Raw genomic sequence first — 57,671 nt, 5'->3', positions numbered from 1 at the left:
GACCATCCTAGCGTGCTGAGCTACCTGGAGGTGCTGCGCGACAAAAAACCAGTCGGCAAGCGGGTAGCCATTATCGGCGCAGGCGGTATCGGTTTTGATACCGCGCATTATCTTCTTCACAACAACGATCTTCTTAATGACAACCATCGCCGTAATCCCCAGTCTTCTCAGGCTGGGCATGGCGACTTTTATACAGAATGGGGGATCGATAAACAATTACGGTACCGGGGGGGTCTGCTGCCTCATCAGCCGGACGGACTTCCCCACCAGCGGGACATTGCGTTATTACAGCGGAAGACCGGCAAGCCCGGTGAAAATTTAGGGAAAACGACAGGTTGGATACACCGCACCACGCTGCTGCGCCACGGCGTAACGCTGCTGGGCGGCGTCGAATATCACCATATTGATGATGAAGGGCTGCACATTATCCACGACCAGCAAATACGCTGTCTGCCAGTGGATAACATCATTATTTGCGCCGGTCAGGAACCCAACCGCAAGCTGTATGACCCTTTACTGGCTGCTGGATGTCATGTTCATCTGATTGGCGGAGCCGATGTGGCGCAGGAATTGGACGCTCGCCGGGCGATCGATCAGGCTACCCGGCTGGCGTTAACGCTATAATCTTGGCGTTAACGCCATAGTTTCGACAAGGTGGGGTTAGCGGGACGACCCCGTTTTCACCGCTCGCAGTATGACGAACTTCGTGTTACTGGCTACGGTTTCACAGTTGCCGAACAGACGCTTCAGCTTGTGGAAATAATCCAGATGGCGATTCCCCACAATGCGCAGTTCTCCGCCAACCTGAAGACAGCGACGGGCATCCATAAACATCTGCCAGGCAATTTCATCCGTCACCGCATGTTGCTGATGGAATGGCGGGTTGCACAACACCGCCTGTAACGTATCGCGCTTAACGCGTGCCAATCCGTTATTCACTACAAAGCTACAGCGCTCGACATCCTGCGGGCAGTTGACCTCAACGTTCATTTGGCTCGATGCCACCGCCATGTAGGACTCATCGAAGAAACCCACAGTGGCGTCCGGGTTAGCTTTCAGCGCTGCCAGCCCAATCACGCCGTTACCACAGCCAAGATCGACGATCTTACCGTCGAGTTGTTCCGGCAAATGCTGCATAAAGAAACGCGCGCCGATATCCAACCCATTACGTGAATACACGTTAGCATGGTTTTGAATGCGATAGCCGTAACCATCTAGCTCCCATTCAGTGGTGAGTGACTGCTCACTGACTTTCAACTCCGCCCACTCACAGTGAACCAGACGCGCCTTTTTCCAGGCCAGCGAGGTTTTCGTCGGCCCCATCACACGTTCAAACAGTTGCAGCGTAGAGGTATGAATATCCTTCGCTTTCGCACCGGCGATGATGCGTGTTTGCGGCGTGACGACCTTACGCAACATTCTCAATTGCTGTTCCAACAGCGCGATCGTTTTAGGAATTTTAATCACCACCAGCGCGGGTGCAGCGGGCAGCTCCGCCATGCTATCCAACAGTGTTACCGTATCGGCATCGTAACCGTTCAGTTCCAGATTGTGCCGCGTTGCCAGTTGGCTGAGGTAAGAGTCACTGATACTAACGGGAGACTGCGCCTGCAAACCACAGGCCAACGCGCCAAACGTATCGTTGAAAATCAGGCGCGGCCCCGGCGCGATTTCCATCATGGCCAGCTCACGCAGCAGGTATTCATCTGCGGCATCCCACGCCTGTAGCGCCGAGTTTTCAGCGACCTGAGGGTAACGCACCAACGTCAGGTTGCACGTTTCCAATTCGAGTTGGCTCATTGGCCTCTCCTGCTTCATAAAATTTGCGCTGTTTATCCCTTAAAATAGCCCGTCAGTAAATGCTTTTCTCTGCCAGAACGGGAAATGATTGACGTTGCCTTGTCATTTCACCGTGATAATCTCCCTAGTCATCACCTATGCCTTCAGGATACCAAACGCTTATGATTCGCTTCGCTATTGTAGGAACCAGTTGGATCACTCGCCAGTTTGTTGATGCCGCCCACGAAACCGGCAAGCTGAAGCTCACCGCCATCTATTCACGCACGGCAGAAAAAGCGCAGCCGTTTCAGGCTGACTACATGGTGGACATGCGCTTTGATTCACTGGAAGCCATGGCGAAATCCGACCTTATCGACGCCGTGTATCTGGCCAGCCCTAACTCACTGCATTGCGAACAGGCACTGCTCTTCCTGAGCCACGGCAAGCACGTCATCTGTGAAAAACCACTGGCTTCCAATCGCTATGAAGTCGAACAGATGATCGCCTGCGCCAGAGAAAATCAGGTCGTGCTGTTTGAAGCGTTCAAAACCGCCAGCCTGCCCAATTTTAGCGTGATACAGCAGGCGCTGCCGAAAGTTGGCAGATTGCGTAAAGTGGTGCTGAATTACTGCCAGTATTCTTCACGCTACCCGCGCTATCTGGCAGGCGAGAATCCCAATACGTTCAACCCGGCGTTTTCCAACGGTTCCATCATGGATATCGGCTACTATTGTCTGGCCTTCGCTGTGGCGCTGTGGGGCGAACCGTGCACCACGCAGGCCAGCGCGACGCTATTGGAAAGCGGTGTCGACGCACATGGCAGCGTCATCCTGAACTACGGCGATTTCGATGTCACCCTCATCCATTCCAAAGTCAGCCACTCCGCGATACCCAGTGAAATTCAGGGGGAAGACGGTTCGCTGGTGATTGAAAAAGTCTCCGAATGCCATAACGTGAAATTCATTCCGCGTGAAGGCAAACAGTTGGATCTCAGCCAACCGCAGCATATCAACAGCATGCTGTACGAAGCCGAAGTCTTTGCCACACTGGTAACCGATAACGACATCAACCATGCGGAACTGGCACGCTCACGCACCGTCGCCGGACTGCTAACGGAAATTCGCCGCCAAACCGGCATCGTATTCCCTGCCGATGCCGCCACACCGGGAAATGCAGAGTGAATAACGCGATAATTATTTGACCAGGATCATCTTTTCACCTATCTTCTGTCAGGCAAAGGGGAGTAACTTTTCCGCCAGCTAATCGTCATTACGATGCGTTCCGCATCCGGTTACTGGGCAACTTTGATGAAAAGCTCGATTCTTGATGAGACAGCTTCATTAATGTTGTAAGTGAGACCTTGCCGGAAGGCGAGGTGCATTTGCAGCTTTAATAACAAGCGGCCAGCGTCCTTCCGATGTTGGCCGTTTTTGTTTCTATTTAAGGATCTTGCTATGCACACCATCGGTACGCCATGGTTATGGGGCAGCTTCGCTGCCATTGTTATAGTGATGCTGGCCATCGACCTGCTCTATCAAGGGCGCAAAGGGTCGACAGTAATGACGTTCAAGCAGGCTGCCGTCTGGTCTATCATCTGGGTCACGCTTTCTCTGTTGTTTAACGCCGGTTTCTGGTGGTATCTGGACGGCACGATGGGTCGTGAAGTTGCCAACGCCCAGTCGCTGGCCTTCCTGACTGGCTATTTGATCGAGAAAGCCCTCGCCGTCGACAACGTCTTCGTCTGGCTGATGCTCTTCGGTTACTTCGCCGTTCCCCCGCAATACCAACGTCGCGTGCTGATTTACGGCGTGTTAGGCGCCATCGTTCTCAGAACGCTGATGGTGTTTGGCGGCAGTTGGCTGGTCACACAGTTCCAGTGGCTACTCTACGTGTTCGGTGCGTTCCTGCTGTTCACCGGCCTTAAAATGGCGCTGGCGAAAGAAGATGATGGGGCGATCGGCGACAAGCCGCTGGTACGTTGGCTGCGTAGCCGTTTGCGTATGACGGATAGCATCGAGAACGAAAAGTTCTTCGTCCGCCGTAACGGCATCCTGTATGCCACGCCGCTGTTTCTGGTGCTGATCATGGTTGAAATCAGCGACGTGATTTTCGCCGTCGACAGTATTCCGGCTATTTTTGCCGTCACAACCGATCCCTTTATTGTGCTGACGTCGAACCTGTTCGCCATTCTGGGACTGCGTGCGATGTACTTCCTGCTGGCTGGTGTGGCTGAACGCTTCTCACTGTTGAAATATGGCCTGGCCGTCATCCTGATCTTCATTGGCACCAAGATGATGCTCATCGACATTTTCCATATTCCGGTGGCGATTTCTCTGGGCGTCGTTGCCAGCATTCTTATCATCACCATGCTGATCAACGTTTGGGTGAACAAACGCGCCGAGCGTTAATCCTTTCTCCCCTCTTCTCCGCACGGTTCCCACCGTGCGGAGACCCTTTCCTCATTTCATCGCAGGGTGACGGACAAGGATGTCCGTCATAAAAAAACGTCGGGAGCGTTTTTCAACGTTGCGCAGCAACGGCCCGTAGGGTGACGGACAAGGATGTCCGTCATAAAAAACCACATCATTCGCTTTTCTCAAAAATAAATTTTCATATACTGACACGTGCAAACACACTTAGTTACGGAAAGAAAAATCACCCGACACATGTCAGAGGTGCCAAATCCGTACAGACAACCACTTAGCGGAACGGTTATCCCGTCAAAATTATGAACACTCAACAGTCTCGTTTTTTGCAGTACATTACTCGCGGCAGCCTGGTTAAACAGATTCTTCTGGGGCTTGCGGCTGGTATTATTCTGGCCTCGCTGTCTACACAGGCCGCACTAGCCGTCGGGTTATTAGGTACCCTGTTCGTCGGCGCACTGAAAGCGGTCGCGCCCGTGCTGGTACTCATGCTGGTGATGGCCTCAATTACTAATCACCAACAGGGTCAGAAAACCAATATCCGCCCGATCCTGTTCCTTTATCTGATTGGTACCTTCTCTGCCGCTTTTGTTGCCGTGATATTAAGTGTTAGCTTTCCCTCTACGCTGGCACTGAGTTCACAAGCCACTGATATTACGCCCCCTTCAGGTATTATTGAGGTGTTAAAAGGCTTGTTAATGAGCGTGGTCGCTAACCCGATTCATGCGCTGTTGAATGCGAACTACATTGGTATTCTGGTCTGGGCGGTTGGATTAGGTCTCGCTTTCCGCCATGGTTCGGCCTCCACAAAAAGCCTGATCAGCGATGCATCTCATGCCGTCACGGCGATCGTGCGTGTCGTGATCCGCTTCGCACCGTTGGGGATTTTCGGTCTGGTCGCGTCAACGCTGGCAGAAACCGGCTTCGGCGCACTCTGGGGCTATGCGCATCTGCTGATGGTGCTGATTGGCGGTATGCTACTGGTCGCGCTGGTGATCAACCCTCTGATCGTTTACTGGAAGATTCGTAGTAATCCTTATCCGCTAGTATTTCGCTGCCTGCGCGAAAGTGGCGTAACGGCGTTCTTCACCCGCAGTTCTGCCGCTAACATTCCGGTGAATATGGAATTGTGCCGCAAACTGAACCTGAATGAAGATAGTTATTCAGTGGCTATCCCGTTAGGTGCCACTATCAATATGGCGGGCGCAGCCATTACGGTAACGGTTCTGACGTTAGCCGCCGTTCATACGCTAGGGATTCAAGTTGATATCGCTACCGCATTATTACTGAGCGTGGTGGCATCCATTTGCGCCTGTGGCGCATCGGGTGTGGCGGGCGGATCGCTGCTACTGATTCCGCTAGCGTGTAGCATGTTCGGTATCTCCAACGATATCGCCATGCAGGTGGTTGCCGTTGGCTTCATCATCGGCGTCTTGCAGGACTCGGCAGAAACCGCGCTCAACTCCTCAACCGACGTGATTTTTACCGCAGCAGTCTGTCAGGCGGAAGATGCCAAACTGGCGGAAAAAGAGCGTTTGAATCTGCTGTAAGCGATTGAGGGGTTAATGCTCCCTCTTCCTCTAACGCCGTTCGCTTTAAAACGAGCGGCGTTAACGTGATGAGAAACCTTCGAAATTACGCGTTCTTCTCTACGCTAAAAGGATCGATGCCGCGCTGCTGCATGCGCCAGAAGCGGATGATGTTAAAGCCGTTCATCAGCAGGAAACTCCCTTCGATCAGCGATCCACCAATCGATCCCAACCAGATATTGTGTACCACCCAGCAAGCGGTTGAGCACCACATCACGCAGCGCGTCATTAGCCCAGAGGTGCGGAACAGCGCCCAGGTACTGGCAACCGTGCCCGCTATCGGCAACAGTTCCATAGGATGGTGCATGCCCGATAACCCAAAAAGCAGCGTCAGTGAGATAAAGACAAACATCACGAGGATGTTGTGTGTTTTCAGTGAGATTAGCGTACGTGCTGAGTTCAACAATGCGCTGGCACCTGCCGCATTTGCCCCCATCAGGAAGAAATGCAGGCCAATAACGGCGCTGTATGCCGAGAGCTGTATTTTGAATTTTTGATCGTTACGGTTGAAAAACATGGTGATACCGACCAGAAACGCCAGTACACCAACAGACTGGGCAATCCAATATTGTGTCATGATCCCTGCCTCTAAAAGTTGCTGCGAAAAAAAACGGCGTCATTATAAAAATGAAACGCCGTTTTATTTTAATTGGAATGGATAGAATTTACAACGTTACACCGCTCTTAAATATGGCTAATTCGCGGAAGTCGTTCACTTCATTCTTCGTACGCTTGCCATCAGCAATCTCGACAATCAGCTCCACAAACTGGTTCAGCAGTTCATCCATCGGCATGTCATGGATCAGACGTCCCGCATCAAAATCAATCCAGTGCGGTTTCTTCTTCGCCAGTTCACTGTTGGTTGCCAGTTTTACGGTAGGCACGAAGCCGCCGTAAGGCGTGCCGCGTCCGGTACTGAACAGCACCATATGGCAACCGGCTCCCGCCAGCGCGCTGGTTGCGACAGCATCATTCCCCGGCGCACTGAGCAGGTTGAGCCCCGGAGTATGTAAGCGCTCACCATATTTCAGTACGTCCACCACTTTGCTCTGTCCGGCTTTTTGCGTACAGCCCAGTGATTTCTCTTCCAGCGTAGTGATCCCACCCGCCTTGTTACCCGGCGATGGGTTCTCGTAAATCGGCTGGTCGTGCGCGATGAAGTACTGTTTGAAATCGTTCACCATGTGGACGGTTTTCTCAAACGTGGCTTCGTCACGGCAGCGGCTCATCAGAATACGTTCCGCACCGAACATTTCCGGTACTTCGGTCAGCACGGTGGTGCCGCCGTTGGCGATCAGATAGTCGGAGAAACGGCCTAACAGCGGGTTGGCCGTAATACCGGATAGCCCATCAGAGCCACCGCATTCCAGGCCAAACTTCAGCTCGCTCAACTTGCCCGGCTCGCGTTTGTCATGGCGCATCGCCTCATACAGCGTATGCAGACGTTCCAGACCGGCTTCGACTTCATCGTCCTGCTGCTGGCACACCATGAACGTTACGCGATCGGAATCAAAATCGCCCAGCGTCGTGCGGAATGCATCAACCTGATTGTTCTCACACCCCAGACCGATCACCAGCACCGCCCCCGCATTCGGGTGACGCACCATGTTTTGCAGCATCGTACGGGTGTTTTCGTGATCCTGACCGAGCTGTGAACAGCCGAAGGTATGACTAAACAGATAAACGCCGTCGATACCTTCCGCGTCATTGGTTTCTTTCAGGAAACGCTGCTGGATCTGACGTGCGATCCCGTTCACGCAACCGACGGTTGGCAGGATCCACAGCTCATTGCGGATACCGACATCGCCATTTTTGCGACGATAGAGCTGCACGTCCCGATCGCCCATTTGCGGCGGCAGGTCGATAAACTCAGGCTGGTACTGATATTCATCCAGATCGCTCAGGTTGGTTTTCGCGTTCTGGGAGTGAATATGTTCTCCGGGAGCAATAGACACCAGCGCATGGCCGATCGGCAGGCCATACTTGGTAATCATTTCTCCCGGTGCGATGGTTTCCAGCGCGAACTTATGTCCGCGCACGACAGGTTGCTGAAGTGTCACCGTATGGCTATCCACCGACACCGTTTCGCCTTGCTCAACATCACGCAGGGCGACAGCCACATTGTCCAGAGAATGAATTTTTATAATACTTTGCATGGATAACCCTTCTTGCTGATTAGCAATAACCTTCCACGGCTGCGCGCATGCCGCGCTCAACGATGGTTTGCAACTGTTCAGTCACCTGCGCAGCCAGGCCAGGAACCTGTGTTAAATCCTGTTCCCAGTGATCGGCATCGCGCAGCACGACATTCACCAGCTCAGCCAGGCTGACGGTGTTCTCTTTTACGCCCGCCCACAGCGTGGAATAACGCTCCAGCCAATGTGCATCATCCTGCAACGGGTAGGTTTGTAACGCATCGCCTTCACCGCTGCGTTCGCCGCGATAGAATGCAATCAGAGCCGCCAGCGCAAACGTCAAGCGTGCAGGCAGTTCACCGTGGCGCTCACGGTAAGTCAGCAGTTGTGGTAGGATGCGGGTACGGAATTTGGTCATACCATTCAGAGAGATAGATAACAGTTGATGCTGAATGAAAGGGTTACGGAAGCGGCTTAACACGGCCTGAGCAAACGAGGTCAGTTCGTCATGAGGCAAATCCAATACTGGCACAATCTCTTCGGCAATGGTCTTCTCCACGAATGTGCCAATCAGGGCATCATCCATCGACTCGCCAACGGTGTCCAGGCCCGCCAGGAATGCCACCGGCACCAGCGCAGTGTGGGCACCGTTGAGAATCGCCACTTTACGTTCTTTATAGGGCTTGATGTCATCAACGATACGAACGTTCAGATCCAGCTTGTTCAGACGTAATTCTTCCGCCAACCACTGTGGCCCCTGAATCACGAACAGGTAGAAGTGTTCCGCCGTATCCCAGAAAGTATCCTTGTAGCCCATTTCCTGCTCTAGCGCTTCAACTTCGGCACGCGGGTAACCCGTCACAATGCGGTCCACCAGCGTCGAGCAGAAGGTGTTGTGATCGTTCAGCCAAGCGGTAAACGTTGGCGTCAGTTCCCACTGTGCGGCATAGCGCAACACCAGCTCTTTCAGCGCTACACCGTTGTAATCAATCAGCTCGCACGGTAACAGCACCCAGCCTTTATCCGCTGCGCCGTCAAAATGGCAGAAGCGCTCATACAGCAGACGGGTTAATTTCGCCGGGAAGCTGACAGGCGGCGCATCGTTCAGGCGGTCGTCTGCGTGATAGCTGATACCTGCTTCGGTGGTATTGGAGAAAACAAAACGAATATTTGGATCGTGCGCCAGCGCCAGATACTCATCAAACTGACGGTACACGTTGATTTCACGGTTTACCGAGCGGATCAGACGCGGTTCACGCACGGCTTCACCCTGCTCGTTCAGACCGCGGATGATGGTGGTGTACAACCCATCCTGAGTGTCCAGCGCGGGCGGGAAATCGGAATCGATCGGACGAACAACGACAATGCCCGCATCCAGATCGGTATGTTCATTCAGCAAATCCAGTTGCCAGTCGACGAAGGCGCGCAGGAAGTTACCTTCACCAAACTGGATAACACGATCCGGGTGTTGACGACCGGGAAAGTTACGACGATTTAACGTTTGCATTAACAGGCTACCTCAGGACGAATCTCACATTCAGGGCACGGCCGATCATTGTCATCCTTGCCCTATATTCATATTCACCCGCACCGAATCACCACCAGTGCCGATGACAAAAGATCGAGACACCGAGAGCCGCGGCGTAAGCCCCTGTGGGAACCTTACTGCCGCGTCTCTCGCGCAATTCACACCTTACGACGCGGTGAAATTACAGCTCGATGGCAAAATAGTTTTTAGCGTTATCGAAACTGATGTTTTTCACCATTTCGCCCAGCAACGTCAGATCGGCTGGCGCTTCACCATCTTCCACCCAGCGGCCAATCATCTGGCACAGAATGCGGCGGAAATATTCATGGCGGGTGTAAGACAGGAAGCTACGGCTATCCGTCAGCATACCGACGAAACGGCTTAGCAAACCAAGCTGCGCAAGCTGGGTCATCTGGCGTTGCATACCGTCTTTCTGATCGTTGAACCACCAGCCGGAACCGAACTGCATCTTGCCCGGCATCCCTTCACCCTGGAAGTTACCGATCATGGTGCCAAGCACTTCGTTATCGCGTGGGTTCAGGCAGTAAAGGATAGTTTTCGGCAGCAGGTTTTCTTCATTCTGCTTACTGAGCAGGCGAGACAGTTCCTGAGCCAGCGGACGGTCGTTGATGGAGTCGAAGCCCACGTCCGGCCCCAGTAGCTTGAACTGACGCAGGTTGTTGTTACGCAGTGCGCCAATGTGATACTGCTGAACCCAGCCGCGACGCGCATATTCCGCCCCCAGCCAGACCAGAACGCCAGTCTTGAACTGTGCCACTTCATGTTCGCTCAGTGTTTCGCCAGAAAGACGACGCGCCAGAATGCTGTCCAGCGTCGCGTCATCGGCTTCAGCAAACATCACGACATCCAGCGCGTGGTCAGACACTTTACAACCGTGCGCCGCGAAGTGATCCAGACGCCTGGTCAGTGCGGTTTGCAGATCGCTGAAACGACGAATGTCGGTATCGGATACTTCACCCAATTTCGTCATATAGTCGTTAAAGGTTGCCAGTTCAATGTTGAACGCTTTGTCCGGACGCCAACTTGGCAACACTTTGATAGAGAAGCTTGAATCCTGAGCAACGGATTTATGGTGGCGCAGATCGTCAATCGGATCATCCGTCGTACCGACCATTTTCACATTCATCTGCTGCATGATGCCGCGCGCGGTAAAGTCATCGCGCTCCAGCATGGCATTACAGCGATCCCAAATGTCTTTTGCCGTGCTTGGTGACAGCAGCGTGCCGGTTACGCCAAATGGACGGCGCAGTTCCAGGTGTGTCCAGTGATAAAGCGGGTTGCCGATGGTGTGCGGCACGGTAGCTGCCCAGGCTTCAAATTTTTCCCAGTCGCTGGCATCGCCCGTACACAAACGTTCAGGCACGCCGTTGGTACGCATCGCACGCCACTTGTAGTGATCGCCTTTCAACCAGATGTCATACAAATTTTTGAAACGATAGTTTTCCGCGATCTGTTCAGGCGGCAGATGGCAGTGGTAGTCAAATATCGGCTGGTCGACGGCATACTCATGATAAAGACGACGGGCAAACTCACTGTCTAACAGAAAATCTTCACTCAGAAACTGGGGCATGTTTTCTTCCTTACCGTGCTTCTTGTGCACCAAATTAGTTGACCGTTAAAAGATATCACACCAATTATGCGCGATATCTCACAGTATTTGTGAGGTCATGATCGCAAAAATGTAACAAGCAGTACAATAACTCAGCATTTATCGCTTTAAACCGCTTGTCTCTCTCGATTTCAGCGAGCAATTCGTTATTCCGCATAAAAATAATGGTTTTGTGATATCACTCAACTTTTAAAGTTGTATGACAAATTATTGTAGCGCTGCCTTAAGCAGGGATTCAATCGCTATCTCACAAAGAGAAGGGTTTTCCTGTTCAGCACAACAACAAAACGTGTCGTACCACATTGCAAGACACCTCACACCGTGACGCTACTCAAGAGCCACCACTGTGTTTTTTATTGACTCGGAGAGAAAGTTAAATGCGTAAAATCAAAGGATTACGCTGGTATATGATCGGCCTGGTGACCATTGGTACCGTGCTGGGATACCTGACGCGTAATGCAATTTCTGTCGCCGCACCGACGCTACAGGATCAATTGCATATCACCACGCAGCAATATTCTTATATCGTTGCTGCCTACTCAGCCTGTTATACCATTATGCAACCCATCGCCGGTTATGTGCTGGATCTACTGGGCACCAAAATCGGCTATGCCATGTTTGCCATTCTGTGGGCCATTTTCTGTATGGGAACCGCGCTGGCGAACAGTTGGGGGGGGTTAGCGATCGCCCGTGGCGCGGTCGGTATGGCGGAAGCCGCGATGATTCCAGCAGGCCTGAAAGCCAGCAGCGAATGGTTCCCGGCAAAAGAGCGCTCTGTTGCGGTAGGTTATTTCAACGTGGGGTCATCCATCGGTGCGATGATTGCACCGCCGCTGGTGGTGTGGGCGATTGTGGCGCACAGCTGGGAAATGGCCTTTATCATTACCGGTGCGCTGAGCCTGGTCTGGGCCATCTGCTGGCTCGTTTTTTATAAACACCCTAAAGATCAGAAAAAGCTCAGCGACGAAGAGCGCGACTATATTCTTAGCGGACAGGAAGCACAGCACCAAACCAATAACGCGAAGAAAATGTCTGCCTGGCAAATCCTGCGTAACCGTCAATTCTGGGGTATCGCGCTGCCGCGCTTTCTGGCTGAACCCGCCTGGGGAACGTTCAACGCGTGGATCCCGCTATTCATGTTTAAAGCTTACGGCTTTAACCTGAAAGAAATTGCCATGTTCGCCTGGATGCCGATGCTGTTCGCCGATATCGGCTGCATTCTGGGTGGCTACCTGCCGATGCTGTTCCAGAAATATTTCAAAGTGAACCTGATCGTTTCCCGCAAACTGGTGGTGACCATGGGGGCGATACTGATGATTGCACCGGGAATGATCGGGCTGTTCTCTAGCCCTTACGTCGCCATCGCGCTGCTGTGCGTCGGCGGTTTCGCGCACCAGTCACTGTCCGGCGCGCTGATTACCCTGTCATCTGACGTATTTGGCCGTAATGAAGTCGCCACGGCAAACGGTTTAACCGGTATGGCGGCCTGGATGGCAAGCACCATGTTCGCACTGGTTGTGGGCGCACTGGCCGATACGCTGGGCTTCAGCCCGCTGTTTGCTGCACTGGCGGTCTTCGACTTGTTAGGCGCCGTCGTCATCTGGACCGTGTTGAAAAATCAACCTGCGTCAGAAGTCGCTGCCGCGGCTGAAACCTTGAAAGAGGCCAACCAGCACTGATAACCCCTGCATTATCCTGACTCATCCGGTATGATCGGATACCGGGTGAGTCACCTCCCCCGCAAGAACACACTACGATAACTGTGACCGCAACATTGGTTGCTGCTATGATTAAGTGGTATAACAAATCATCCCTCAAAGATTAACGAGATAGACACTCAGGCCCTGACGTGGCACACGGACCGTCATCTATCGAGAGTAGACATCACATGGCACTCACTGAACCCCGACGGCTATACCAGCAGTTAGCCGCAGAATTAAAACAGCGCATCGAAAGCGGTATGTACCAGGTCGGCGAAAAATTACCGGCGGAACGCTATATTTCTGAAGAAATGAATGTCAGCCGCACCGTGGTGCGTGAAGCGATTATTATGCTGGAAGTCGAAGGGTACGTTGAAGTACGCAAGGGTTCAGGCATTCACGTTATTTCCAATCAGCAGAAGAACCCGTTCATTAATAGCGGCGATATTGAATTCGTCGCGGCTGGCCCGTTTGAACTGCTGCAGGCACGCCAACTCATTGAAAGCAACATTGCTGAATTTGCCGCCACGCAGGTAACCCGTCAGGACATCATCCAACTGATGGAGATTCAAGAATATGCGCGTCAGGAAGATCGCTTCCGCGATTCTCAGTGGGATCTCAAATTCCACGTTCAGGTCGCGCTGGCAACACAGAACTCAGCAATGGCGACTATCGTCGAGAAAATGTGGAGCCAACGGATCCACAATCCCTACTGGCGCAAACTGCATGAGCACATTGACGACAAGTCGATTGAAAGCTGGTGCGAAGAGCACGATCGCATCCTTAAAGCACTGATTCGCAAAGATCCTTACGCGGCTAAACTGGCGATGTGGCAGCATCTGGAAAATACCAAACAGATGCTGTTTCGCGCCACAACAGATGATTTCGAATTTAACGTCGACCGCTATATGTTCGCTGAAAATCCGGTCGTTCACCTCGACCAGATACACGCCAGTAAGTCTTAACGCGATTTTGCCCCTTGCTTTGAGCGAGGGGTAACCGTTTTTAGACGACGAACAACCGTTTGAACAAGTGCGAAAAAGTCAGAAAACGTTGATTTCTGTCAGCGAGTGTAAAATATGGCAGAAATCCCCATTCTTCCTCGAAAAATCCCCCTAAACTGCCTCAGTTGTCGTAATATTTTCCTGTCTCAGCAACACCTATTTTGTTACAGTTAACGCGTCTTTCTTACGCTTAATCCGCCGCTTTGGATGTAAAGTCAGCCAAGACCAAACAATCCCTACCCGCCTGTTTATCGGGTTCGCAGCGAAAGCGAGCATCAAGTCAGACACCTGCGTCACTATTGGGCGGAACAAAACAGAGATCATAAAAAAATCATAATCCTGCGCCCTGATAACACTGTATTCGCTCTTATCATGTCCAGAAGCGTGATTGTCGCCAAGGCTAAAATGCAACAGCAGTATTAGGAATACCGGATGGAATTAATCAAAGAACTGTTAAACGCACTCTGGCATCAGGATTTCGATATTTTAGCCGACCCGAAGCTAGTATGGACTATCTACATTTTGCTGTTTCTGATCATCTTTCTGGAAAATGGTCTGTTACCCGCCGCTTTCCTGCCCGGCGATAGCCTGCTCATTTTGGTCGGCGTCCTCGTCGCCAAAGGTACAATGAATTACCCGTTTACCCTATTTCTCCTGACGACAGCCGCCAGCCTCGGTTGCTGGGCCAGCTACATTCAGGGAAGATGGCTTGGCAATACGAGTGTCGTTCAGGGCTGGCTCTCGCATTTGCCCGCACACTATCACCAGCGCGCCCACCAGCTCTTCCACCGTCATGGTCTGTCCGCACTATTAGTTGGCCGCTTTCTGGCTTTTGTCAGAACGTTATTACCTACCATCGCAGGCTTGTCAGGCCTGAATAATGCGCGCTTTCAGTTCTTCAACTGGATGAGCGGGTTCTTGTGGGTGTTTATTCTGGTTACGCTGGGCTTCGCCTTAGGGAAAACAACGATCTTCCTGAAATATGAAGACGAGCTGATGTTATGCCTGATGCTGCTGCCGCTGGCGTTGCTGTTTATCGGACTGTTTGGATCACTCTTTGTCCTGTGGCGTAAAAAGCGTGATGCGAAAGCAGATAACGCAGAAAAAGGAAGCTAACCGTGTCAATCCGCTGGCTATTCCCTAAACTTACGCCCAGAAAAGTAGGCCGCATACTGATATTGCTTGCCCTACCGATTATCGCCTTGACGCAGTCCCAGTCACCGCGTCATTCCCAGGACGATGCGATGCTGCACATCAAGCCTGACGATGGCGCCGCGCTGCCAGATGGCTTTTACGTGTATCAGCGTCTTAATGAAAAAGGGATTGCGATCAAAAGTATTACACCAGAGCAAGATAGCCTTATCGTCCGTCTTGCCTCACCAGAACAGAGTATCGCGGCCAGAGATGTCCTGCGATTGTCTCTGCCTAAAGTCACTATTACCGCGCAGCAGGCGACAACCCCGACACCGTTCTGGCAGCAAAAACTGACGCAGAAACAATCCAAACTGGGGTGACGAAGATGAAACTATTTCCATCTATCATTGCATTATCTGTCCTGCTTTCCGGCCACGCGCTAGCGAATACCGCCAATCAGGTGGAAACCTGTCAGCAGAAAACGCAAGATATTCAGCGCCAAATCGATGAAGCACGTAAGCATGGCAATCAGAACCGCATCAATGGATTAGAGAAAGCGCTGGACGGCGTGAAAACCCACTGTACGGATGCCGGGCTGGCTGAGAAGCGTCAGGAAGCGATTGCGGAAAAACGCAAAGACGTCGCTGAACGCCAGCAGGAACTGAGCGAAAGCCAGCAGAAAGAAGATAACGCCGAGAAGATCCTCAAGCGCGAAAGAAAGCTGACTAAAGCCGAGCAGGAATTACGCGCAGCGGAACGTGCCGCATCGCAATGACCCCTCAATATATTGTCCCTATAAAACACACAGCAATTGTTCATTTTATATTCAAAAAACCAAATCACTAAAATTTACAGCGAGTTATCAGAATTGTCCGTACCCGTTTTGGGCGGCATAAATTTCAGCTTCAGCTATAGTTAACGTTCAGGTTTATAACACGAAGGGTTATTAATATGGCTAAAGATCAAAATTCTGAATACCTACGCGCCGAATTGAAATCACTGGCGGATACGCTGGAAGAAGTATTAAGCACCTCCAGCGATAAATCTAAAGCGGAACTCGACAAACTGCGAAATAAAGCAGAAAGCGCGCTGAAAGAAACCCGTAGCCGTCTGAGCGATACCGGTGAGCGCATCGCCTCCCACACCAAAGAAGCGGTTGAATCTGCGGACGACTATGTACGTCAGAACCCGTGGACCGGTGTCGGTATTGGTGCCGCTGTCGGCGTCGTGCTTGGCGTCCTGCTGTCTCGTCGCTAATTAGCGGATCGTTATGACGGATAAATCACAACAAGGCCCCGCAAGCGGGGTCATGGCTTCTGCTCAGCGCATCATCTCCATTATTGTCAGCATGGTGGAAAGCCGTGTTCGACTTGCCGTAATTGAATTAGAGGAAGAAAAAGCCAATCTGATTCAGTTGCTGATTATGGTCGGTCTGACGCTGCTTTTTGCCGCTTTTGGCATTATGAGCCTGATTGCGCTCATCATCTGGGGTATCGACCCGCAATATCGTCTCTTTGCGCTGGGGTGTATCACCGCCACATTGCTTGGGCTAGCGCTGATAGGCGGCGTCTGGACGCTGCTGAAGGTACGTCGTTCCACCCTGCTCAAAGCCACACGTAAGGAGCTAGCGACTGACAGATCGCTGCTGGAGGACGATCCCAAATGAGCCAGCGTCAGCAGCGAGAGAAGGAAAAAGCCCAGCTACTGCGCCAGATACAGCAGCAGCGGCTGGATTTATCGGCAGGTAAGAAACACTGGCTGGATACCACCGTTCGTTACGATCGCGGCTGGCAAAGTCTGATGCAGTGGCGTAAATACTGGATCGTGGGCTCCAGTCTCATCGCGCTCTATGGCGTGCGTCACCCCAGCCGTATGATTCGCTGGGGACGCCGTCTCGTCGGGCTGTGGGGGACATTCAGGCTTTTCCGCAAAACGTTTGACTCACGTCCGTAATCCTTCCTATCGCATCGGCGATCTGCCTTTCCTGTACGGCATTTTTCATCTCGCTTTTGCCCACGCGCTCACGTCATTGCGGCGCGTTCTTGTAACGTTAACCAAACATCAATTTTTCTGAAATAAAACAACAATTATACTCGCTGGCAGCGTAAATCATCTCTCTATACTATCTGCCCATAACCTGATGGCGGGCCACGTTTTCAGACCACACCTGCTACAACAAACACAACAGGGCGATATAGCCCACAACAAAATCAATTGGAGAGATGATGAAAAATTTAGAAAGCACTGCACTACTGGTTGCACGTATCTTAATGCCGATTCTGTTTATTGTGGCAGGTTACGGTAAGCTGGGTGATGCCTATGCGGGAACACAGCAATACATGCAGGCGATGGGCGTACCGACCTTCCTGCTGCCGCTGACCATTTTGCTGGAACTAGGTGGTGGTCTGGCGGTGCTGTTCGGCTTGCTGACACGTACTGTTGCACTGTTCACTGCGGGCTTTACGCTGCTGACCGCACTGATTTTCCACTCTAACTTTTCGGAAGGCATGAACCAATTGATGTTCATGAAAAACCTGACCATCGCTGGCGGCTACCTCCTGCTGGCGGTAACGGGCCCCGGCGCATTCAGCATCGACCGTCTGCTGGGCAAAAAGTGGTAAGACGGGTCTTTTCAAGCCTGTACTACACTTAATAGTCAAATCGCAAATTGGACGGCAAGCATACCAGGCTTGCCGTCGTCTTATCATCACTCACTAACGGGAGGATTTATGGGACAACTGGTTGACGGCGTATGGCACGATACCTGGTATGAAACCAAATCTACCGGCGGTCACTTTAAGCGTTCAGAATCCGCATTCCGCAACTGGGTCACGCCCGATGGCACACCTGGCCTCACCGGCAAAGGCGGCTTTCCTGCCCAGTCCGGTCGTTATCATCTCTATGTTTCGCTCGCCTGTCCGTGGGCACACCGCACGCTGCTCATGCGACAGTTGAAAGGGCTAGAAGATCACATCGCGGTGTCGGTAGTTCATCCGCTCATGCTCGATCACGGCTGGACGTTCGGGACTGATTTTGAGGGAGCAACGGGGGATTCACTTTATCAGCACGAATTCCTCTACCAACTCTACCTGCACGCCAAACCGGACTACAGCGGTCGGGTGACCGTGCCCGTCCTGTGGGACACCGAGCAACACACCATCGTCAGTAATGAATCCGCCGATATCATCCGTATGCTGAACAGCGCGTTTGACGGTGTGGGCGCAACGGCAGGAGATTACTATCCAGAAGCGCTACGCGCTCAGATTGATGAATTGAACGGCTGGATTTACGACAAGGTCAACAACGGCGTTTACAAAGCCGGTTTTGCGACGAGTCAGTCGGCCTATGATGAAGCGGCCACGACCGTTTTTGCCGCGCTATCCGATCTGGAAGCTATTTTGGCAAAACAGCGCTATCTGACTGGCGATCGGTTAACCGAAGCCGACCTGCGGCTGTGGACGACGCTGATCCGTTTCGATCCGGTCTATCACACGCATTTTAAATGCGATAAATATCGCCTGAGCGATTATCCCAATCTGTTCGGCTTTCTGCGGGATATTTATCAGATGCCTGGCATCGCCGATACCGTCGATATGGCGCATATTCGTCATCACTACTATCGTAGCCACGGCACGATTAATCCACATGGTGTGATTTCGCTGGGCCCAGAGCAAGACCTGAACCAGCCTCATCACCGAGATAAGACGTTTGTCAGTTTATACTAAGATGTTGTCGACTAGCGACGAAGTACGATTATTAATGAAGTACGATTCGTCAATGAAATACAAAGCAAGGTGTAGCCCACACCTTGCCATAATAAAGCGCGGAATTTAGGGCTGGTTCAGCAGCTTCGGAATTTCACGCAGGAACCAGGATTTCGCCTCGCCCATGCTGTCTCGCCGCCACGCCATAATGATCTGGCTTTCCATCTGATGCTCCGGCCCAATCACCAGTAAACGCCCTTCGGCAATATCTTGCGCGACCATCGGATAAGGCATGGTCGCGACACCTAATCCCGCCAGCAGCGCACGTCGCTTATCATCCAGCGAGCTCACCGTCAGACGCTGCTGTTTATCCAACAGTTGCACGGTCAGCACCGGGCGTTCGCGTGCGGTATCCGCCACCGCAATCCCGCGATATTTCACCCGAGTGGCATCCGACAACGGCTCAGGTTCTTGATGAATGGGGTGTTCAGGGCTGGCAACATACACGTTATTCATCGTGTACAGCTTGCGGGTATTCATTTCTGAAGACGCGCGAAAATGCATGTCCGGCGCAATCACGATGTCGGCACGCCCTTGCTCAAGACGTTCCCACGCCCCTGCCAGCACTTCTGTCAGAATCGATACTTGCGTATTTGCTTTAAGCGCCAGCTTATCGATTAATGGGAAAAGCCGCTGAGTCGGAATAAGCGCTTCCGTCACAATCGTCAGGTGCGTTTCCCAGCCGCGCGCCAGTGCTTCCGCATCCGTCGTGAGCTTATCCGCAGCTTCCAGCAGGATACGTCCGCGTTCCAGCAGCATGCGCCCGACATTCGTGAATTTAGTACGATGGCCAGAACGATCGAACAACACCACATCTAACTCTTCTTCCAGTTTCTGCATGGTATAGCTCAACGCCGAAGGCACCCTACCCAGTTCGTCTGCCGCAGCGGCAAAGCTGCCACGACGATCGATCGCATCCATCACCCTCAAGGCTTCCAGCGTCAATGCTCGTTCTTTCGCCATCTTGATACTCATTCAGGAATTTTGAATATACCCACCAGATTAACTAGCTAACAATCCAACGTCCACACAATTACTATCGGTTTAATAAATAATTATCTGGGGGATAAAAATTATGATCACACGAAGAGCAGCGGGGCAATGCGGCCAGGCCGACTATGGCTGGTTGCAGGCACGCTACACCTTCTCTTTTGGTCACTATTTTGATCCACAATTGCTGGGCTACGCTTCTCTGCGTGTGCTCAATCAGGAAGTATTAGCGCCGGGGGCATCATTCCAGCCACGAACCTACCCACGGGTTGATATTCTGAACATTATTCTTCAGGGCGAAGCTGAATACCGCGACAGCAATGGCCGCCACATTCAGGCCAAAGCTGGCGATGTTCTGTTGCTCGCGACTCAGCCGAACGTCAGCTATAGCGAACATAATACCAACGCCAGTAAGCCACTGACGCGTCTGCAATTGTGGCTTAACGCCTGCCAGACCCGAGAGAACAGTCCGTTACAGCGTATGGAATTAGATTCATCAAGCCATACTCTGCTTGCCTCGCCAGAAGGTGAACAGACCAGTCTGCAACTGCGCCAGCAGGTTTGGATCCATCATGTCGATCTCCAGCAGAATGAGCAAAGCACAATCGCGCTACAGGGCAATCAGGCATACCTCCAACTGATCCACGGTTCAATGGCGGTAAAAGGCAATCAGAACAGTGAAACACTACACTGCGGCGACGGCGCCTTTATTAAGGAAGAAACAGCGTTGACGCTACAAGCAGAAACACCGTTGCGGGCGTTGCTCATCGATCTGGTCGTGTAGTCCCCCTGTTCGTTGTTTTCGCAGAAAAACGCCGCCAGTTCGGCGTTTTTCTTCAGTCGTGGTAAGATATCCGTCTTGTTCCTCAATGCGTCAGGGTGATATGACAATGGATTCAACCAAACAGGACAAACTTCTTGCCCAGGCTGAACAGATTTGTCAGCAGCGCGCTGTGCGTCTCACGCCGCAGCGGTTAGAGGTTTTACGTCTAATGGCGCAGCAGTCCGGCGCTATCAGCGCTTATGACCTGCTGGATCTGCTGCGAGTGTCCGAACCTCAGGCCAAACCGCCGACCGTCTATCGCGCACTGGATTTTCTGCTGGAACAAGGCTTCATTCATCGAGTTGAGTCAAACAACAGCTACGTGCTGTGCCACCATATCGAAGACCACAGCCATACGTCAGCCCTGTTCATCTGCGATCGCTGCGGGCAGGTCACGGAACGTCAAACCGAAGGTGTGGAAGAAACACTACGTAGCCTGGCACAGCAGTCAGGATTTACGCTACGTCACAGCGTAGTGGAAGCTCACGGGCTGTGTGGCGGCTGTCAGGAAGTGGCATCGTGCAAGCAGCCGGATCATTGCGATCACGACCATACGGTTCCGATTAAAAAGCGTTAATGCTCATTGATGGAAGCTCCCGCATGACAGGGGTTTTCTCAGCACAAAAAAACGATAGCCCTGAGGGCCATCGTCCTTTTCTACGGAGAAGCATCACATTCACTACCAATGATATTTGTGGTGCGTTTCCCAGTGCTTCACTTCTTTCTCTGCCGCTTCTTTTGCGTACCCGTAACGCTCCTGAATTCTCCCTACCAGTTGGCCACGTTTACCTTCGATGACCGTCAGGTCGTCATCCGTTAATTTGCCCCATTGCTCTTTTGCTTTACCTTTAAACTGTTTCCAGTTACCGCTGGCTTGGTCTTTATTCATAAGAATCTCCGTACCTTAGGTGTATTGCGCATAAATAAATCATGACTACAGACGCAGGCGTCAGTGTCAGATAAATCGGTCTATGCAGTAAGCAGCGTCATCATGGTGTGAACCATCACAGCGTTCTTCGCCACTGTCTCCCTTGATTGCCGGGCTAACCTAAATGTGATGGCTGATGATCAATCACCAAACGACCAAAAAAAAGATTAAAATGCTTACCTTGATAAAAATTATAGCTGAATACTTCACTTAAAATTGGAAACAAGGAATCTGTAGCTGGATAAGGTGTTAAGAAAGAGAAAATCACCGCAAAAGCAGTGAAAAAACAGGTGGTAAGGGGAATCGCAAAAAACACACGCTAAATGTAACGAAATATATACACATAGCAGATTAACACGCGGGGCAACCCACACATAAAGTGACTAGCCCATGAAGCGATTAACACAAAGAGGGTGATGCACTGACTCAGATAGACGAGTAGTGCATCTCTGTGAACCGTTAGCTCCAGTCGCTGTTACGAATGACGCCAACCGCTAAGCCTTCTATCGAAAAACTTTGCTCACGCAGGTCGACCACAATAGGGGAAAACTCTTCGTTTTCCGCGAGAAGATACACCGTATTACCCTGCTTTTTCAGGCGCTTCACCGTCACTTCATCATCAATACGTGCGACGACAATCTGACCATTGCGGACATCTTCTGTTTTATGCACGGCCAGTAGATCACCATCCATAATACCGATATCTTTCATCGACATACCGCTCACCCGCAGCAAAAAATCAGCGCTGGGTTTGAACATCGCAGGGTCAACCTGATAGCGACATTCGATATGTTCCTGCGCCAGCAGCGGTTCACCTGCGGCCACACGACCAACCAGAGGAATACCTGTCTCTTCTTCCATCAGCAGACGAATACCACGAGACGCGCCCGATACAATTTCAATCACACCTTTACGGGCCAGCGCTTTCAGATGTTCTTCAGCTGCATTGGGAGAGCGAAACCCTAGTTGTTGAGCAATTTCCGCCCGCGTTGGCGGCATTCCGGTTTGCGCAATATGATCGCGGATCAGGTCATAAACCTGCTGCTGCCTTGCTGTTAATACTTTCATTCCGCCCCCTGGTTGTTTATACAGTCTTGCTGTGAGTATATACAGGTAAGCCACAATTGGGAATGGAGATATCGGCAAAGCCTCTGACTTTTATTCATTTATGCGTACCGTCAGGCAAAATGTTGCCAGAGGATGCTGCCCCACACGACAGCCGCTAACGCGATGGCAACAAAAACAGCCGCCGAGCCGATATCTTTTGCCCTTCCGGATAATTCGTGATGCTCAGGGCCAATACGATCGACAACCGCTTCAATCGCACTGTTAGCCAACTCAAAAAGCATAATCAATACGGCAGACCCGATCAGCAGCAGTTTTTCAACCAGCGTAACCGGCAGCAAACACGCGATAATCACGCCGACAATTGTCAGTATGGTTTCCTGACGAAACGCTGCCTCATGATGCCACGCCTGCTTTAGCCCCTTAAGGGAATAACCGGTCGCCTTAATAATCCGGGTCATCCCCGTTGCTTTATTCATTTATCCTCCATTCTTTACGTAAAATAGTTCGCATTTTAACGCGCTCATGTTGTCTCATCACCACAGATCTCCGGCGCAGTTTCTGGTATCCTTGCGGCGCATTGCTAACAAGAGGCTCCAAGTTGTTATGTCAGGTTGGCGTAAAATTTACTATAAATTATTGAATCTCCCACTGAAACTGCTGGTTAAAAGCAAAGTTATTCCCGCAGATCCCGTGGTCGAGCTGGGGTTAGATCCCTCACGTCCTATACTCTATGTTCTGCCTTATAACTCTCAGGCGGATCTCTTGACGCTACGTGCGAAATGCCTGGCATTGGGGCTACCCGATCCTTCGCTATCGTTCGAATTCAATGGCGTCGAACTTCCTAGCCACGTCTTTATTAATGACGGGCCGCGCGTCTTCCGCTATTACGTTCCCAAGCAGAAATCCGTCAAGCTGTTCCACGACTATCTGGACTTGCATCGTGCCAATCCAGATTTAGACGTACAGATGGTGCCGGTTTCCGTGATGTTTGGACGTTCTCCGGGTCGGGAAGGCCATTCTCAGGCCACACCGCACCTGCGGCTGCTCAACGGCATTGAGAAATTCTTCGCCGTCCTGTGGTTAGGACGAGACAGCTTTGTCCGTTTCTCTAGCCCGGTGTCGCTGCGCTATATGGCAACCGAGCATGGCACAGACAAAACCATAGCCCACAAACTGGCACGTGTCGCGCGTATGCACTTCTCCCGCCAGCGTTTGGCGGCAGTTGGCCCGCGTTTGCCGGTACGTCAGGAACTGTTTAATAAGCTGCTGGATTCCAAAGCGATCAAGAAAGCCGTGGACGATGAGGCGCGCAGTAAGAAGATTTCTACTGAGAAAGCGCAGCAGAACGCGATTGCGCTGATGGAAGAAATCGCCGCCGACTTCTCCTACGAAGCCGTGCGTCTGTCAGATCGCGTCTTAAGCTGGACGTGGAACCGCCTTTATCAAGGGATCAACGTCCATAACGCCGAACGCGTTCGCCAGTTGGCACAGGATGGTCACGGTATCGTCTATGTGCCCTGTCACCGCAGCCATATGGACTATCTGCTGCTGTCCTACGTTCTGTACCATCAGGGCTTAGTACCGCCGCACATCGCCGCGGGCATCAATCTGAATTTCTGGCCAGCGGGGCCGATCTTCCGCCGTCTTGGCGCTTTCTTCATTCGCCGTACCTTCAAGGGCAACAAGCTGTACTCCACGATTTTCCGTGAGTATCTGGGTGAACTGTTTGCCCGCGGCTATTCGGTGGAATACTTCATGGAAGGTGGACGTTCGCGCACCGGTCGTCTGTTGGAGCCCAAAACCGGTACGCTGGCTATGACCATTCAGGCCATGCTCAGAGGCGGTACGCGCCCTATCACGCTGGTGCCGATTTATGTCGGTTACGAGCATGTGATGGAAGTCGGCACCTATGCGAAAGAGCTGCGCGGCGCGGTGAAGGAAAAAGAAGGCTTTATGCAGATGGTGCGCGGTTTGCGCAAACTGCGTAATCTGGGTCAGGGTTATGTGAACTTCGGTGAACCGCTCCCGCTGACCACCTATCTGAACCAGCATGTTCCACAATGGCGTGATGCGATTGACCCTATCGAAGCACAGCGTCCAAGCTGGTTAACGCCGACGGTGCAGGATATCTCTATGGATATCATGGTACGCATCAATAACTCTGCGGCAGCAAACGCGATGAACCTGTGTTCTACGGCCTTATTGGCATCACGCCAACGTTCACTGACACGTGAACAAATGCAAGAACAATTGGATTGCTATCTGCAACTGCTGCGCCAGGTTCCTTACCACAAAGATATTACGGTTCCGAAAAAGACAGCGGATGAACTGTTGGAACATGCGTTGAGCATGAACAAGTTCGAAGTCGAGAAGGACAGCATTGGCGATATCATCATTCTGCCGCGCGAGCAGGCCGTTCTGATGACGTACTATCGCAATAACATCCAGCATCTGTTGGTCTTACCGTCGCTGATCGCCAGCATCGTCATCCATCATCGCCGGATTACGCTTGCCGAAGTCGTACGACAGATCGCGCTGATTTATCCGCTGCTGCAATCTGAACTGTTCCTGCATTATTCCAAAGAGCAGTTACCGGGCGTACTGGAAACGTTGGCTAACGAGCTGATTCAACAGCAATTACTATGCAGCCGCGACGGCGAACTGGCTATCAATCCGCCACGCATCCGTACGTTGCAATTGCTGTCAGCAGGCGTACGTGAAACGCTGCAACGCTATGCGATTACGCTGTCGTTGCTATGTGCAAATCCAGAAATCAACCGTGGAACGCTGGAGAAAGAGAGCCGGAATATGGCACAACGCCTGTCCGTCCTGCACGGTATCAACGCTCCAGAGTTCTTTGATAAAGCGGTGTTCTCAACGCTGGTCGCGACCTTACGAACAGAAGGGTATATCACCGACAGCGCGGAAGCGGCACAAGGCGATATCGTGGCGATCTACAACATTCTCGGCGATCTGATCACCCCGGAAGTGCGTTTGACCATTGAAAGCGCCAGCTCATCTACTGAAATGGAAGCCGATAGTCAGGCAGTAGAAGAGACAACGCAGGCGTAGTCAGGCTGGAAAATGGCGGACGATATGCCGCAATCAAACCGCAGATGTGTTTAGCATTACAAACACAGTAGATGTTCTGCCATAAAAAAGCAGCGAGAAATCGCTGCTTTTTTGTCTCTGATGTTCAGCTTACAGGCCAAACAGCACACCAATAAATATCGCCATTCCCACGTATTTATTATTGTGGAACGCCTTAAAACAAGCATCGCGCTCACGACCGGCTGTCAGGATTTGCTGGTAGACAAACATCCCACCCGCCACCAGCAGCGAAATGTAGTAAGGGGTTCCCAATCCGCTGATCTTTCCTAAAATCAGCAGCAGCACCAGCATGCTAAACTGCAATAATCCGATGATGAGATTGTCAAAGCGGCCAAATAAGATCGCGGTGGATTTCACCCCGATCTTCAGATCGTCATCGCGATCCACCATTGCATATTGGGTATCGTAGGCAACCGTCCAGCAAATATACGCCAGAAACATCATCCAACAGGTTGCAGGCAGGCTTTCACTCACCGCGGCATACGCCATCGGGATCGACCAGCCAAACGCGGCACCCAGCACAAACTGAGGAAGATGACTGACCCGTTTCATAAACGGATAAACCCATGCCAGTCCCAGCCCCGCAACGGACAGCCAGATCGTCATCTTATTCAGCGTCAGCACCAGACCAAACGCCAGCAAAACCAGCACGACAAACAGCATTTTGGCAGATCGCTCACTCACTTCACCGCTGGGCAAGGGACGAGAAGCGGTACGTTTTACATGGCCGTCAAAATGCCGATCGGCATAATCATTGATAACGCAGCCCGCCGCACGCATCAAGAAAACGCCAGCGACAAACACAAAGAGCGTCCACGGCGCAGGCACTCCCCCTCCCGCCAGCCACAGCGCCCATAGCGTTGGCCACAGCAGCAACAGAGAACCTATCGGTTTATCAATCCGCATCAAGCGACAATAAGCCAGCCATTTCCCTGCTGTAACACTTCTTTCCAAGGATTTATCTCCTCAAATTACCTGCCAACCTTCATCACCCGGTACGTAATAAACCGGTGATTCCGGTAAGAAAAGCTCAGTCAACAATAAAGGGTGACCCGAAAGGCACAAGCGGGAACGCCGCGCCCATAAACCTTCGCAGCATCCGGTATGAATGTAGTCACGCGTCAGCGATTTCTGCTCAAACAGATAACGACCTAACGGCTGGTTGCCTATTTTCGTCAGGGCTGAATCAGTGCCGTCGAGCGTCTGTTGCGGAACAAGGGTACGGCCGAACAGCCAGGGGCGATCGTCACCATACAGCACCACTTCACGCAGCCAGTAACGTTCACTATATGGTAACTGCTCGCACTCTTCACCCAGCGCTTGTGGCGTAATGAATCCCTCACGACAAAGTGTGACCCTGAGTTGAGCACAATATTTTTCAAGCCGCTGCGTCATGGAATGGGCTTCCATCAGCCAGTCACCAATATGCTCAGGTAATACCGAAGGAGGTTCAGCAAACCAGGAAATGGTGCGCAAAAGCGTAGACGCATCGTCAGACATTGTCCCTACTCCAAACAGGGTTACTTTGCCAAATAACAGCATTCGTAAATAAAGTAAGCGCCCCTATTGTAGCGCAGAATGCTTCCCCCGATAACACGCTATAAACCAATTCATCCCCGATGTGGCAACATTTCGGCAATGTCGCGGGATACGCGACAACCATCACGATGCGCCTTGACTCATTTATCAGGTAATCCGGCAGGAAATCGGCAAACGCAAAAGCGCTCACCTCAGTAATGCATTGAATTGATTAAACAGAAATGAGGAACATAAAAAAAGCACCACCCGGTATCGTGACCGGATAGTGCTCTTGGAAGGACAGAAAGACGCGCTTCTGTAACCTGACTCCCTGTCACCGGAAAATCGCTCCGGCGACAATGGCGTCACATTACATCATGCCGCCCATACCACCCATGCCGCCCATACCACCAGCAGCACCTAAGTCAGGCGCATCGCTTTTCGGCAGGTCGGTTACCATACATTCAGTGGTGATCATCAGACCCGCAACAGAAGCTGCGTATTGCAGCGCAGAACGGGTGACTTTGGTCGGATCCAGGATACCGAAGTCGATCATGTTGCCGTATTCTTCCGTTGCGGCGTTGTAACCGTAGTTACCTTCGCCCGCTTTAACGGTGTTGGCAACCACAGATGGCTCTTCACCAGCGTTGGAAACGATCTGACGCAGTGGCGCTTCCATCGCGCGCAGCGCAACTTTGATACCCACGTTCTGATCTTCGTTCTGAGCAGTCAGAGAAGCCAGTTTCGCTGCAACGCGAACCAGCGCCACACCACCACCGGCCACTACGCCTTCTTCTACCGCAGCGCGAGTCGCAGCCAGGGCATCTTCAACACGTGCTTTCTTCTCTTTCATTTCAACTTCAGTTGCTGCGCCAACTTTGATAACGGCTACGCCGCCAGCCAGTTTAGCCACACGCTCTTGCAGTTTTTCGCGATCGTAATCAGACGTTGCTTCCTCAACCTGCTGACGGATCTGAGCAACACGGCCCTGAATCGCAGCTTCTTCACCCGTACCATCGATGATGGTGGTGGTGTCTTTGTTGATCACAACGCGTTTTGCCTGACCCAGATCTTCCAGCGTCGCTTTTTCCAGCTCCAGACCGATCTCTTCAGAGATAACGGTACCGCCAGTCAGCGTCGCGATATCTTGCAGCATCGCTTTACGACGGTCGCCGAAGCCCGGTGCTTTCACCGCAGCCACTTTCACGATGCCGCGCATGGTGTTAACCACCAGCGTTGCCAGTGCTTCGCCTTCAACATCTTCAGCAACGATAACCAGCGGTTTGCCCGCTTTCGCTACCGCTTCCAGTACTGGCAGCATTTCGCGGATGTTGGAGATTTTTTTATCAGCCAGCAGGATGAACGGGCTTTCCAGTTCTACCGCACCCGTTTCCGGCTTGTTGATGAAGTAAGGAGACAGGTAGCCACGGTCGAACTGCATACCTTCAACTACATCCAGCTCATCTTGCAGACCGGTACCTTCTTCAACGGTGATAACACCTTCTTTACCGACTTTGTCCATCGCTTCAGCAATCATTTTGCCTACGGTTTCGTCGGAGTTAGCAGAGATGGTACCAACCTGAGCAATCGCTTTAGAGTCAGAGCACGGTACAGACAGTGCTTTCAATTCTTCAACAGCGGCGATAACGGCTTTATCGATACCGCGCTTCAGATCCATCGGGTTCATGCCCGCTGCAACAGCTTTCAAGCCTTCAGTGATGATAGCCTGCGCCAATACGGTTGCGGTCGTGGTGCCGTCGCCTGCTGCGTCATTCGCTTTAGAGGCCACTTCTTTCACCATCTGCGCGCCCATGTTCTCGAACTTGTCTTCCAGCTCGATTTCACGCGCAACAGATACGCCGTCTTTAGTAATAGTCGGTGCACCGAAGGATTTATCCAAAACTACGTTACGGCCTTTCGGGCCCAGGGTAACCTTCACTGCATCAGCCAGTACATTTACGCCGCGCAGCATTTTTACGCGAGCGTCATTACCGAATTTTACGTCTTTAGCTGCCATGGTGTATTTCCCTTAAATTCGTTCAGTTCAGATGATTACGCGCAATTACGCTTCAACAATTGCCAGAATGTCGCTTTCAGACATGATCAACACTTCTTCGTTATCGATCTTCTCTGCCTTCACGCCATAGCCATCATTGAAAATAACGATGTCGCCAACTTTCACATCCAGCGGCTTCACTTCGCCATTTTCCAGGATACGTCCATGACCTACGGCCAGAACTTCACCGCGGGTAGATTTACCAGCAGCGGAACCAGTCAGTACGATACCGCCAGCAGATTTTGACTCGACTTCTTTGCGCTTGACGATCACGCGGTCATGCAATGGACGAATATTCATTGATAGCTCTCCTTTGAGAAAGTCCATATCGGTTTAGGATAAACGCCGACGATGTTTCGCTTATGCTTTTCATAATCGGCCTTGTGCTGTTCTAAGTGGGGACATTTCACCGCCCTTCAAGGGAGAAAATGCATTTTTTTTTGCGTTAAGCGGCCACTTGTCGCTGAAAGCAGATAAAAATAAGGATTATCAATATGATAATCCTTATCTGTTTTTCAGTTCATCGTGACGTTAACGGTCATCACGATCGTCACGATGTTCAATATTTGCGCTCCCGCCATCCTTGCGTTGGTATTCACCTTCAAAGGTGTTACCACCAGAAGACGACGACGCGCCGGGGCCGGAACGCCAGATATGCAGGTGAGGCATCAGTTTGAGCGTCAGGCTTTTTTGCACCGGTGGCAGCAGCAACAGCAGCCCCAGAAAGTCAGTCAGGAAACCCGGAATCAGGAGCAAGAAGCCTGCCAGCACCAGTGACACGCTTTTTACCATTTCAGCCGCCGGGCTTTCACCGGCTGCCATTTTCTGCTGCATCTGCACCAGCGTCTTCATCCCCTGATTGCGCACCAGCGAGACCCCCACACAGGACGTGAAGACCACCAGCAGCAGAGTCATGGCGACGCCCAGCACTTCCGCTACCTGAATAAACAGCGATATCTCGATGTAAGCCAAAAGAAAAATAAGTAATAACGGTAACCAGCGCACCCGGTTCTCCTGTGTGTTTTACGCGTACTGTTTTTAATAAAAACGTATGTTAATAATAACGTGTTAAGCCATCGCTATTGGAAATCCAGTACGCTTTACTACCCATCGGATTTACTACCAATGGATTAGGTAAAATGCGCGCCTGCTCTGCGATCCGGCACATCATGATTTACTGAAATGGGTACGGCTTTCCGCATTTTCAAGCCGCCGCCCTACGATTATTGTTCTAAAATAGTGACGCGTGACTACAGTCACAGTTCATTTACCGTCGTGGCAGAGAACGCCAGTATAGTGATCTAAACACCTGTTTTTCGCTTTCATAACGACATATCCTCACGGCAATGGATACTTGGTTAGTCAAACATCCCGAGACGATTGCCGAGATAAGACGGTTTATCCAGAGTCACACTGTTTGCCTGAGAGAACACGTTTTCTGAGATAACAGTGTCCCCAGATAACGCCGCCCGACACACCAGCCCACAACGTCTAGTTGCATCACTAGTCGCACAACAGGATAGGCACTCTCATGTCAGAAAACATCCGTATTGAAGAAGACCTGTTAGGCACCCGAGAAGTTCCCGCAGACGCGTATTATGGCGTGCATACGTTACGCGCCGTCGAAAATTTCTATATCAGCAACAATAAAATCAGCGACATTCCCGAGTTCGTACGCGGCATGGTCATGGTGAAGAAGGCTGCGGCGTTGGCGAACAGAGAACTGCAAACTATCCCGAAAAAAATCGCCGACATCATCATCCGTGCCTGTGATGATGTACTGAATAACGGAAAATGCATGGATCAGTTTCCGGTAGATGTCTATCAGGGGGGCGCTGGCACGTCGGTCAATATGAATACCAACGAAGTATTAGCCAATATTGGTCTGGAACTGATGGGCCACCAGAAAGGCGAATACCAGTACCTGAATCCCAACGATCATCTGAATAAATGCCAGTCCACGAATGATGCCTACCCCACCGGATTTCGTATAGCGGTCTACGCGGCCGTCCTGAAGCTGACCGAGGCGATAGCGAAGTTGAGCGATGGCTTCGAGCACAAAGCCAAAGAATTTGAAGACGTGCTAAAGATGGGGCGTACTCAGTTGCAGGACGCAGTACCGATGACGCTCGGCCAGGAATTTCATGCATTTAACGTGCTGTTGCAGGAAGAAATCAAAAACCTGCTGCGCACGGCGGAGCTGCTGCTTGAAGTCAATCTGGGCGCGACCGCCATCGGTACACGTCTGAATACGCCAGATGGCTACCAGCAACTGGCGGTACAGCGTCTGGCAGAAGTCAGCGGCTTGCCCTGTGTGCCAGCAGAAGATTTGATCGAAGCGACGTCAGACTGCGGTGCCTATGTCATGGTGCACAGTTCGCTGAAGCGGCTGGCCGTGAAGCTGTCGAAGATCTGTAATGACCTGCGTCTGCTCTCTTCCGGCCCTCGCGCTGGCCTGAATGAAATCAACCTACCGGAACTACAAGCGGGTTCTTCAATCATGCCCGCCAAGGTTAACCCAGTGGTGCCGGAAGTCGTCAATCAGGTGTGCTTCAAGGTCATCGGTAACGACACCTGCGTCACGATGGCGTCAGAGGCTGGGCAATTACAGTTAAACGTGATGGAACCGGTCATCGGTCAGGCGATGTTTGAATCGACCCACATTCTGACCAACGCCTGCTATAACCTGCTGGAAAAATGCGTCAACGGTATCACCGCCAACAAGAGCGTCTGCGAAGCCTACGTCTTCAACTCCATCGGGATTGTGACATACCTGAACCCGTTCATCGGCCACCACAACGGCGATATCGTCGGCAGGATCTGTGCAGAAACGGGAAAAAGCGTGCGTGAAGTCGTACTGGAGCGAGGTCTACTGACGGAAGCCGAACTGGATGACATTTTCTCCATCCAGAACCTGATGCATCCGGCGTACAAAGCTAAACGCTACACCGATGAAAACGAGCTTCCCTAACACCGACATTTAATTCCAACAGGCACGTCCGTTCACGAAGAACAGCGTGCCTTTATTTTTTGCTGCATACGGCCATAAGAATAAGTTATGAAATTTTTATTATTAATTAAGGAGCATAGTCATGCTTGGTCTTGAGTTATTCATCGTTCTGCTCGCCATCTATTTGGGGGCACGACTGGGAGGCATCGGCATTGGTTTCGCCGGTGGCCTGGGAGTGCTTGTTCTTACGCTAGGGTTTCAGATAAAGCCCGGCGTAATCCCTTTTGATGTCATTGAAATTATCATGGCCGTTATCGCCGCCATCGCCGCGATGCAGGTGGCAGGCGGAATGGATTATCTGGTCAGTCTGGCGGAGAAACTGCTGCGTAAGCACCCGAAATACGTCACCTTTCTCGCCCCGCTGGTCACCTATTTCATGACGATTCTGGCCGGGACTGGACACACCGCGTTTTCCACCCTGCCGGTTATCGCCGAAGTCGCCAAAGAGCAGGGGATTCGCCCTTCTCGTCCGCTCTCTATCGCCGTTGTCGCCTCGCAAATCGCCATTACCGCGTCGCCAATCTCTGCGGCGGTGGTGTTTGTCGCGGGTATTCTTGAGCCGCACGGGGTCAGCTATCTGCTGCTGTTGGGCATTTGTATTCCGACCACGCTCGCCGCGATCCTGCTGACGGCAATTGTGACCAACTTCCTGGGCAAAGAGCTGAAAGACGATCCGATCTATCAGGAACGGCTGAAAAAAGGCGAAACCACGCTGCGCGGTAATAGCCAGCATGAGATCAAACCGGGTGCCAAACTTTCCGTGATGCTGTTTCTGATCGGCATCGTCGCTGTCGTTCTGTATGCCACAGCGATCAGCGGTACGGTAGGGCTGATCCAGAACCCGGTTCTGCCGCGTAACGAAGCGATTGTAGTCTTCATGCTGACTATCGCCACGCTGATTTGCATCACCTGCAAAATCGACACCGCGCGCATCCTCTCTGCCAGCACGTTTAAGTCCGGCATGAGCGCCTGTATCTGCGTGATGGGCGTAGCCTGGCTGGGCGATACCTTTGTTAAAGCACACATTTCCGATATTCAGGACACCGCAGGCGCGCTGCTGCAAAGCTACCCGTGGATGCTGGCCGTCGTCTTGTTCTTCGCCGCTACGCTGCTTTACTCTCAGGCGGCCACCGCGAAAGCGCTCATGCCTGCGGCGCTGCTACTGGGCGTGTCTCCGGTCACGGCCGTGGCGTCTTTCGCGGCGGTTTCTGCCCTGTTCGTTCTACCAACCTATCCAACCCTACTGGCGGCGGTGGAGATGGACGACACCGGCTCAACGCGCATCGGCAAGTTTGTGTTTAACCACTCCTTCCTGATTCCCGGCGTGCTGGCGATTACGCTGTCGGTGATATTTGGCTTTATCCTCGGCAGCATCCTGATCTAAAGATTGCCTTTCAGACAGTCCCCCGCGGATCGGCTTAACCCGTCGATCCGCCTCATTCTCCCCCGCGCAGTTCATTCCCTTCAAACAATAAAGCAAGGTATAGTGTGGTTCTGGTTGTCTGGAATTTGTTCATCTGACACGGAGGATGTAATGTCTGACCGCCCGCTTTGCGATGCTGTCGTCATATTGTGTACCGCACCTGACGACGCCTGCGCGCAACGGCTTGCCCATTCGCTGCTGGAAACGCGACTCGCCGCCTGCGTCACCCTGCTGCCCGGCGCACGTTCGCTATACTACTGGGAAGGCAAGCTCGAACAGCAATCAGAAGTACAAATGCTGATAAAAAGCGATACCTCACATCAGCAAGCGCTGCTGACTCACCTGAAACAACAACACCCATACGATACACCGGAGCTATTAGTTCTGCCGGTATCCGGGGGCGATAGCGATTATCTGACATGGCTCAACGCATCTTTACGCTGATTTTCCTGTTATGGACGGCTTTTAGCCCCCCCAGTGTGGCCGCCTCTTCTTTCGGCCAAAAGTTATTTGGCAACAGCACTACATCACGCTTTTTGCCGGTCGATGGTGCTTTCGCTTTTGAGTTTCAGCAGCAGGAGAACCAACTCAACCTGCGCTGGGATATCCATCCCGATTACTATCTGTACCGTGCGCAAATCAAGATCGAAGGAAACGGCACCACGCTCGGCCAGGTAGAACTACCGCAGGGCGAAAGCCATAACGACGAGTTTTTCGGTCAGGTCTTTATTTTTCGAGATCGATTGGCGCTAGCGGTTCCGATTGAACGGGCTGAAGACGGTGCAACAATTAAAGTTACCTATCAAGGTTGCGCCGATGCGGGCTTCTGTTACCCACCGGAAACACGTACCGTTCCTCTCAGTCAGGTGCTGACTAGTGCAGGTACAGTCTCCCCGCTCGCAACCACATCAAGCCAGACCGCACCACCGCAGAGCACGCCGAGGCCGTTCTCGCCGTGGTGGGCGCTGTTGATTGGTATAGGCGTCGCCTTCACACCTTGTGTCTTACCGATGTACCCGCTGATTGCCAGTCTGGTACTGGGCAGAAAAGAACAACTGACACCACGTCGAACGCTGCTGCTGTCGATGACCTACGTTCAGGGCATGGCGCTGACTTACACGCTGCTCGGGTTGGTTGTCGCCGCCGCCGGGTTACACTTTCAGGCCGCGCTCCAGCATCCTTATATTTTGATTGGTCTGTCAGTCATGTTTGCTGCGCTGGCGCTGTCCATGTTTGGCCTCTATACGCTCCAGCTCCCGTCATCGGTACAAACCCGACTGACAGAGTGGAGCAACCGTCAGCAGGGCGGCTCCGTCACGGGCGTATTCTTCATGGGCGCACTGGCTGGACTCATTTGTTCCCCCTGCACCACCGCGCCGCTCAGCGCCATCCTGCTTTATATCGCCCAGAGCGGCAACATGCTGGCAGGTGGCGGCACACTCTATCTCTACGCGCTCGGCATGGGTTTACCGCTCATTCTGGTCACGCTGTTCGGCAACAAACTGCTACCGCGCAGCGGCCCGTGGATGCAGTACGTTAAGGAAGCGTTTGGCTTCATTATTCTGGCACTGCCCGTCTTCCTGCTGGAACGCATTCTGGGTGAAACGTGGGGAATGCGCCTGTGGAGCGCGCTCGGCATCGCCTTCTTCGGCTGGGCGCTCATGCTGACGCTGCGCAGCAGCAAAGGCTGGATGCGCGGCGTGCAGCTACTGCTGCTGGCAGGTGTAGTGATCAGCGCCAAACCGCTGCAAGACTGGGTATTTCCTCCGGCTGGCGTGGCGCAAGCTCATACCTCGGCACTGAACTTCGCCCCTGTCGCCAATATTGCCGATCTCAACAGCGCGCTGGCAAAGAGCGCTCAGCCTGTTATGCTCGATCTTTACGCTGACTGGTGCGTTGCTTGCAAAGAGTTCGAGAAATACACGTTCAGCGACCCAGCGGTGCAAAACCATCTGTCGCGCATCACGCTGCTACAGGCGGACGTCACCGCTAACCGCGCAGAACAAAACGCGTTGCTGAAAAAGCTACAGGTTTTAGGCCTGCCGACCATCGTATTTTTTGACGCTCAGGGGAAAGAAATCCCCGGCTCGCGCGTCACCGGTTTTATGAACGCTGAACAATTTCAGGCACATTTGCAGAAGTTCAGCCCATAAACGACACTTTCAATTCGCTTGTTGTGCTTCTGGAGGAGACCTAATGCAACGGGAAGACGTTCTTGAACATGCGCTTACTCTGCTGGAGCAGCACGGCTTTGCCATGACAACGCTGGATATGCTGGCGGAGAGGCTGGGGGTTCCGGTAGAAGAACTGACGCCATTCTGGCCAGATCGGGAGACGCTGCTGTATGACGGCCTGCGTCACCATAGCCAGCAGGTCGATACCTGGCGGCGTCAGCTTATCTTGGACGACGAGAAAAGCATCGAGCAGAAGCTGCTGGCACGCTATCAGGTGCTGCACGAGTCGGTGAACAAACAGCGCTATCCGGGCTGCTTGTTTATTGCGGCATGCAGCTTCTTCCCTGATATCGCCCATCCTATCCACCAGATTGCGGAACAGCAAAAGCTGGCGTCTTACCAATACACCCGCGATTTGCTGGAAGAGCTGGAAACCGACGATCCTGAGATGGTCGCGCAGCAGATGGAATTGATTCTGGAAGGCTGCCTGAGCAACCTGCTGGTCAAGCATCAAGCCGCCAGCATCGCCACTGCCCAGCGGTTAGCAGAAGATGTGTTACGCTTTGCGCTGTGCCGCAAAAACGGCGCACTCACCTGATTTCAGGCACAAAATGCGGTAAAGCCCGCATTTTGGCTGAAAAGTCGGCAGTCAGTAGGGTTTTCCGCGCTTTCGTTGATAAACCCGTTGACGCCACGCGGCCAATACGGTTTAATGCGCCCCGTTGCCCGGATAGCTCAGTCGGTAGAGCAGAGGATTGAAAATCCTCGTGTCCTTGGTTCGATTCCGAGTCCGGGCACCATATTTTTGTTTTGGGACGTTCCTATACGTCCGGGAACATAGAAAAATCAGTAAGTTAATGAAAATCTGGAGTACCTCAAGGTACTACCAGATTTTTTGACATCCGTAGTTTTTGGGGGCTTAATTGGGGGCCTGTCGGTTCGATAAACTACGGAGCCCCCACCATGCCTCTGACTGATACCGCCATCCGCAACGCCAAGCCGCTCGATAAACCTTACAAACTCAGCGACGCGCAGGGTCTGTACCTGCTGATTAAACCCAACGGTTCCAAACTCTGGCATCTCAAGTACCGCTTCGGCGGCAAGGAGAAAAAGCTGGCGTTTGGCGCTTACCCGACTGTCACGCTTGCCAGTGCCCGTAAGCTACGTGAAGAAGCCCGGACTATTCTCAGCGCAGGGGACGATCCCGGCGTAAAAAAACAGCACGACAAACAGGTAAAGAAAAACGGCAATACCTTTGAAGCCGTTGCCCGTCAGTGGGTGGGCGCCAACATTCGCTGGAGTGAGGCACACGCTGCCAAAGTACTGCGTTCACTGGAACTGCACGTTTTTCCGCTCATCGGCAATGTCCTTGTCACCGACCTGAAAACCGCCAACCTTCTGATCCCGCTGCGGGTAGCGGAGAAAAAGGGTTGTCTGGAAACGGCTGCACGGATACAGCAACGTACGACAGTCATCATGCGTTACGCCGTACAGGAAGGACTGATTGCCAGCAATCCGGCCAATGATCTCTGCGGCGCTATCACCCCGCCGCCGAAAAACCATTACCCTGCCCTGCCGCTTGAAAAGTTGCCGGAACTGCTGGAAAGAATAGAAGGCTATTCAGGCAGACTGCTAACAAGGTTGGCGGTACAGCTTAATTTACTGATCTTTATCCGCTCCAGTGAATTGCGTTTTGCCCGTTGGACGGAGATCGATCTGGATAACGCCATGTGGACACTTCCCGCACAGCGGGAAGCTATCGCTGGCGTGCGTCACTCAGAGCGCGGCGCAAAAATGAAAACACCGCATCTGGTGCCGCTGTCAAAACAGGCGGTAACGATACTGAAGCAGCTAAAACTGTTGTCCGGCAATGGGGAATTACTCTTTCCCGGCGATCACGATGCCCGTAAGCCAATGAGTGAGAACACCATCAACAAGGCGCTGCGCGCAATGGGTTATGACACACAGGTGGACATCTGCGGACATGGCTTCCGCACAATAGCGTGTAGTGCGTTGATCGAATCAGGTCGCTGGTCAAAAGATGCGGTGGAGCGGCAGATGAGCCATCAGGAGCGCAATCACGTTCGTGCCGCCTATATTCACAAAGCGGAACACCTCGACGAACGGACTCAGATGATGCAATGGTGGTCAGATTATCTCGATGCCTGCCAGCATCAATTCATCCCGGCTTACCGCTTTGAGAAGTCGATTAAGGTTGCCTGAGCCAGACTGATACACCGATGGAATAAGTCGCTTCTAATCGAACAGAGGCGGCTTATCTTGTTTCTCTACGCCGCTGTTGTATCAGGGCTGAGGCGGAGCGCAGCAGAGCGAGCACCGAACATCCCTGATACAACAGCGGGATTCTGTCATCATCAAAATTACCCGTGTTTACAGGGACAAGCGATATGACAGGCCGCCCTTGTATGGCTTTTTAATGGATGCGAACAGCAGAAATTAAAAAGTGGCGTGAGGCGAGTAAATTTCATTTCGTAGAAATGGCTAATTTGCGCCACCCGAACCCACACGCGAGCGTTCGCCCCCAAGGGGAACCGAGCAGGCCGGGGGGAGCCGAATAAATTTTGCCGCCCCAGCGAGCAAAAAGACGCGTCCACGCGTCGGTTTATTTGGGGGGCTTGCCCCGCACACCGTCGCCGCTAAGTCTCCGGCCACAAGCCGGTAGCGAGGCGCGACCAACCCATTTAAAGCAGCGTTTCCCGTTATTTCACACCGAGCTTGCGAGAAAGAGAAATAACAGGCTAAAACGCGCGTCTTAAAGGGGTTGGTCGCGCGTAGCGCGCGACGGTGTGCCGCTGTTGACCTTGGGGGTTTTGGCGTGGCGTCCAGCCGCGACATTACCCTCATGTGCCAGGCAATAAGGGCGTCCAGCCCGCATGAACTGGCGCACGCCGTTTTGTGCCGGGAAATGTATTTTCCGGCACAGGGCTGCATTGCTGCCACTGCATTCGCCTCACACTCTCGCCACATACATTCGCCCCATACCATAGGGCGAAGTCATGGGGTGAGAGCATGGGGCGAACAACAAAAGTAAACTGTCGCGCTTCGCTTGCCTTCTCCCGAACCGTTACCGACCTAGTTCGATAACGGTTCGGGAGATCCTGTTTTACTTTAACGATCTTCTGATTTGCGGTAACGGGAAGGCCAGATTTCCGCAGGTGAAACCCCCAGCGCTTCCGCAATCAGCTTTTCCCCTTTCGGCCAGTGTTTCGTTAACGCGTTTGCCAGCGTGGAAGACGCTAACCCCGCTTCTCGGGAAACGGCTGCCAATGTTGTTCCCTTCTTTCTTAACCCGGCGATGATATCTGCCGGGTGCCAATCCTGATCAATCATCTCCATGATCCTTATTTTGTGGCCTCACATTAAACATCATTTGTTCAGATAGTCTAAACAACTACGATGTTAAGTAATGCTAAACACTAAGTCAATGTATGATCATTGATGGTGTAATGGATGCTGCCTACTCGTCTCAAAGCCGCCCGACTACGGGCTAATCTAACTCAGGAAAAATTGGGAGTTCTTGCTGGCATTGAAGAAGAAACTGCGCGTTCCCGCGTGTCTCAGTATGAAGGTGGGATACATCGTCCAACATTTGAAATGATGTGCGCATTTGCAAAGGTACTTAATGTGCCGGAATGCTACTTTTACACCGTTAACGATGATTTTGCTGAGATGGTTCTGGAGCTTTACCTTAAACATCAGAGTCATTCTTAACGAATGCAAATAAATCCCCTTCTCGATTGTTCAGGAACTCTAAGCAACCTACATGTAAAGTAGTGCTAAACATGCTATCAATATCCTTATTGATGGTGCCATCATGTTGCCCATTCGCCTTAAAACGGCTCGTTTACAAGCCAATCTAACTCAAGAAAAGCTAGGCGTACTGGCTGGCATTGAGGAAGCCACTGCACGATCACGCATATCCCAATATGAAAGCGGTATACATCGCCCAACATTTGAGATGATGTGCGCGTTTGCTAAAGTGCTTAATGTGCCGGAGTGTTATTTTTATACGGTTGATGATGATTTTGCGGAGGTTGTATTGAAAGCACATAATCAATGGTCAAATAACCTTTAATATATTTAAATATAGAAATCATAGTATGCACAGATGATATATTTGGAGGGAAAACATGGGGCTTTATGTTCACTCACTTAATAATATCCCTAAAAGTGAAAACAGAGATTATCTAATATATTTGCTCGATTACGGATGGAATGAACCATTAGCAAAAGCTATAAATGAGAATTTTGATAAGATGGCAAGCATAGCTGCAAAAAATAGGGCTATTGTGATAAAAGGAACCGAACTTGCTCATTTTGAAAATGAAGTATTTTCATGGCATCAGATAAATAATGAAAAAGGAGATAACATTCTCCCAGCTATTTTAATAACCAATGCGCACCCATCCTATTTCAAGGAAAACAATTACGGATATAACAAGAACAAGGGATTATATAAAGAATCCAATTCAGGTGACCTTAAACTAGTATTAATTCCTATAAAAAAGTTTTGCACAAACACGACTGAAGTTATATCTCTCATTGGAAGAATATTTTCAGATATTGAGTCAGAAAAAGATCTTTCTGACTTTACAATAGCAAAAGAAATAAAAAAAGGAGTTGGTTCTGCGATCGTAGATTCAATAATACTAGAACCTAATATATCTGGTGTTGGGTTTAGTTTTAAAAAATTAATAACATATTTTCGAGAAAGATAATTATTGATAAATAAAAACAACATAAAAAAACTCAAGTAATTATAATAAATTTGAAAATATATTTATTCAAAAATAATAAATTCAAGATAAGGCATTATAGTATGAAAATTAACAAGAGCATTTCTGCACTTTATATTTTTTTACAAGATGCAGAAAAAAACCATAAGATATTTGATGAGTTTGATATTCTAAAAGCTACAGGCTGGAAGCCAGCAACATTTAAAACTTATTATGGAAAAGGTCAACTTTCTGAATTTATCAGTGAAAGCGGGAATAGTTCATTTGAGTCTTCAAATACACTAAGTATTTCTCTGATAGAGTTTGCCAAACAATTATCTCAGAGTAAACATATAATAGCTTTAGGACATAACTGCAAATCAAAGTTAGCAAAGGCATTATTGAAAAAGTCAAGAGACAATATGATATTAGCATTGGAGTTATATAATAGACCATCATTAGAAAATAAAATGGATGCGTTTGTTATGTGTTTTTGTACAGCATGGGAGCAATTTCTCAAAGCAAAAATAATTGAGAAAGATGGTGAAAAAACAATCTTTAAACAAACCAACAAAAAAGGAATTAAAGAAACAATTTCTTTAAGAGAATGTTTGGACAGGATTTATCCTGTCGAATCGAAAGTCAGAAAGAACATTGAGCAAATAGCTTATTTCAGGGATCAAGCTGTTCATTTGTTAATGCCGGAAGTTCAAGGTATTATATCGAGAATATTTCAGTCAGGTGTTTTGAATTTCACCTCTCATTTTGAAGAATTTACTGAGATATCATTTTTAAAAAACTCCCATGTGGGGATGATTTCATTAGTTGGAGAATTTAAATCCCCTCCAGTTGCAATGATGAAATCAACATATGGAAATATTGCTGATGACATACTTAACTTAACATCATCTTTATATAATGTTATGGAAAATAATGATGATATTGAATTCGCAATTCCCCTAAATGTAAAACTTGTTTTCGTGAAAGACTCAGAGGATGGGAATTCCATCATTCTTGCTAAAGCAGAAGAAGGTATGGAAGGGCTAAAGAAAGCACTTGTTATAAAACAAGCTGTTGATCGCTCTCAAACGCATCCATTTCTGCAAAAAAATGCTATAAAAGAAATCAATGATAGATTGCATTCCAGATATAGTGAAGATAAGTTGTCAAAATGTCTTACTTCGAAAAATAGAGAAGGTAAGTATGTAATAAATAGAAATTGTTTCGATGCGGTTATATGCAAAAATTCATGGAAAAATAGTAATAATAAATATCATCATAAAAATGAAAACCCAGAATATCACTACTACTCCATTGATTTAATTGAAATGTTTATAAAAAAGATCATGGAGCATGACGGATATCTAGTGAAAGCAAAAGAATCATATAATAGAAGAAAATAAAAAACATTAAGATAAATATAAAAAGTGTGCTAGATAATATTTTGTATGTTACTCCAACTAGTCGATGTAACGCTATCCTAAAACAAAGATGGCATTAATCTATGAGGGGGCAGGCCAATAGCTTTTCATCTATATCTTATAATAGATAATTATGCTATTACGGTATATTACATAAATTATTTCTGTATTTTCACATTAGTTATACATTCCATTAATTTTGTTATTACATATAAAAATATAACTTTAAAGAATGATTTTCATTGTGATAAGGATATAGTGAAATGAAAGAAAATAAATTTTTAGGATTAATAAAATTTTTTAGAAACGAGGATTTTTTAGAAAAATTAATAGAAGGATGTCTTTATTGTATACCTCCCGAAGTTTACAGATTAGCTAAACAAGAAGGTGTGTCTGATAAATTTGAGAGTTGCTCCTTCTCCTATAGAAAATCAAGGGGCGACGATGATATTAAATTAAAAATCAATGATATAGAATTGAAAGGCGTACATGGAGTTACCGTGCATAATGCTCAACAAAGAGATGCATGGATGCACTGTTGGTTTACATTAAGGTTACCTAAAGATGAAAACTCACTAAGCCAGCTAATCCAAGATATAGAAAAAATGAAATATCAATTCGGAGGGCATTATGCATTTATTCCTCCGCTAAAATTAAAGGAGTTGCTTGATCGATTAAAAAAACATAGTAAATTACCGTTTTCATCTTCTGAAGTTAAATATACTGGAGAGAGTTCTTTATGGGGAAATACTTGTAAATCCCTTGAGTACTCTTACCAAAGAGAATATCGTTTTATCTTTGGTGAATGCTCTGTTAGTGAGACAACCCCTTACATCATTAATATTGAAAGTGGTTTAGATGATCTAATTTTAAAAGATCCCGATATTAAGTTAAAAAGTAATGATGACAAACACGTCTGGCTTGATCTAAGCGCATGAAAAAACGAATCAATTTACCTATTGAACATATTACCATTTATTAAAATACTACAATACCAAATCCACACTACGCTCGTTGCAGATTATCAATCTTTAGTAAGGTTATAATACGGAGAACACTGCTATTTCAAGTCGGACCTAATACACATTAAAAAATTAGAAATTGTGATATATCACATTGTTACTATGTGGCATATCACAAATCTATATATGTAATATACTTTAGAATAATTATTCTATAATTAATTTTTATTTTACAAATCAGGAATAAACCCTTCTTCACGTAGTACCTTAATCACCCCACGGATCAGATATGAGTTCGAAAACTTCGCCGTATAGGAACGAGCTCCCTCTTCCACTGGTTGGAGCAGTCCCCGGTCAATCAATTTGCCGAGCTGATAAGTCACCTGCGCTGGTTTCATGTCAGGTAAAGCTGTGCGTAGATCACTCGCTTTTATCGTCCCCAACTCGACAGCGCGTTTCAGAACTTTAGATTCCAACGGGTTTATTAGCCCTCTTTCAGATGAAAAGTCGATCGCCGGATACAGTATTTTTGTACTCAAAAAAGCATGATTTGTCAGTTGATCGACTTTCTTCAACTCAGATGAGATACCCGAGAGTACATATAAACACCATTCTTCTAAGCCCTGCTCTGTTCCCTTATCCGCTAACGAAAGCATGGCGTAATAACGCTCACGATCATTACAGAATACCGCTGTCGGATTAAGAACCCGGCCACCTGCCTGAACATTAAAACCATATTTGATCAATAACGCATAGGTTAGCAATCTGACCGTTCTGCCATTACCGTTACCGAATGGGTGTATCCAGCCAAAACGGTGATGCACCAGTGCAATTTTCATCAGATCATATTTTGGTTTATCAGCACGGTTAATAAAGCCGGTCAGTTCTGACATATAGTCAGGAACGTGGATATGATCCGGCGGTAAATGGTCAGACTGAGCGATGCTGACGTTATGTTGTCGATAGGCACCGGGCGTTCTGTCGCCTTCCTGTTGCAACCCGACAACCGCCAGACTATGTAACTCGCGGATAAAATATTCCGTTATCTCATCACCATTATTTAGATGCTCGTCGATGAATTCCATCGCGGCTTCAATATTGTTGATTTCTTTGAGCTGATCCGTCGAACTCTGTGTTCCTTCGACTTTGCTTTCCACATAGTCGGCAAGTGTCGTATGGTTTCCCTCAATCCTCGCAGAGCCCAGACTCTCCAGCATGTGGAAAACGGCTTTCAATTGCGCAAACAGGATAGGGTGAACATCCGTTTCCAGTCTCAGATGCCGGAGTAACTCCAGCTCTGTCAGCGCATCGACTAAAGGGGAGTCAAAACTGGGGTTCAGAAGTGAGAGTTCAAAGTGATTAAATTGAGCCATGATGTTCAGTTATCTCAACGGGCGCATGACAGTATCTCAAAAGTATAGCAAAAATACTAATATAATCTATAAATTAGAAATAACACCACTTCTAGTTATCTCAAAAACCTTTGTTCAAACATATCAAATGTAAGTTTCGAAGATGTTCAATGTAAGGGGGATGGAACTAATGCAACATGGTTTTTTTAGCGCCGCTATGTGTGGAGTTCCCCCCACTATATGTGGACCTCAGGCCGTTATGTGTGGACCTGACTCCACACATAACTAAGGTAAGCGTTCCCGGCAGCTAATCTTTATTATTTTATCGCAAAATATCACTCCCTCACTTTCCCATTATCATCAAACAATGTATCCCATTGTTGAATATCACCATCGTCTAATACCAGACAGTCTTTGGTCATTTTTTTTAATTCCGCAATTTTCTTACTATCTGCAAACGGAACAAAAGATACGTAATCTCTCTCATATGTCTCATCCCTAATTTTTACCACTGCCATAGGACAAATCAGGTTTTTACTTTCCACAGAAAATACATTCACGCCTTTAATGTAAAAATGTTCTCCCATGTTTGATAGCACCTGAGTATCCCACGACGTTTTATGAAACATAGCAGGTTTATACTTTTCTCCGTTAATGAGATAAAAATGTGGTGTTTTACTAACAAGACCAATCGCATTGAGTGATGAATATATAAATATTGTTGAGATATTAGGGAAGAATAAAAATGTTACCAAAACCACACCCACAATTGCCAATGATATTTGATGAATGGCTGAAGCAATACTGCATTTTGTTCTTTCCATACTGGTAAAATAAATAATTGAAGGAAAGAAAGCAAGAAAAGAGAATGCAATCATAAATAACAGTGCAAAAATTACAGCAGTAGTACTTTCCCCTTTGCTAGACTGCATAAGGAATGAGATCGGGATAGAAATTGACAATGTCGCAGAAAAAGTTCCAAACATATTTACGAGTGTATGCGCGATAAAACCCCCTATATTACTTATTACACCATCATCTTTATTCCATTTAAAATTTCTCATTAACGTCAGGAATACAAAGCAAAATGACAAAAACAAAATAATTGAGACTATTAGAACAATCCCTGGTTCATATCTATTAGTTACTTCCGCCACCTCAGGTATGAATGGGATAAAAACCATAGCCAAATACAGTATGGATAAACACAAACATGCAGCAGGAAGCTTCGATAATACACTTACAGCACGACTGTTTTTTTCATAAGTTGACTTAATAACTATCAATATAGAACTGGGTACAATCAATGTCATTGAAATTGCCAGAGCAAATATCATAACTGAAACCAAAATCGACATAAGCCCAGCATTAAACGAAAGTATATCAGGGAAAATATCTACTCGCCCTATACTGTTCAAATAGCTCCAGACAACTACTCCTGATAACAAAACGACATAGGGAATAAGCTTAGCAACTCTTTTCCCCATTGCGCTAAGCATGTTTTTTACGTCCTCTGGCATCCCGACTCCTTGTATGTTCCATGTACGATAAAACGTTCAACTAAATCAACACCAATAAGTCTATTATTATCAACACTATGAAATTTATGGGATATTTTTTCCCAATGCAATAAAATCCTGTCAAGTTCAATGAATTGTGCCATCCCATTTTGTTCGTATCATCGTCCGATATGTGGAACAATATGTACCGACTTAAAAATCTTATAAATATAGGTAAGTAGCTAAACATTCACTGCGGGGAAACTTCCCACGTATATGCCGGAAACACGGAAGATTTAACTACAATCACTTACTACCTGTGGCAGGCAAAAATATAAAACCGTGTTTTAAATGAAAGGGTTCAGTGGACTGCGGATAGAATCTAACTACTTATACGGTTTTCGTGATAACTCTCACAAAACCAAAGCAATTTTATGTGGGGCCTTCGTGGGGGCGCTGTTTACGATAAATATCAACAAAATAGATAATTAACAGCAAGTTAATCATTAGTATGATCCCGAGTCCGGCACCACCTTTCCTTTTTTATGCCTCCTTATCAATTCCTATGTGTCTGTAATTCAATAAGTTGGCGTAAAAATCTTTTCCGATGCGTTTTGATTTATCCCTTCGTATCGGGGAATTTGTGGGTCAGATTGCGGGTCATTCAGTTCGATGAACGGGAGTGACCCTCACATGTTAACTGACAGCAAAGTCCGATCCGCGAAACCTCTCGCAAAATCTTATAAGCTCACCGACTCGCAAGGCCTGTACCTGACGGTATCCACCAGCGGCGCTAAGCTATGGTATTTCCGCCATCGCCTCGGCGGTAAAGAAAACCGTCTGGCTTTTGGTCCCTACCCTCAAACTACACTGGCGGAAGCCCGTGAAAAACGCGATGCAGCGCGTAAGCTACTGGCGTCAGGCATTAGTCCTTCTCAGCTTCGTAAATCGAACAACCCCGCCGTTGAGGAATCCCGCACCTTTCAGTATATCGCTCAGGCGTGGCACACCAGTAGCCTGAAACTCTGGTCAGACGCCCACGCCGATAAAATTCTTACCTGCCTGAAACGCTACGTTTTCCCCGCTATTGGCGCGATGGATATCGCGCAGGTTGAAACCCGCCATCTGGCGCAGTTGGTTAAGACAATTGACGATAAAGGCGTGCATGACGTCGCCGGACGGGTACGCCAGCATCTGACCAAAATCATGCGTCACGCCGTCCAGCAGGGCGTCATCAAATACAATCCGGCTTACGATTTAGATGGCGTCGTGACCCCGGTGGCGACCCAACATCACCCCGCCCTGCCGCTGAAACGCCTGCCTGAACTGCTGGAGAAGATGGAAAACTACAAAGGCCGGATGCTCACCCGTCTGGCGCTGGAACTGAATCTGCACGTGTTTCTGCGCTCCAGCGAACTCCGTTTTGCCCGCTGGGATGAATTCAACCTGAAAGCGCATATCTGGAGCGTGCCCGCCCAGCGCGAAGCGGTAGACGGCGTGCGGTTCTCAGAGCGTGGCGCAAAAATGAAGGATGAACATCTGGTGCCGCTGTCACGGCAGGCGGTCGCCCTGCTGAAACAGATTCAGGCGATTTCCGGCGAATCGGTCTTCGTTTTTCCCGGCGCACATACCCTGAACAAGCCGATGAGTGAAAACACCATCAACAAGGCGCTGCGCGTGATTGGCTACGACACAAAAACCGAAATCTGCGGCCACGGCTTCAGGACTATGGCCTGTAGCGCGCTGAACGAGTCCGGGCGCTGGTCAAAGGATGCCATTGAGCGGCAGATGAGCCACAAAGAGCGCAACGGCGTACGGCGGCTTACGTGCATAAAGCGGAACATCTGGAAGCCAGAATCGAAATGATGCAGTGGTGGTCGGATTATCTGGACGTCAACCGCGAAGGATATGTCGCGCCGTATATTTATGCGCGGAGTCATTCGGCTGGCTAACGCGCTGCGCTTGTTGGCTCCTGACGGGCTTTCTATGTGATAGAAAACCCGTCAGGAGCGTTGTCATAAAATCATTCGAGTATCTTTTAGCACCTGAGCATTCTGCCAAAGCCTTTTTATGAATCGAAGCCGAGTTACCCAATTTTCTAGCAGAAAAGATCTGAAAAAAATTTTATATATTACGATTAAAATACGAAGATATATTTTATTGGTTCGTTATTCCAAATGGGATATGTACTGAAGGAACTACGGAACTAGCAAGTTGCAGATGACTTGTAGTGGCACACTGAATTTGTCCACCTGAATAGAGGTGATATCATCACCTCACAGTCAAAACAGGTGACATTATGACCGGACGTAACAGACGTAATTTTAGCCCCGAGTTTCGCCTCGAAGCTGCCCAGCTTGTACTCGATCAGCACTACACCGTTGCCGCCGCTGCAACGGCAATGAATGTCGGCAAATCCACGATGGACAAATGGGTTCGACAACTGAAAGAAGAGCGAGCGGGAAAATCACCCACTGCTTCACCCATGACACCTGAGCAGATTGAAATACGTGAGCTAAAGAAAAGACTTCAACGCGTTGAAATGGAAAGGGATATATTAAAAAAGGCTACCGCGCTCTTGATGTCAGACTCCCTGAACAATTCTCATTAGTTGAGAAACTCAGGGCGCGGTTTCCTGTTGCCGTTGTGTGCAACGTGTTTGGGGTTCATCGCAGCAGTTATAAATACTGGCGGCAGCCCAGGAAGCCTGACGCCACGAGAGTGGCATTACTGAGCCTTGTGCGTGAAGTTTATCGCGAAAGTAACGGCTCAGCAGGAGCGCGAAGCATTGCCGCGATGGTCACCACCAAAGGTATAAAACTGAGCCGCTGGCGGGCAACAAAGCTGATGAAAGCGCTCAATATTATCAGTTGTCAACAACCTGGCCATCGTTATAAGAAGGCGTCTAAGGAACACATTGAGATCCCTAATTATCTGGCTCGCCAGTTTGCTGTTATTTTGCCTGCGCTGTTCCCTCGCAGTCTTTTACGGTCATCCAGTTCTCTTTGTCATGATGAAGGCTAAATTTAACCGTCCCTCTGATTCGACCAATAAAACTCCATCCCAGAAATTTGATATGCCGGAACCACGCGCTTTGAAAACCTGCATCGGTAATGACGGTGACTCGGGTATTCGGCGCGACAGCTTCCGCAAGGGCGTCAAGAAAGGTATTTTGTATCAGTACATTATTTTGTTTTTTTAACGGGACAACCTGACTCATTAAGGGGATGGCGCGCCCATCACAGATAAGGCTGGCACGGAGAACATGATATTCCTTACAGGGATAGCCGCTCCAGTCAACGGCGATGACGCACCACGACATAGGTTTCGTCATCATAGAAACAATATTATTAAATATCAGAGGGATATCACGATGAAGCGATGTGTTGCCGAGAAGACGGTCAATGCGTTTTATTTTATCCTTGACGCGAGCGGTCCCCGGCAGGTGACGTCCAATGCTGGTAAGGGAAAGTGTCGCGCCGTTCATCAGGGCAACGGTGGAATCGATAATGGCATTTTGCCGATATTGGTGCGTTGAGGCTAAAGCGTGACGGAAAAAAGTCTGGCATACTTTACGGGCAGGCATAGAGGTGATCTCATTGAGTTTTTTGGCGAAAATCAGTAGATCATAAAACTCTATGCCTGTCTCGTTTTCTGGGGATTCGTCAGCACTGTGGGGGATCACCAATGACGGATTATCCGTTGTTGCCACACCCCATGAGGATGGTTTTCCTGCACGGTTTGAGCCCTCGAAAGTCACTGGCTGGACGCTGATGCAGCGCCTTGATCGTCAGCTAGCACGGCTCCTTCTTGAGAAGAAAGGCGCTTATGGGTGGATCAGCGGCGCTGATTCAACATTCCGCAGCCGCTATGAGGTATATCATCACCCGGCTGGGGTGATAACGTTACCAGACGGAACCGTCATCGCCGTTGAGACTGAACGCCATCTGAAAACCAAGGCCCGTTATCAGGCGATTATCACCCAACATTTGATAACTCGTACTCAAAAACATTGGATGTACGTCTTTGACCTGCTCCCCGTTGATTAATACACCGCGATGTTAGTAATGTCTTCATAAGCCACATGAGGACATCCCCATGAAGAAGCATTTTTCCGACGAACAGATCATCAGTATCCTCCGTGAGGCTGAAGCCGGGGTTTCTGCCCGTGAGCTCTGCCGCAAGCACGCTATTTCCGACGCCACCTTTTATACCTGGCGTAAGAAGTATGGCGGTATGGAGGTATGGAGGTGCCCGAGGTTAAGCGCCTGAAGTCGCTTGAGGAAGAGAACGCCAGACTCAAGAAGCTGCTTGCCGAAGCCAACTTCTTGAGTAGGGCGCTCTTTTCTCTAAACGACTTAATGCGCTTAACCTTAGGGACATTCATGCCAATTATAAATTAGTTAGATTTTGTAATGCGGAAGATTGCAAAAACTTAAGAAAAGGAAAACTGAATAGGTTAAAAAGCAGCCAATAAAGTTATGGAAAAAGATTCCATATCTTATTCAACAAAAAAAAACCAACAACAAGTATTTTATATTGTTTTTTTATTTAACTTGGGTTTAAAAACTTACAATAACTAATTATTGTATTTTTTATGTGCTTATTCATTAATTTTTAATTAAATGTATTCAAAAAATATTTTTATTTGTTAGATTTACTTGGCTACAAAAACGATACACGGTATTAACAAATTAATAAGGAAGTTTACATGAATCAGAATCTCCGCGAAGAAGCAAAAGAAACGAAATGTGCAGAAGAAGAACATGATGTTACATTTTTTCTGGAAGGTGTAAGTGATGAGTTAATGATTGAGTTGTTGAATCGTCGCTGCTAAATCTTTAGATGAAGGCGCTCTTATGAGCGCCTTTATTTCATATCAAGGAAATGATAATGCTCAAATCCATAGCCAGAATTAGAAAAGAAGAATTTGATATTTTCTTAAAAGAATATTATTTAAAGGAAATTCCAGTAATCGTTGAAGGGATGACTGAAGGTTGGGAAGCAAAAGAAAAATGGAATCTAGACTACTTCAGAAATAACTACAAAGATACAGTAGTTCCCGTTGCGTACTATCACATTGAACGCCCCGAGTACAGTAAAAGAGAAAGGGAGTATCTTAAACTAGGTGATGTCATAAAAAACTTAGAAGATCATCAAGAAAAATTTGATCTCGGAACTGATAATGAAACTATCAGGAAACATTGTTATGTTGTGGGATGGGATATTGAGAGTAAAAATCCGGAATTATTAAATCAAATAAATATGGATGAGCCACACTTCATAAAAAACTGGATAGACCGCTTACCGAAATCTGTAAGATTGCCACATACTGATTTATTTATAGGTTCTTCATATTCATCCACTCCTTTACATACTGACTCTTTTTTTGTAAATCCAATGTTAACCGTCATCTTTGGTAGGAAAAAAATTAGAATTATAAGTCATAAGTATACAAGTTTAGTAAAAAATGGTATGGACATATTTGACGAAGAAATCGCAACGAAAATTACGAATGAAGGTGGTGAGATTTTCGAATGTGATCTTGAAGCAGGCGATATGATCAGTTTTCCTCCTGGTTGGTGGCATGCTGTAAAAAATGATGGAATAACCATTGCTTTTCAAAATCTCCATGTAGATAGTTATAGATTCCCTGTTTTTGAAAAAGAAATAAGAAATATGTATGAACCTACACTTAATAAGTTAAAGAATCTGGCTAATGAAGCAAAATATGAAATGGGAAGTTTTGGGCCAAGCGATTTCTCCAGTTATAAAGCTAGCGGATTTAAAGAAAAAAAGTTTTCTCGTTATTGATTTGCAATAAATTACGCCAAGGTTTTTTTCATGAAAAGGATTTCTGTAGACTCTATTCCGAAAATATCTGAGCTTTGCTATGATTATGCTTCTTCACAAGTATATTCCAAGTGTGCACTAACTTTATTAAAGAGTGAAGTAGACCCTCTGCCAGGTTATAAGCCTAGTTATCACGGGGAAATAGAATCGGAAAATGAAAGATCTTTTACTGTAGTTTTAAAAGAAGCGAAGACGTATGAAGACGGTAAAGAAGTTAATACGTCACATTACTTAGAAAGATTGGAATACCTTCAGCAAAAGAACCCTTTAATAAATGCAACTATCTTGAATGGCATATCTATTGAATCTGATTCTTCAAAAATAGTCTTTTCCTCAAAAGGAGCATTAGCGCCTTTAAAAACCTTAATGTCAACTATCTTGTTCACGCCGAAACCTAAGCATTCACCATTTATTTCAGCCGGAGAATATACTCTTAAAAATACTGGTGAAAATATATGGTGCGCAGAGAACAGGCAAGAACGAGATGATAAAGTACAATTCATTACTATCAAAGATACGGGTGATAATTATCGTCTTTGCGAATCTGGTTACCTTGACCAAAGTGCAGACACAGCAACAATAAATAAAAACTGTATAATAAAAGGTTATTCTTCTAATTCTAGAATGCCATCATTGCATGCATATCTAGTATTTGAGGGTAAACTTGCTAAAGCAAATCCAGAAATGAGATTTTTTGTTTGCTCAATAATTTCTGAATGCATGCATATGATTAAGTCTGCGTCAAAGTGGGTAACTACAATAGAAGAGTTAAATTTCAATTCAACTCTCCCTATGAGAAGTAAATATAAAAATTACTTCAAACAGAACCCTTTGGTGTTAACATATAATGATTTTTATCCAAATGTCACTGTTGTTAATCTTATTAGTATGGCATTGTCGACATACGAAATTAATCATAAACTAATACATGATGACTACTACAGACCTAGTTTTACAGCTGATGTCAGACTATCCATAATCAAAGGTTTAATTCCTGGAGTATGGGGCCAATTTGCAAGTTTGATTTTCACTCCCGTTTTAAGATCTGAAAGAGATGTTTTGCAAAGGAACATAAATATTTTAAGGAAAGAAGAAAATATTGAAAATTTAAAAAGTGAAATATCTCTTAATTCTCTGTATTTATGCCCATTTTTATATCTTGGCGAACTGACATCATTTTTCTACAGGAGAGAAAAAATTGAAATTGCGTGCTGATTGCAATGTTATTAAGCAAGGGGATTCATATAAAATATATAATGAAATAAATTCTTTTCTATTGGAAGATTTAACTGAAACACAGCTTTTTAAATTAAAAAAATCGGTAACCGAAAATGTAAATCTTAATGAATATTTTACTCAGAATGTCTTAGAAAATCTTTTTGAAAAAAGTTTATTGGTTATAGAGGATGAGACTCTGTCAGACGAGCTTGAACAGTCTCAGTATAAATGGTTTTCCTATTTAGATAATAAGCAGATAAGCTGGATTGATTTTCGAAACTTGAGGATTGCTATTTTAGGGTGTGGTGGCATAGGCGCATTGGCTAGTCAAACATTAGCAGCTGCAGGTATAAAAAATTTTATATTAATAGACCATGATAATGTTAGCCACAATAATCTTAATCGACAGTTCACTTACAATAAATCAGATATAGGGAAACTGAAGGTAAACGTATTAAAAGAGCTTTTTACTATGAATTCTAGTGAAGTTGCAATCGATACTTATTGCGAATACATAACCGATAGCACAAGATTAGCTGAACTTTGTTCATCGGCAGATATTTTACTTTGTTGCGCCGATAAACCGGTCAATACAATAAACAAAATTTGTGCTGAATTCAGTTATCTAACAAAAACCCCAGTAATATTTGGTTCAGTGGGATTTATGAATGGTTCAATTGGGCCTCTAATAAACACGCCCAAATCAGCTTTTAACTATAAGCGGGCATGTGAAGTTTTAGAAGCCAAAAAAGAAAAATTGGAATTTGAAATAAATCATGCTTCTAATGGAGCAACGAATTCTATCATTGCAAATATTGTTGCAATGGAAGCTATATTTTACTTCACATCTATTCATAAATGCATGACCATTAATACATGCTTGAATATGGACTTTACATCTCTTGAAACTAAAAAGATATTTACGATAAAATGAATAACATAACGAAATTTAATTATTTTAACTGGTTGTATTATCTATCAATTTCACTCTTGAACAGTGATGTAAAACGCGGTGTTTTTGTTATTTACCTTCTTGGTGCGGGCCTAACAAATACAGAAATTGGTTTTATCCAAACATCACTTTTCTTAGCCATAATGTTGGGAGAAATACCGTCAGGAATTATAGCTGATAAGTATGGAAGAAAAAGTTCTTTATTGCTTAGCTTTATTCTTATGATTACATATGGCATTGGTTTTTTCATTTTCACAGATTTCATCCCATTTTTAATCATGTTCATAATTCATGGCTTGTCTTTCAGTTTGAAGTCCGGAGCAGACCAAGCTTTACTTTATGATCATCTTAAGAAAATTGGAAAACAACATTCGTTTATAAAAATAAATTCTAGGGCTCGTGCAATTAGCGCTTTAACTGTAGCAGGCTCAATGGCTCTTGGTGGAATGATAAAAGATATTACTTCATGGAATATGCTTTTCTCAATATATATACTATCGAAAATTTTAGGCGTAATAGTATGCTCTTTTTTATTTGAAGATAAAATAGATGTTAAGCATGAAAATAATGACGAGGGTCATCAAGTAGATGACAATGAAAAATTCACATTAAAAAATTTTTTTCTATCTAAAAAAGGATTGAGTTTGCTACCTCTTTTCATAGGTTTTTCATTGTATGAAGCAGTTTTAACTCCCCTATATAATTATGGTCAAGCACTTTTAAATAATGCAGGCTATTCATTATCACTTATAGGTTTTTCATATGCGGCAATTGAATTAGGTAATTCTGGTTTATATCTTCTGTCTGGTAAGGTGTCTAAGTTAATCAAATTCACTACATTAGTAATGGTGACTTTTTTTATGTTATCATTGTCTTTGTATTTTTTACCTATCTCAGGTAAGTATATGTTAGCATTTTTTACAATCACATTCTGCTTACCTTCATTCGTAGACATGATCTATTTAGACTATGTCAATGAACATTATCCTTCTGAAATCAGAGCATCTTGTATATCTGTAAATGGTTTTATAAGCTCAATGTTCATTGGTGCTGCTTACTTTATTTATGGTTTCTTAATTGAGCATTTTACTATTGCGAATTCAGTCATGTATTCATCATTTTTAGTTCTTATTGCATTACCTATATCTCTTTATGGATTGCATAAATTGAACTCTGCTGATGAACATCACCACATCAAAGAATTGAATCACTAGTTTAATCTTAGGAGAGATCCTCTATCTACTATTGGATCTCTGCTTAAGAATTTAATTTAAGTTTAGAAGATTTTTTATCTCGTTTATTTCCTTTTTCCAAGATAGTTGTAATTGTATTTTTTGATGCTTACTTTTTCTTTTCATGTCACTATCCAGCTTCGATTCAAGTTCAAATAAATTTTTCAATAACTCATCTTCATTAAGATTATTATAAGAAGTTTTATCATTATCACTAACTTTATCGAGAGATTTTGGATTGTTAATTTCGCGAGTTACATGTTCATATGCTTGGTTTACTTCGTTCCACTCATGTAATGATTTATTGTGAATAGACCAATAACGATTACATGAATTTTTAATGAGTTTTCTGTCATGAGTAACTAATAACAACGCTCCTTCAAAATTACTTAATGCAGCTTCTAACTCTTCTTTACCTTCTAAATCAAGATGATTTGTTGGCTCATCCAAAATCAATAATGAAAATTTGGATAGACTTAGTCCTATAAATAAAAGGCGAGCTCTTTCACCTCCACTCAGTGATTGAACAAGTTGATTATGTCTTATATATGGAAACCCTGCTCCGATTAAAGCCATTTTACACTCAATGTCGCTAGCTTTTGAAAAGTCAGTAACGGAATTTATAATCGTATTTTCATTTCTTAATTGATTTAAAATTTGATCATAATAGCCTATAGTGACTTTCTGGTGGAAAACCAAATTCGAAGAATTATTATTTCTATACTTTTCCCATATATATTTCAACAAAGTTGACTTACCAACTCCGTTGCTACCAATTATCGCAATACGGTCTCCTGTACGCACTTTCTTATGATCTAGTTTGAATAATAAATCAGAATCCTTATCCGCTCTGATCTCACTCTCTCTTATTTCTAATAATCTATCAGCATCTATAGCTTCACCTTTTAAGGTTAGTCTCCATTTGCTTCCTTCAGTTAAAACTGTTTGATCATCCTTTAACTTTTCCACTCGCCTGTTCATCTCTAAAGCTTTTCTAGCTAATCCTTCATTGTCGTATATTCTCCCCCAATCAGCCAACCTGCGTGCACTTTTTTCAATTCTCTCTATTTCTTTCGATTCTGAATGGTTTCTCTCCAAATCTGCCTTGTCACTTTCTAAAAGCCTCTTCCGTGCTTCTGTACATGGCAAATGGAAATATTTTATTCGTTTGTCGCGAAGGATCAACGTGCTTTCAGTAACTTTATCCAGTAAATAACTATCGTGCGATACTAATATAAATGTACCATTCCAATTTTTTAAGAAATTTTCTAGCCAAAGCATAGTTGGTAAGTCCAAATGGTTGCTTGGCTCATCCAGTAGTAACAAATCTGGATTGAGAATTAAAGCACGTGCAAGCAATAAACGGGTATGCTGACCCCCACTAAGATTCTCGACCGTTTCCTCAAAAAATTCTTGTTGAAAGCCCATCTCTTTCAGTAAAGATTCACACCGCCATGTAGAGCTAGCCTTCTCATTCTCAGGTAAAACATCTATGATACCTTCTAAAAGCGAGCGCGAAGCTAGTGCGGCAGGTAGTTCTTGCTCAACCCTTGCAAGTATACATTTCCTAGAAATTATAACGTTCCCATTAAAACCGTCGAGTGCACTGCTAAGAATTTTTAGCACCGTACTTTTACCGCTACCGTTGTAACCTATTAAACCTATTCTGTCGTATTTATTTACGCTGAATGTCATTTCATCCAACAATAGTCCTTTAGAGTTTCCATAACTTACTGACTGAACAGATAATAACGTGGTCATCGATTTCCTCTTGGAGTTAAAGTGATTTTTATCTATAGGTTGTCGCATATATCAAAGTATTTTTATCTCCCTGTTAAATTAACATAAAATTAACTTAGCGGTACCCCAGCAGAGCCCCCCAGCGTGATTCTGATGCGGGAGGAGCGTTTCAGGCATAACCCTGAAAAACGCCCCTGATAATTTCGACTTGGTTGCATGGCTACATGTTCGGCGTGGATTGGCTCAGGGGCCGAGATCATTTTTTCTGTTCCCACGGTGCAAATGTTTGCATGGTTTTTCGCAGCGCGGCATTTGGTGAAGGAGTCTGATCCAGACAGGCAAGGAATTCCTGATAAGCCTCGGGATCTGCCATGATGATGCGCTGCTCGCGCTTCCTCTGCGGCAGCGCGAGCAGCTTCGAGGACAAAATTAGTGCGATTTTTTCCTCTGGCCTTCGCTGCACTGATCCTACCCACGTAATGTGGACACAGCCCTAAGCGAGGTTCTGGTTTTCAAATTGTTCTGGGCTAAGCCCGCCGCAAGCGCTATGCCGACGCCAGCGGTTATAATCACACTCAATATAATTAAACACTGTTGTTCGCATCACTTCCCGACTGACAATCGGCTCGCCGTGGATACATTCCATTTTCAGCGAATGAAAAAAACTTTCCACGCAGGCATTATCATAGCAGCATCCTTTGGCACTCATACTCCCTCGCAGATTATGGCTTTTCAGCATCGACTGATAATCTGCTGAACAGTACTGGCCGCCGCGATCGGTGTGAACAATCACGTTTTGAGGCCGTTTTCGTCGCCAGAGTGCCATATGCAGGGCATGACAGGCCAGCGCCGCCGTCATTCTCGATGACATCGACCAGCCGACAACGGCACGCGACCACAGATCAATGACCACAGC

General features: G+C 47.7%; 51 protein-coding genes, 1 tRNA gene and 7 pseudogenes (2 of these 59 only partly in view). 38 read left to right on the top strand and 21 right to left on the bottom strand.

Annotated features, from left to right (window positions below; genetic code table 11):
- Positions 1-624, top strand: the 3' portion of a protein-coding gene (locus O1Q74_RS02675; RefSeq protein ID WP_271875974.1) for an NADPH-dependent 2,4-dienoyl-CoA reductase. The gene continues 1,431 nt to the left of window position 1, outside the view; 624 of the gene's 2,055 nt are visible here — the last part of the coding sequence; the start codon falls outside the window, past its left edge; the stop codon is at positions 622-624.
- A gap of 36 nt (positions 625-660) precedes the next feature.
- Here the strand turns inward: O1Q74_RS02675 and rlmG are convergent, their stop codons facing one another.
- Positions 661-1,800, bottom strand: a complete 1,140-nt coding sequence (gene rlmG, locus O1Q74_RS02670) for a 23S rRNA (guanine(1835)-N(2))-methyltransferase RlmG (RefSeq protein WP_271875973.1) — start codon at positions 1,798-1,800, stop codon at positions 661-663.
- Between the two features lie 161 nt (positions 1,801-1,961).
- Between rlmG and O1Q74_RS02665 the strand changes: the two genes are divergently transcribed.
- The 3 genes from O1Q74_RS02665 to sstT all read left to right on the top strand — a co-directional run bounded on the left by O1Q74_RS02665 (position 1,962) and on the right by sstT (position 5,755).
- Positions 1,962-2,960 (top strand): Gfo/Idh/MocA family protein, encoded by a 999-nt coding sequence (locus O1Q74_RS02665; RefSeq protein ID WP_271875972.1) that lies wholly within the window; start codon positions 1,962-1,964, stop codon positions 2,958-2,960.
- A gap of 273 nt (positions 2,961-3,233) precedes the next feature.
- Positions 3,234-4,187 (top strand): TerC family protein, encoded by a 954-nt coding sequence (locus O1Q74_RS02660; RefSeq protein WP_271875971.1) that lies wholly within the window; start codon positions 3,234-3,236, stop codon positions 4,185-4,187.
- Positions 4,188-4,507: 320 nt separating this feature from the next.
- Positions 4,508-5,755, top strand: a complete 1,248-nt coding sequence (gene sstT, locus O1Q74_RS02655) for a serine/threonine transporter SstT (RefSeq protein ID WP_271875970.1) — start codon at positions 4,508-4,510, stop codon at positions 5,753-5,755.
- Positions 5,756-5,840: 85 nt separating this feature from the next.
- Here sstT and O1Q74_RS02650 read toward each other — a convergent pair whose 3' ends face one another.
- From O1Q74_RS02650 to uxaC, 4 genes are all read right to left on the bottom strand, one after another.
- The gene (locus tag O1Q74_RS02650; RefSeq protein ID WP_271875969.1) at positions 5,841-6,371 is read right to left on the bottom strand and encodes a YgjV family protein; all 531 of its coding nucleotides are present in this window, start codon (positions 6,369-6,371) and stop codon (positions 5,841-5,843) included.
- A gap of 88 nt (positions 6,372-6,459) precedes the next feature.
- On the bottom strand, positions 6,460-7,950 hold the full coding sequence (locus O1Q74_RS02645) for a UxaA family hydrolase (protein ID WP_271875968.1): 1,491 nt from the start codon (positions 7,948-7,950) through the stop codon (positions 6,460-6,462).
- Positions 7,951-7,969: 19 nt separating this feature from the next.
- Positions 7,970-9,436 carry a tagaturonate reductase gene (locus O1Q74_RS02640; RefSeq protein ID WP_271875967.1) on the bottom strand — a complete coding sequence of 489 codons (1,467 nt, stop codon included), beginning with the start codon at positions 9,434-9,436 and terminating at the stop codon, positions 7,970-7,972.
- A 202-nt stretch (positions 9,437-9,638) separates the two neighbouring features.
- Positions 9,639-11,048, bottom strand: a complete 1,410-nt coding sequence (gene uxaC / locus O1Q74_RS02635; RefSeq protein WP_271875966.1) for a glucuronate isomerase — start codon at positions 11,046-11,048, stop codon at positions 9,639-9,641.
- Positions 11,049-11,464: 416 nt separating this feature from the next.
- Between uxaC and O1Q74_RS02630 the strand changes: the two genes are divergently transcribed.
- The 10 genes from O1Q74_RS02630 (at position 11,465) to O1Q74_RS02585 (ending at position 18,650) form a co-directional block, all read left to right on the top strand.
- Positions 11,465-12,766: an MFS transporter gene (locus tag O1Q74_RS02630; protein ID WP_225086824.1), complete on the top strand. Its 1,302-nt coding sequence runs from the start codon at positions 11,465-11,467 to the stop codon at positions 12,764-12,766.
- 209 nt (positions 12,767-12,975) lie between these two features.
- Entirely contained in the window at positions 12,976-13,752 is a 777-nt protein-coding gene (gene exuR, locus O1Q74_RS02625; RefSeq protein WP_271875965.1) for a transcriptional regulator ExuR, read from the top strand.
- A gap of 471 nt (positions 13,753-14,223) precedes the next feature.
- Complete coding sequence (locus tag O1Q74_RS02620; RefSeq protein WP_271875964.1) at positions 14,224-14,907, top strand: DedA family protein; 684 nt, start codon at positions 14,224-14,226, stop codon at positions 14,905-14,907.
- 2 nt (positions 14,908-14,909) lie between these two features.
- Complete coding sequence (gene mzrA, locus O1Q74_RS02615) at positions 14,910-15,305, top strand: EnvZ/OmpR regulon moderator MzrA (RefSeq protein WP_271875963.1); 396 nt, start codon at positions 14,910-14,912, stop codon at positions 15,303-15,305.
- Positions 15,306-15,310: 5 nt separating this feature from the next.
- Complete coding sequence (locus tag O1Q74_RS02610) at positions 15,311-15,700, top strand: DUF1090 domain-containing protein (RefSeq protein ID WP_271875962.1); 390 nt, start codon at positions 15,311-15,313, stop codon at positions 15,698-15,700.
- Between the two features lie 176 nt (positions 15,701-15,876).
- On the top strand, positions 15,877-16,182 hold the full coding sequence (locus tag O1Q74_RS02605; RefSeq protein ID WP_224555247.1) for a DUF883 family protein: 306 nt from the start codon (positions 15,877-15,879) through the stop codon (positions 16,180-16,182).
- 13 nt (positions 16,183-16,195) lie between these two features.
- Entirely contained in the window at positions 16,196-16,591 is a 396-nt protein-coding gene (locus tag O1Q74_RS02600; protein ID WP_271875961.1) for a phage holin family protein, read from the top strand.
- Positions 16,588-16,878 carry a YqjK-like family protein gene (locus O1Q74_RS02595; RefSeq protein WP_271875960.1) on the top strand — a complete coding sequence of 97 codons (291 nt, stop codon included), beginning with the start codon at positions 16,588-16,590 and terminating at the stop codon, positions 16,876-16,878. The genes O1Q74_RS02600 and O1Q74_RS02595 overlap by 4 nt, the downstream gene beginning before the upstream one ends.
- Positions 16,879-17,150: 272 nt before the next feature.
- Positions 17,151-17,546, top strand: coding sequence for a DoxX family protein (locus O1Q74_RS02590; protein ID WP_271875959.1), 396 nt, complete (start codon positions 17,151-17,153; stop codon positions 17,544-17,546).
- Between the two features lie 108 nt (positions 17,547-17,654).
- Positions 17,655-18,650 carry a glutathione S-transferase family protein gene (locus O1Q74_RS02585; RefSeq protein ID WP_271875958.1) on the top strand — a complete coding sequence of 332 codons (996 nt, stop codon included), beginning with the start codon at positions 17,655-17,657 and terminating at the stop codon, positions 18,648-18,650.
- Between the two features lie 105 nt (positions 18,651-18,755).
- Here the strand turns inward: O1Q74_RS02585 and O1Q74_RS02580 are convergent, their stop codons facing one another.
- Complete coding sequence (locus O1Q74_RS02580; RefSeq protein WP_039352134.1) at positions 18,756-19,652, bottom strand: LysR family transcriptional regulator; 897 nt, start codon at positions 19,650-19,652, stop codon at positions 18,756-18,758.
- A 112-nt stretch (positions 19,653-19,764) separates the two neighbouring features.
- Here O1Q74_RS02580 and O1Q74_RS02575 point away from each other — a divergent pair, with 112 nt between their 5' ends.
- Positions 19,765-20,463 carry a pirin family protein gene (locus tag O1Q74_RS02575; protein WP_271875957.1) on the top strand — a complete coding sequence of 233 codons (699 nt, stop codon included), beginning with the start codon at positions 19,765-19,767 and terminating at the stop codon, positions 20,461-20,463.
- 106 nt (positions 20,464-20,569) lie between these two features.
- Positions 20,570-21,079: a zinc uptake transcriptional repressor Zur gene (gene zur, locus O1Q74_RS02570; protein WP_010298842.1), complete on the top strand. Its 510-nt coding sequence runs from the start codon at positions 20,570-20,572 to the stop codon at positions 21,077-21,079.
- Between the two features lie 102 nt (positions 21,080-21,181).
- Here the strand turns inward: zur and O1Q74_RS02565 are convergent, their stop codons facing one another.
- The 3 genes from O1Q74_RS02565 to O1Q74_RS02555 all read right to left on the bottom strand — a co-directional run bounded on the left by O1Q74_RS02565 (position 21,182) and on the right by O1Q74_RS02555 (position 22,974).
- Positions 21,182-21,391 (bottom strand): CsbD family protein, encoded by a 210-nt coding sequence (locus O1Q74_RS02565; RefSeq protein WP_271875956.1) that lies wholly within the window; start codon positions 21,389-21,391, stop codon positions 21,182-21,184.
- Positions 21,392-21,889: 498 nt separating this feature from the next.
- Positions 21,890-22,498, bottom strand: a complete 609-nt coding sequence (lexA, locus tag O1Q74_RS02560; protein ID WP_271875955.1) for a transcriptional repressor LexA — start codon at positions 22,496-22,498, stop codon at positions 21,890-21,892.
- 110 nt (positions 22,499-22,608) lie between these two features.
- On the bottom strand, positions 22,609-22,974 hold the full coding sequence (locus O1Q74_RS02555; RefSeq protein WP_271875954.1) for a diacylglycerol kinase: 366 nt from the start codon (positions 22,972-22,974) through the stop codon (positions 22,609-22,611).
- A 127-nt stretch (positions 22,975-23,101) separates the two neighbouring features.
- Between O1Q74_RS02555 and plsB the strand changes: the two genes are divergently transcribed.
- Positions 23,102-25,570 carry a glycerol-3-phosphate 1-O-acyltransferase PlsB gene (gene plsB / locus O1Q74_RS02550; RefSeq protein WP_271875953.1) on the top strand — a complete coding sequence of 823 codons (2,469 nt, stop codon included), beginning with the start codon at positions 23,102-23,104 and terminating at the stop codon, positions 25,568-25,570.
- 129 nt (positions 25,571-25,699) lie between these two features.
- Here the strand turns inward: plsB and ubiA are convergent, their stop codons facing one another.
- The 5 genes from ubiA to O1Q74_RS02525 form a co-directional block, all read right to left on the bottom strand.
- A complete protein-coding gene (gene ubiA, locus O1Q74_RS02545) occupies positions 25,700-26,563 on the bottom strand; it encodes a 4-hydroxybenzoate octaprenyltransferase (RefSeq protein WP_271875952.1) in 864 nt (287 codons plus the stop codon).
- Between the two features lie 12 nt (positions 26,564-26,575).
- Complete coding sequence (ubiC, locus tag O1Q74_RS02540; RefSeq protein ID WP_271875951.1) at positions 26,576-27,109, bottom strand: chorismate lyase; 534 nt, start codon at positions 27,107-27,109, stop codon at positions 26,576-26,578.
- Positions 27,110-27,497: 388 nt separating this feature from the next.
- On the bottom strand, positions 27,498-29,144 hold the full coding sequence (gene groL, locus O1Q74_RS02535; RefSeq protein ID WP_012773217.1) for a chaperonin GroEL: 1,647 nt from the start codon (positions 29,142-29,144) through the stop codon (positions 27,498-27,500).
- A gap of 45 nt (positions 29,145-29,189) precedes the next feature.
- Positions 29,190-29,483 (bottom strand): co-chaperone GroES, encoded by a 294-nt coding sequence (locus O1Q74_RS02530; RefSeq protein ID WP_005971295.1) that lies wholly within the window; start codon positions 29,481-29,483, stop codon positions 29,190-29,192.
- Positions 29,484-29,714: 231 nt separating this feature from the next.
- The gene (locus O1Q74_RS02525) at positions 29,715-30,188 is read right to left on the bottom strand and encodes an FxsA family protein (protein ID WP_271875950.1); all 474 of its coding nucleotides are present in this window, start codon (positions 30,186-30,188) and stop codon (positions 29,715-29,717) included.
- A gap of 526 nt (positions 30,189-30,714) precedes the next feature.
- Here O1Q74_RS02525 and aspA point away from each other — a divergent pair.
- The 7 genes from aspA to O1Q74_RS02490 all read left to right on the top strand — a co-directional run bounded on the left by aspA (position 30,715) and on the right by O1Q74_RS02490 (position 38,013).
- The gene (gene aspA / locus O1Q74_RS02520) at positions 30,715-32,154 is read left to right on the top strand and encodes an aspartate ammonia-lyase (RefSeq protein WP_271875949.1); all 1,440 of its coding nucleotides are present in this window, start codon (positions 30,715-30,717) and stop codon (positions 32,152-32,154) included.
- A 121-nt stretch (positions 32,155-32,275) separates the two neighbouring features.
- Positions 32,276-33,577, top strand: a complete 1,302-nt coding sequence (locus O1Q74_RS02515) for an anaerobic C4-dicarboxylate transporter (protein WP_225086808.1) — start codon at positions 32,276-32,278, stop codon at positions 33,575-33,577.
- A 150-nt stretch (positions 33,578-33,727) separates the two neighbouring features.
- Entirely contained in the window at positions 33,728-34,060 is a 333-nt protein-coding gene (gene cutA / locus O1Q74_RS02510) for a divalent cation tolerance protein CutA (protein ID WP_271875948.1), read from the top strand.
- Entirely contained in the window at positions 34,036-35,769 is a 1,734-nt protein-coding gene (locus O1Q74_RS02505; protein ID WP_271875947.1) for a protein-disulfide reductase DsbD, read from the top strand. Before cutA ends, O1Q74_RS02505 begins: the two co-directional genes overlap by 25 nt.
- Positions 35,770-35,812: 43 nt before the next feature.
- Positions 35,813-36,388 (top strand): transcriptional regulator, encoded by a 576-nt coding sequence (locus O1Q74_RS02500; RefSeq protein WP_271875946.1) that lies wholly within the window; start codon positions 35,813-35,815, stop codon positions 36,386-36,388.
- Positions 36,389-36,514: 126 nt separating this feature from the next.
- Positions 36,515-36,590 (top strand) — tRNA-Phe (locus O1Q74_RS02495).
- 163 nt (positions 36,591-36,753) lie between these two features.
- A complete protein-coding gene (locus tag O1Q74_RS02490) occupies positions 36,754-38,013 on the top strand; it encodes a tyrosine-type recombinase/integrase (protein WP_271875945.1) in 1,260 nt (419 codons plus the stop codon).
- Between the two features lie 906 nt (positions 38,014-38,919).
- Here O1Q74_RS02490 and O1Q74_RS02485 read toward each other — a convergent pair.
- Positions 38,920-39,141, bottom strand: a complete 222-nt coding sequence (locus O1Q74_RS02485) for a helix-turn-helix domain-containing protein (RefSeq protein ID WP_033570620.1) — start codon at positions 39,139-39,141, stop codon at positions 38,920-38,922.
- A gap of 120 nt (positions 39,142-39,261) precedes the next feature.
- Between O1Q74_RS02485 and O1Q74_RS02480 the strand changes: the two genes are divergently transcribed.
- The 5 genes from O1Q74_RS02480 (at position 39,262) to O1Q74_RS02460 (ending at position 42,885) form a co-directional block, all read left to right on the top strand.
- On the top strand, positions 39,262-39,522 hold the full coding sequence (locus O1Q74_RS02480; RefSeq protein WP_039477842.1) for a helix-turn-helix domain-containing protein: 261 nt from the start codon (positions 39,262-39,264) through the stop codon (positions 39,520-39,522).
- 103 nt (positions 39,523-39,625) lie between these two features.
- The gene (locus tag O1Q74_RS02475) at positions 39,626-39,886 is read left to right on the top strand and encodes a helix-turn-helix domain-containing protein (RefSeq protein WP_033570618.1); all 261 of its coding nucleotides are present in this window, start codon (positions 39,626-39,628) and stop codon (positions 39,884-39,886) included.
- A gap of 55 nt (positions 39,887-39,941) precedes the next feature.
- Positions 39,942-40,529 carry a hypothetical protein gene (locus O1Q74_RS02470; RefSeq protein ID WP_271875944.1) on the top strand — a complete coding sequence of 196 codons (588 nt, stop codon included), beginning with the start codon at positions 39,942-39,944 and terminating at the stop codon, positions 40,527-40,529.
- 101 nt (positions 40,530-40,630) lie between these two features.
- On the top strand, positions 40,631-41,929 hold the full coding sequence (locus O1Q74_RS02465; RefSeq protein ID WP_180783085.1) for a DUF3644 domain-containing protein: 1,299 nt from the start codon (positions 40,631-40,633) through the stop codon (positions 41,927-41,929).
- Between the two features lie 281 nt (positions 41,930-42,210).
- Positions 42,211-42,885: a hypothetical protein gene (locus O1Q74_RS02460; RefSeq protein WP_271875943.1), complete on the top strand. Its 675-nt coding sequence runs from the start codon at positions 42,211-42,213 to the stop codon at positions 42,883-42,885.
- Between the two features lie 254 nt (positions 42,886-43,139).
- Here the strand turns inward: O1Q74_RS02460 and O1Q74_RS02455 are convergent, their stop codons facing one another.
- A complete protein-coding gene (locus O1Q74_RS02455; protein WP_271875942.1) occupies positions 43,140-44,282 on the bottom strand; it encodes a Fic family protein in 1,143 nt (380 codons plus the stop codon).
- 314 nt (positions 44,283-44,596) lie between these two features.
- Positions 44,597-45,781 carry a hypothetical protein gene (locus O1Q74_RS02450; RefSeq protein ID WP_271875941.1) on the bottom strand — a complete coding sequence of 395 codons (1,185 nt, stop codon included), beginning with the start codon at positions 45,779-45,781 and terminating at the stop codon, positions 44,597-44,599.
- A gap of 672 nt (positions 45,782-46,453) precedes the next feature.
- On the opposite strand from O1Q74_RS02450, the pseudogene O1Q74_RS02445 reads away from it, so the two are divergent.
- Together O1Q74_RS02445 and O1Q74_RS02440 are read left to right on the top strand one after the other, a co-directional pair.
- Positions 46,454-47,712, top strand: a pseudogene (locus O1Q74_RS02445) (tyrosine-type recombinase/integrase).
- 347 nt (positions 47,713-48,059) lie between these two features.
- Positions 48,060-48,724: pseudogene (locus O1Q74_RS02440) on the top strand (transposase); the annotation flags it as partial.
- Here the strand turns inward: O1Q74_RS02440 and O1Q74_RS02435 are convergent.
- Positions 48,717-49,346: pseudogene (locus tag O1Q74_RS02435) on the bottom strand (IS4 family transposase); the annotation flags it as partial. The pseudogenes O1Q74_RS02440 and O1Q74_RS02435 sit on opposite strands and share 8 nt — an antisense overlap.
- An 82-nt stretch (positions 49,347-49,428) precedes the next feature.
- Between O1Q74_RS02435 and O1Q74_RS02430 the strand changes: the two are divergent.
- From O1Q74_RS02430 to O1Q74_RS02400, 7 genes and pseudogenes are all read left to right on the top strand, one after another.
- Positions 49,429-49,800 (top strand): annotated as a pseudogene (locus tag O1Q74_RS02430) (MobC family replication-relaxation protein); the annotation flags it as partial.
- Between the two features lie 58 nt (positions 49,801-49,858).
- A pseudogene (locus O1Q74_RS02425) lies at positions 49,859-50,103 on the top strand (transposase); the annotation flags it as partial.
- A 368-nt stretch (positions 50,104-50,471) separates the two neighbouring features.
- Positions 50,472-50,597, top strand: a complete 126-nt coding sequence (locus O1Q74_RS02420; RefSeq protein ID WP_271875940.1) for a hypothetical protein — start codon at positions 50,472-50,474, stop codon at positions 50,595-50,597.
- Between the two features lie 56 nt (positions 50,598-50,653).
- The gene (locus O1Q74_RS02415; protein WP_271875939.1) at positions 50,654-51,574 is read left to right on the top strand and encodes a cupin-like domain-containing protein; all 921 of its coding nucleotides are present in this window, start codon (positions 50,654-50,656) and stop codon (positions 51,572-51,574) included.
- Between the two features lie 30 nt (positions 51,575-51,604).
- Positions 51,605-52,828, top strand: coding sequence for a hypothetical protein (locus O1Q74_RS02410; protein ID WP_271875938.1), 1,224 nt, complete (start codon positions 51,605-51,607; stop codon positions 52,826-52,828).
- The gene (locus O1Q74_RS02405; RefSeq protein WP_271875937.1) at positions 52,812-53,765 is read left to right on the top strand and encodes a HesA/MoeB/ThiF family protein; all 954 of its coding nucleotides are present in this window, start codon (positions 52,812-52,814) and stop codon (positions 53,763-53,765) included. The genes O1Q74_RS02410 and O1Q74_RS02405 overlap by 17 nt, the downstream gene beginning before the upstream one ends.
- Positions 53,762-54,997, top strand: coding sequence for an MFS transporter (locus O1Q74_RS02400; RefSeq protein ID WP_271875936.1), 1,236 nt, complete (start codon positions 53,762-53,764; stop codon positions 54,995-54,997). Before O1Q74_RS02405 ends, O1Q74_RS02400 begins: the two co-directional genes overlap by 4 nt.
- A 51-nt stretch (positions 54,998-55,048) precedes the next feature.
- On the opposite strand, the gene O1Q74_RS02395 is transcribed toward O1Q74_RS02400, so the two are convergent.
- From O1Q74_RS02395 to O1Q74_RS02385, 3 genes and pseudogenes are all read right to left on the bottom strand, one after another.
- A complete protein-coding gene (locus O1Q74_RS02395) occupies positions 55,049-56,776 on the bottom strand; it encodes an ATP-binding cassette domain-containing protein (RefSeq protein WP_271875935.1) in 1,728 nt (575 codons plus the stop codon).
- Between the two features lie 235 nt (positions 56,777-57,011).
- Positions 57,012-57,216 (bottom strand): annotated as a pseudogene (locus tag O1Q74_RS02390) (type II toxin-antitoxin system TacA family antitoxin); the annotation flags it as partial.
- 32 nt (positions 57,217-57,248) lie between these two features.
- A pseudogene (locus O1Q74_RS02385) lies at positions 57,249-57,671 on the bottom strand (IS3 family transposase) (its annotated part continues 327 nt past the right edge of the window); the annotation flags it as partial.

It is taken from the genome of Pectobacterium sp. A5351, from assembly GCF_028335745.1.
Taxonomy (GTDB): domain Bacteria; phylum Pseudomonadota; class Gammaproteobacteria; order Enterobacterales; family Enterobacteriaceae; genus Pectobacterium.
Note: the sequence above shows the minus strand (reverse complement) of the source record. Positions and strands in the feature narration are given on the sequence as shown.

Excerpts from the sequence above, each read along its gene's own strand:
- O1Q74_RS02620 (WP_271875964.1), top strand. The coding sequence starts at position 14,224 with ATGGAATTAATCAAAGAACTGTTAAACGCACTCTGGCATCAGGATTTC.
- O1Q74_RS02515 (WP_225086808.1), top strand. The coding sequence starts at position 32,276 with ATGCTTGGTCTTGAGTTATTCATCGTTCTGCTCGCCATCTATTTGGGG.
- O1Q74_RS02585 (WP_271875958.1), top strand. The coding sequence starts at position 17,655 with ATGGGACAACTGGTTGACGGCGTATGGCACGATACCTGGTATGAAACC.
- exuR (WP_271875965.1), top strand. The coding sequence starts at position 12,976 with ATGGCACTCACTGAACCCCGACGGCTATACCAGCAGTTAGCCGCAGAA.
- O1Q74_RS02485 (WP_033570620.1), bottom strand. The coding sequence starts at position 39,141 with ATGATTGATCAGGATTGGCACCCGGCAGATATCATCGCCGGGTTAAGA.
- O1Q74_RS02480 (WP_039477842.1), top strand. The coding sequence starts at position 39,262 with ATGCTGCCTACTCGTCTCAAAGCCGCCCGACTACGGGCTAATCTAACT.
- O1Q74_RS02580 (WP_039352134.1), bottom strand. The coding sequence starts at position 19,652 with ATGGCGAAAGAACGAGCATTGACGCTGGAAGCCTTGAGGGTGATGGAT.
- ubiC (WP_271875951.1), bottom strand. The coding sequence starts at position 27,109 with ATGTCTGACGATGCGTCTACGCTTTTGCGCACCATTTCCTGGTTTGCT.
- O1Q74_RS02575 (WP_271875957.1), top strand. The coding sequence starts at position 19,765 with ATGATCACACGAAGAGCAGCGGGGCAATGCGGCCAGGCCGACTATGGC.
- O1Q74_RS02415 (WP_271875939.1), top strand. The coding sequence starts at position 50,654 with ATGCTCAAATCCATAGCCAGAATTAGAAAAGAAGAATTTGATATTTTC.
- aspA (WP_271875949.1), top strand. The coding sequence starts at position 30,715 with ATGTCAGAAAACATCCGTATTGAAGAAGACCTGTTAGGCACCCGAGAA.
- O1Q74_RS02410 (WP_271875938.1), top strand. The coding sequence starts at position 51,605 with ATGAAAAGGATTTCTGTAGACTCTATTCCGAAAATATCTGAGCTTTGC.
- sstT (WP_271875970.1), top strand. The coding sequence starts at position 4,508 with ATGAACACTCAACAGTCTCGTTTTTTGCAGTACATTACTCGCGGCAGC.
- O1Q74_RS02610 (WP_271875962.1), top strand. The coding sequence starts at position 15,311 with ATGAAACTATTTCCATCTATCATTGCATTATCTGTCCTGCTTTCCGGC.
- O1Q74_RS02595 (WP_271875960.1), top strand. The coding sequence starts at position 16,588 with ATGAGCCAGCGTCAGCAGCGAGAGAAGGAAAAAGCCCAGCTACTGCGC.
- O1Q74_RS02470 (WP_271875944.1), top strand. The coding sequence starts at position 39,942 with ATGGGGCTTTATGTTCACTCACTTAATAATATCCCTAAAAGTGAAAAC.
- O1Q74_RS02605 (WP_224555247.1), top strand. The coding sequence starts at position 15,877 with ATGGCTAAAGATCAAAATTCTGAATACCTACGCGCCGAATTGAAATCA.
- O1Q74_RS02450 (WP_271875941.1), bottom strand. The coding sequence starts at position 45,781 with ATGCCAGAGGACGTAAAAAACATGCTTAGCGCAATGGGGAAAAGAGTT.
- O1Q74_RS02395 (WP_271875935.1), bottom strand. The coding sequence starts at position 56,776 with ATGACCACGTTATTATCTGTTCAGTCAGTAAGTTATGGAAACTCTAAA.
- O1Q74_RS02590 (WP_271875959.1), top strand. The coding sequence starts at position 17,151 with ATGAAAAATTTAGAAAGCACTGCACTACTGGTTGCACGTATCTTAATG.
- O1Q74_RS02505 (WP_271875947.1), top strand. The coding sequence starts at position 34,036 with ATGGCTCAACGCATCTTTACGCTGATTTTCCTGTTATGGACGGCTTTT.
- O1Q74_RS02665 (WP_271875972.1), top strand. The coding sequence starts at position 1,962 with ATGATTCGCTTCGCTATTGTAGGAACCAGTTGGATCACTCGCCAGTTT.
- O1Q74_RS02660 (WP_271875971.1), top strand. The coding sequence starts at position 3,234 with ATGCACACCATCGGTACGCCATGGTTATGGGGCAGCTTCGCTGCCATT.
- lexA (WP_271875955.1), bottom strand. The coding sequence starts at position 22,498 with ATGAAAGTATTAACAGCAAGGCAGCAGCAGGTTTATGACCTGATCCGC.
- O1Q74_RS02490 (WP_271875945.1), top strand. The coding sequence starts at position 36,754 with ATGCCTCTGACTGATACCGCCATCCGCAACGCCAAGCCGCTCGATAAA.
- O1Q74_RS02400 (WP_271875936.1), top strand. The coding sequence starts at position 53,762 with ATGAATAACATAACGAAATTTAATTATTTTAACTGGTTGTATTATCTA.
- O1Q74_RS02465 (WP_180783085.1), top strand. The coding sequence starts at position 40,631 with ATGAAAATTAACAAGAGCATTTCTGCACTTTATATTTTTTTACAAGAT.
- zur (WP_010298842.1), top strand. The coding sequence starts at position 20,570 with ATGGATTCAACCAAACAGGACAAACTTCTTGCCCAGGCTGAACAGATT.
- rlmG (WP_271875973.1), bottom strand. The coding sequence starts at position 1,800 with ATGAGCCAACTCGAATTGGAAACGTGCAACCTGACGTTGGTGCGTTAC.
- O1Q74_RS02530 (WP_005971295.1), bottom strand. The coding sequence starts at position 29,483 with ATGAATATTCGTCCATTGCATGACCGCGTGATCGTCAAGCGCAAAGAA.
- O1Q74_RS02650 (WP_271875969.1), bottom strand. The coding sequence starts at position 6,371 with ATGACACAATATTGGATTGCCCAGTCTGTTGGTGTACTGGCGTTTCTG.
- uxaC (WP_271875966.1), bottom strand. The coding sequence starts at position 11,048 with ATGCCCCAGTTTCTGAGTGAAGATTTTCTGTTAGACAGTGAGTTTGCC.
- O1Q74_RS02555 (WP_271875954.1), bottom strand. The coding sequence starts at position 22,974 with ATGAATAAAGCAACGGGGATGACCCGGATTATTAAGGCGACCGGTTAT.
- O1Q74_RS02630 (WP_225086824.1), top strand. The coding sequence starts at position 11,465 with ATGCGTAAAATCAAAGGATTACGCTGGTATATGATCGGCCTGGTGACC.
- O1Q74_RS02420 (WP_271875940.1), top strand. The coding sequence starts at position 50,472 with ATGAATCAGAATCTCCGCGAAGAAGCAAAAGAAACGAAATGTGCAGAA.
- O1Q74_RS02475 (WP_033570618.1), top strand. The coding sequence starts at position 39,626 with ATGTTGCCCATTCGCCTTAAAACGGCTCGTTTACAAGCCAATCTAACT.
- O1Q74_RS02455 (WP_271875942.1), bottom strand. The coding sequence starts at position 44,282 with ATGGCTCAATTTAATCACTTTGAACTCTCACTTCTGAACCCCAGTTTT.
- cutA (WP_271875948.1), top strand. The coding sequence starts at position 33,728 with ATGTCTGACCGCCCGCTTTGCGATGCTGTCGTCATATTGTGTACCGCA.
- O1Q74_RS02645 (WP_271875968.1), bottom strand. The coding sequence starts at position 7,950 with ATGCAAAGTATTATAAAAATTCATTCTCTGGACAATGTGGCTGTCGCC.
- O1Q74_RS02600 (WP_271875961.1), top strand. The coding sequence starts at position 16,196 with ATGACGGATAAATCACAACAAGGCCCCGCAAGCGGGGTCATGGCTTCT.
- plsB (WP_271875953.1), top strand. The coding sequence starts at position 23,102 with ATGTCAGGTTGGCGTAAAATTTACTATAAATTATTGAATCTCCCACTG.
- O1Q74_RS02640 (WP_271875967.1), bottom strand. The coding sequence starts at position 9,436 with ATGCAAACGTTAAATCGTCGTAACTTTCCCGGTCGTCAACACCCGGAT.
- O1Q74_RS02500 (WP_271875946.1), top strand. The coding sequence starts at position 35,813 with ATGCAACGGGAAGACGTTCTTGAACATGCGCTTACTCTGCTGGAGCAG.
- O1Q74_RS02460 (WP_271875943.1), top strand. The coding sequence starts at position 42,211 with ATGAAAGAAAATAAATTTTTAGGATTAATAAAATTTTTTAGAAACGAG.
- groL (WP_012773217.1), bottom strand. The coding sequence starts at position 29,144 with ATGGCAGCTAAAGACGTAAAATTCGGTAATGACGCTCGCGTAAAAATG.
- O1Q74_RS02565 (WP_271875956.1), bottom strand. The coding sequence starts at position 21,391 with ATGAATAAAGACCAAGCCAGCGGTAACTGGAAACAGTTTAAAGGTAAA.